Origin of the sequence: Paenibacillus vietnamensis, assembly GCF_020169515.1 — a bacterium.
Classification (GTDB): domain Bacteria; phylum Bacillota; class Bacilli; order Paenibacillales; family Paenibacillaceae; genus Pristimantibacillus; species Pristimantibacillus vietnamensis.
This window is the reverse complement of sequence record NZ_JAHMHW010000004.1, coordinates 114,798-172,468: the sequence shown is the minus strand read 5'-3', so window position 1 is coordinate 172,468 and position 57,671 is coordinate 114,798. Positions and strand designations below refer to the sequence as shown.

Sequence of the window (57,671 nt, the reverse complement as noted above, 5' to 3'; positions counted from 1 at the left end):
CCGGCATCGAGATTCGCGGCATTGCGGGAGAAACGTACGAAGTGGCTTGCGCTCAGGAAACGGACGCATCGCAAATTCGAATAACTCCGGAAGAAGCTCGGGGCAGCAATGACGATTAACATCGGCCGCTTGCTGACGGAATATACGGATGCTCCGCTCGGGCTTGATACACGCCGTCCCCGGCTAAGCTGGATGCTTGAATCGGAGGAGCGCGGACAGCTTCAAACCTCATACAGGGTCCTTGTTTCTGCAAGCCCGCACGTGCTGGAACAGGATGAAGGAGACATGTGGGACAGCGGGCGTATCGAGTCGGGCCAATCCGTGCATGTTCATTATGCCGGAAAACCGCTCGAATCCGGCAAGCACTATTATTGGAAGGTGCGCGTATGGGATAAGCGGGATGCTCCCTCCGAATGGAGTCGGATGTCCTCATGGTCCATGGGCCCGCTGCAACAGGACGATTGGCAGGCAAAATGGATCGGGATGGAGGTGCCTCATTCCGATGAATACCGTCCTGTCGTCTATTTGCGTAAAGAGATCAAGATAAGAAAGCCCGTCAAGCAAGCCGTCGTTCATGCAACGGCCCTTGGCTTATACCGGCTGTTTATTGGCGGCCGCAGGGTAAGCGATCACGAATTTGCTCCGGGCTGGACCGATTATAAGAAGCGGATTCAGTATCAAACCTATGATGTCACAAGCCGCTTCGGCTCAGCCGGGCAATCGGTTATAGGCGCGCTCCTCGGAACGGGCTGGTATTGCGGCAAGCTGGCGATGGTCGGCAAGCGGGTATACGGGTATTGCCCTTATTTGCTCGTGCAGCTGCGGCTCGAATACGAGGACGGGTCCACAGAAACGATTGTGACGGACGAAACATGGAGGACGTCGGAAGGAGCGTACGGCTACTCGGAAATTTATCGGGGCGAAGCCTATGACTCCCGCAAAGAACCGGAAGGCTGGCTTGAGCCGGGCTGCGACGATTCAAGCTGGAAGAGGCCGATCGAGCTGCCTTACCGGGGAGACCGCTATGGAGGAAAGCTGGTTGCACAGGCCGATCCGCCGGTAAGGGCGGTCTCCGAAATTCGGCCGGCAGCCGTAAGCAGGACCGATGCCGGGTCCTATCTGTTCGATTTTGGCCAAAACATGGCAGGACGAGTCAGGCTAAAGGTGAACGCCAAGAGCGGTATGCGGATTTCGCTGGATCATGCGGAGATGCTGAACGATGACGGAAAGCTCTATAAAACGAATCTCCGGACAGCGGTGCCTACCGACTACTTCATCGCAAAAGGCGAAGGTACGGAAATTTACGAGCCGTGCTTCACCTTTCACGGCTTCCGGTATGTCGAGGTGTCCGGATTGCCCGGCGAGCCGGACCAAGATACATTGACCGGCATCGTCATCCATACGGATTGCCCGGCCACCGGCAAGCTGGAAACGTCCCATCCTCTCCTCAATCGGCTGCAGAGCAACATTATCTGGGGGCAGCGCGGCAATTTTTTGAGCGTGCCTATAGATTGTCCGCAGCGGGACGAGAGGCTGGGATGGACCGGCGATGCACAGGTATTTTGCCGCACGTCGACCTTTAACATGGAGACGGCCCGTTTCTTCGCCAAATATGCGGCCGATATGAACGCCGCTCAGCTGGACAGCGGGTCGTTTCCGGACGTGGCGCCAGGCTGCGGGTATCATGAGCGGAAGGTGAACAAGCGGAAAGGTGAAGAATGGACGCGCCCTTACAGCGCGGGCTGGGCCGATGCCGGCGTCATCATCCCATGGACGATCTATACGGTTTATGGGGATAAGGATATTTTGGAGCAAAGCTACGATTCCATGGTGACTTATATGGGTTATCTGGAGGGCATCAGCGAGCGGCATCTCATTCCTGGAGCCCGGACCGGCAATTACGGCGACTGGCTTTCGATCCATGCCGATACGTCGAAGGAGCTGATCTCGAACGCCTTCTTTGCCTACAGCACCGGTCTGATGGCCCGGATTGCCGATGTGCTCGGACGGGAGGAGGATGCGCGAAAATACAGGGAACGGGCACAAAATATTAAAGATGCCTTCGCCGCCAAGTTTATAGACTCGGACGGAAGGCTGACGGGCGGAACACAAACGGCCTATGCCTTGCCGCTGTCAATGGGACTGTTACCGGAGCCTGCAGCCAGGCTGGCGGCCGGCCATCTTGCCCAAGAAGTGAAGGCTGCGGACAACCATGTGACGGCAGGCTTTATCGGCATTCCGCATTTGCTGCCTGCCTTATCCGATTTCGGTTATACCGATACGGCTTACGAATTGCTCATGCAGGAATCGTTTCCGTCCTGGTTTCATCAGATCAAGAATGGGGCGACCACCATGTGGGAGCGCTGGGACGGCTGGTCGAAGGAACATGGCTTTCATAAGGCGGAACGGATGAATTCGTTTAATCATTTTGCGTTCGGCGCAGTCGGTGAATGGCTGTACCGCTATATGGCCGGCATTGATGCCGATCCGCTGCAGCCCGGCTTCAAGCATATCCGGATTGCCCCGAGGCCCGGAGGCGGCTTGACCCGCGTGTATGCCGAATACAATTCCATGTACGGAACGATTGTATCCGCATGGGAAATTCATGAGGGAAGCTTCCGGCTGCAGGTCCGTATTCCTGTCAATACGACAGCTGCCGTTCAGCTCCCGGGGGCTGAGAGCCCGCTTGAAATCGGCTCCGGGGCTTATGATTTTGAGGTCCGATTGTGAATGGAATATTTCGAAATATAAGAATTTATAAGCTTGAGCTCATAAATGACTTCTATTTCATCGCGAAACGAGCTTTTACCGCCAGAGGACGGCACAGCCGTTTACGCTTGCCGAATTCGGTGTGCACATAAAGGAGAGTGGGATTTAATGGAACGATTTAATGGGAAAATAGCCGTATCGGAAAATGATTCGGAGGTATTGGAAGGATATATCCCGATTAAATATGAGCAGGACAGCCATTCGGCGAATTTGCTTGCACTGGACAACGGAGATTTATTATGCGTTTGGTTTTCCGGAAGCGGCGAAGGAAATCCGGATACGAATATTTTGATGTCGAGGCTGCCGGCGGGATCGGACCGATGGTCCGAGCCGGTTCAGCTTGCCGAAGACCCGGAGCGTTCCGAGCAAAACCCCGTTCTGTTTCAGGAGCCCGGCAGCGCGAGAGTATGGCTGCTTCATACGTCCAATGAGCCGCATGATCAAAAAACGTCCAGGATCGTCCGCCGCATTTCGGAGGATCGGGGACAAACCTGGGGGACTCCGGAAATTTTGTTTGACGGTCCGGGCATTTTTCTTCGCCATCCGATCGTCGTTGCGCAAAACGGGGATTGGGTGCTCCCGGTTTATTACTGCAAGTCGGGCGGACATTACAGCGTCGTTCAGATCAGCACGGACAGCGGGCGCACATGGGTAGAGCATGAAGTGCCGGAAAGCCTGCACCGCGTTCAAATGAATATCGTCAAGCGGGCCGACGGCACGCTGCTGGCATTGTACCGCAGCCGCCAAGCGGACCGGATCTATGCGAGCGTATCTGCGGATAACGGAAGAAGCTGGACCGTTCCGGAGAAAACCTCGCTGCCGAACAACAATTCCTCCATGCAGGTGACGGAGCTCGGGAACGGCCGATTGGCGCTTGTGTTCAATAATGCTTCGATCGAAAGGGACCAGTTCCGCTGGGTGAAGAAAGGGGACGGCTTCCGCCGCAAAACGCTCCGGACGCCGCTTACGCTGGCTATTTCGGAGGATGACGGAAAGACGTGGCCGATCATACGCAACGTGCAAACGGCTGATTTGGAGTATAAGGAACGTGAGGTCGGTTACTCCTATCCTTCGATTATTGCAACCGGCGACGGAAAGATCCATATCGCGTTCTCCTATTTGCGCAAGGCAATCAAATACGTCACCGTTGATGCGGAGTGGGCGGAAAAACATAGCTTTGCCGGACTGTAATCCGCATTATTAATTCTTATATTTGAACAAAAGGTGCCGGACCTGCAGGTCCGGCAGCCTTTGTCTCTGCATTCACACCGGATACGCCGCAGAATCCGCCGTTTGATGCTGTTTTCGGTATTGCTGCGGGGTCATGCCGGTTTTTTTTAGAAACAGCGTATAGAAAAACTTCATGTCCTTGTAGCCGATCCGGTTGGCGATGAAATTGACGCATTGGTCGGATGTTTTGAGCAGGGTGCAGCATTGTTCAATTCTTGTTTGCTGCAGGTATTTAGTAAAGGTCATGCCGGTCATCCTTTTGAAGGAGCGCTGAAAATGGCTTTCACTCATAAACGCATGGGCTGCAAGCTGCTTCACCGTAATGTTTTCCGCGTAATGCTGCTTAATATAACACATGGCGTCGTCGAGCATTTCAGATTGCTTGCTGCCGCCGCCGTTCGCGTCGGACGATTCCTCCTCATACCCGAGACGGTTAATCATCATAAGCAGCTGGATGAGGATCGCCGACAGAATGGTTAAGTACCCTTCATCCTTTGACCGGAATTCTTTATGCATCGTCGTGATCAAGGGCAGCAGACGGTCATTCCTGTCGAAGACGTGGAGGAAGGGAATGCCCGGGCTCAATTGGTTGTGCAGCACGCGATCAATGTTGGAACCGCCGGAGAACAGAAGCTTCCATTTCTCGTACGTTGCGTACGGGAACAGACAGTTGTAAACGATGAGCTTGGCGCTCTGGTTCGGTGACGACGGCCTGAACACATGCGAGGTTCCGGCCGGAATAATAAACAGATCGCCGCTTTTAACCGGGATGATCTGATCCGCAATATAATGGTAGCCGCTTCCTTGCGCTACATAGCTCACTTCGATAAAATCATGCGAATGCTCGCAAATTGTAAACGCTTCCGTACAGCGGTTTACATAAATATCTTCTTTTCCTTTGAAAAACCGTTCCCCTTTGTAAAGACGGGTTCGCGCTATCATATTCCTCACCCTCTTCCAATCAATAGCCAAGTGTTGCAAGCGTTTTCTTACATTTTAGGACGCATACATAGGGAATTCAAGTCCTGAAATTGGTAATTTCAACCGAATCCGGCTTTTTGAGGCGCATTTCCCCTATAGATTCAATCCAGAACCCCTATAGAATGCCATTTTCCGCAACGTATAATGGTTGTAATTTATCGAATAAATAGTTGGAAGGAGCTGAAGCAATTGAAGGCCGCATCGGTAAAACCGGTATATGAGATACCATGGACACTTGAAACGAAGTACTGTCATGACGGCATGCCGCTGTCGAACGGGGTGTTCGGCGCTCTGGTCTGGTTTCAGGCGCAAACCGTGATGCTCACGATCAATCGGGCGGATTACTGGGATCACCGGGGAGGAACGCAGTGGCGTGACGATTGTACCTTCGATCATCTGAAGTCGCTGCTGCAAAGCGGAGATTTCGAAGGCGCCCGCAGTCTTTATCCGACGATGATGATGAACGGAAAAGAAAAGAGGCCGACCCGTCTTGCGATGGGCCGCTGCGATGTGTTGCTGAAGCCGGGCGTTACGATCGAAGCCGCTTCGCTCCGCCTCGACGAAGGGGAAGCCGTCATAAGCTGCCGAATGGATGGGGAAGAACGTCTGATCCGCGTCAGCATAGCGATGGAGAGCCCGGTGCTGCTGCTTTCCGCGGACAAGGAGATGATTGAAGGCATCGAGATGAAGCCTGCTTACTCCTTCGAGAAGGTGAAGACCTACTTTGACGATTTCGGCATTTCGGCTCCCAAAGCGGTTCAGCTGCCGGACGGGGAGGGCTGGGTTCAGGAGCTTCCCGAGGATCCGGCGTGCGCTGTGATGTATGCGCAGCCGGAGAGCGGAATTGCCATCGCGGCGGAATACGGCGAAACGGCGGAGCAGGCGGTGCAGGCGGCGCTTGAACGGCTGCATGACGCCAAGCCGCTCGGATACGATGGGGCGCTGCAGGAAACGAGGAAGCGCTGGCGCGCCTTATGGGAGCAGGCGGCGGACATTTCGCTTCCCGACCGTGAGATCGAGAAGATGTACTATTTGGGAATCTACCGGATGCTGGGCAGCTCGATGCCGGGGAAAATCGCTCCAACGCTCCAAGGGCCATGGGCCGAAGAATACCGCAATCCTCCCTGGAGCTGCGATTACCATTTTAACATTAATGTCCAGGAATGCCTGTGGCCCGCATACGGCGCCAATTTGCTGGACAGCCTGCAGCCGCTCTTTACGATGATCGACAGCTGGAAGCCGACGCTTGCAAGCAATGCGAAACGGTTCGTCGGAATCGACGACGGCTATATGCTCGGGCATTCCGTCGATGAACGGGGACGCCCTGTCGGGGGCATGTGGACGGGAACGATCGACCAGGCGAACACTTCATGGGTCTCTCAGATGATGTGGCAGTACGCCCGCTACGCCGGTGATACGGATTACCTTGTGACCGAAGTTTACCCGTTTATGAGGAAAGCGCTTAATGTCTTTTATGCGATGATGGACAAGGAAGGGAACGAATACTCGCTTCCGGTGTCGGTTTCTCCGGAATACGGAGGCTCGTCTCCGGACGGGCTCGGCCGCAATTCAACTTTTTTCCTCGTTAACGTTCATTTTCTGTGCGAGAAGCTGCTTGAGCTTGAAGAGAAATACCGTCTGGATGCGGACTACGCGCAGTTTGTCGCCGATGTTAGGACAAAGCTGCCTGCCTATACGGCCGGACCGCGGCAGTATCAGGAGTTCGGCACGAAGCCGGGCCTCGAGCTGTATTTGTGGGAAGGCCAGCCGCTGTCGGAATCCCACCGCCACCATTCGCATCTGGCCGGCATTTACCCGTTCGATACGATGGATCTGTCGGATCCCGAGCAGCACGAAATCGTATCCAATTCGTACAAGTCCTGGGTTGACAAAGGGATGGGCCGCTGGGCCGGCTGGTCGATGCCTTGGGCTTCCATCCTGCATAACCGGCTGGGCCGGGCGGATATGGCGCTGCTGTCGCTTTACCTGCTGAAGGATGTATATATGATGCCGAGCTATGCGACGCGGCATAATGCGAACTACAGCGGTTTTTGCCAATTTACCGGCGGCGACACGATGCAGATGGAGGCTTCGATCGCCGCTGCCGCAGCCGTTCTGGAAATGTACGTGCAGTGTGTCCGGGGTTCGATTCGTGTATTCACGGGACTTGCGTCACGCTTTAAGGACGCTTCGTTCTCGGGCATCCGCGCGGAAGGCGCGTTCCTCCTGTCTGGAGTAAAGCGCGACGGCAAAGTGAGCACAGTCACGGTATTCAGTGAACGTGACGAGACGCTTCGCATGAACAATCCGTTCGGAGGGAAGGCGTTCATCCGCCGGGGCGGCACGCTGATTGAAACTTCGGAGCGGCTGATCACGCTAGAGCTTCACGCCGGCGAAACGGTCAGCTTCGAGAATGCCGGCGAATATAAAGGAGGATGACGAATATGCTGCGAGCAGCTGCATGCAAAACGGAATACGCCGTCAACCCGGTCGGCATCGATTCGATGCGCCCCCGCTTGTTCTGGAAGCTCGAGTCGGATGAGCGGGACGTACGGCAAACGGCCTACCAAATTATCGTCGCTTCATCCCGCGAGAAGCTGGAGCAGGGCGATGCGGATATGTGGGACAGCGGTAAAACGGCTTCCGGCGAATCGATTCAAATCGTTTACGCGGGGCGGGAGCTTCGATCGGAAGGCGAATATTTCTGGAAGGTTCGCGTCTGGGATAACCGGAATCAAGCTTCGCCGTGGAGTGAGACCGCTTATTGGACGATGGGGATTTTAACGCGCGACGAGTGGAAGGCGAAATGGATCGGCAGAAAGCCTATTCCGGGAGACGCTATGCAGCCATCTCCTTATATGCGCAAATCGTTTGCCGCGGGCAAGAAGGTTCGCCGCGCAGTCGTTTACGCCACCGCCCTTGGGTTGTTCAAGCTGAGTGTGAACGGGGAAGCGGTCGGCCATCTGTTTGCTCCGGGCTGGACGGATTATGACAAGCGGGTCCAAGTGCACGCTTACGATATTACCGGCAAGATGAAGCAGGGCGAGAACGTATTCGGCGTTATTCTCGGTGACGGCTGGTATGCGGGGACGGTCGGATTTCTCGGCAAGCGCGTTTACGGAGAACGTCCGTTTTTCCTCCTGCAGGCAAGCATTGAATACGAGGACGGCAGCAAGGAGCTCGTTGTTACGGACGGATCGTGGACGATAGCCGAAGGGCCGATCCGTTACTCCGACATGATCAAGGGCGAAACATATGATGCGCGTCTGGAGCTGACAGGCTGGGACCAGCCGGGCTACGACGCTTCCGGCTGGGAGCCGCCGGACGTAAGACCCGGCTATAACGGTTTGCTCGTTGCAGCGGAGGAGCCGCCAATCCGCATTACCGAAACGGTTAGTCCGGTTAGCGTCAGAAAAACCGAAGCCGGGACATACATCTACGATATGGGACAAAACATGGTCGGCTGGACCGAAGTAACCGTCAAAGGCGAGCCTGGAACGAAGATTACGCTTAGCCATGCCGAGATGCTGAATCCGGACGGCACGCTGTATCTGGACAATTTGCGGGTGGCGGTGCAGCAGGATCATTACGTGCTTAAGGGCGGCGGCGAGGAACGGTACGAGCCTCATTTTACGTTCCACGGCTTTCGTTACGTCGAGCTGATCGGTTTCCCGGGGGAGCCGGAGCTGACGACGATTAGCGGAAAGGTGATCCATTCCGATACGCCTGCAGCGGGAAGTCTGGAAACGTCCGATCCGATGGTCAACAAGCTGTATTCCAATATCGTATGGGGTCAGCGCGGCAATTTTCTGTCCGTCCCGACGGACTGCCCGCAGCGCGACGAGCGGCTGGGCTGGACGGGAGACGCGCAAATTTTCGCCCGGACGGCTTCCTACAACATGGATGTATCGAGATTTTTCACCAAATATATGAGGGATATCGTTGATGCGCAGCAGCCGTCAGGAGCCTTCACGGACGTTGCGCCCGACGCCGGATGGATCCGCCATAAAATGTGGAATACGCGGCTGAACTGGTTCGCGCCGGATAACGCGGGCTGGGGAGACGCCGGGGTCATTATTCCGTGGACACTTTATTTGATGTACGGCGACACGCGCATTCTCGAGGAAAATTACGAGGCCATGGCGCGCTGGGTGAACTACTTGAAGGCGAACACCAGCAATCTGATCCGGCCCGATTATGCCAACTACGGCGATTGGCTGTCGATCGGCGCCGATACGCCGAACGAAGTGCTGGCGACCGCATATTTTGCCTACAGCACGAAGCTGATGGCGGCTATTGCCGGCGTATTAGGCAGGACAGAAGACCACAGCCGCTATGAACGGTTATTCGGGCAGATCGCGGAGGCATTCCGTTCCAAATTCGTCTCGGCTGACGGGTTCATCCGCGGCGATACGCAGACGGTGTACGTGCTGGCGCTGCAGTTCGGCCTGCTGACGGAGGGATTAAAGCCCAAGGCGACGCGCCGCCTGGCGGAAAATATCCGGGAGCGCGGCAATCGCCTGTCGACCGGCTTTCTTGGCGTAGGTTATCTTCTTCCGGCTTTGACGGACAGCGGCGAGCTGGACACCGCTTATGAGCTGCTTACGCAGGAAGCTTTCCCGTCCTGGATGTATTCGATCAAGCACGGCGCTACGACAATTTGGGAAAGATGGGACGGTTGGACGGAGGAGAAGGGGTTCCAGACGCCTTCTATGAACTCTTTTAACCATTATTCGCTAGGTTCGGTAGGAGAATGGATGTTCCGCTATATGGCAGGCATCGAGGCCGATCCGTCGGAGCCCGGCTTCCGCCATTCGATCATCCGGCCAAGACCCGGAGGGCGTCTTAAGCATGTGAAGGCCGGATACGAATCGCTTTACGGGACGATCTCAGTTGAATGGAAGCTGAAAGAAGACAATCGTCTGGAGCTTGAAGTCGAGGTGCCCGCAAACGCAAGCGCGACGGTGCACGTGCCGGGAGCGGATGTAACGTTGGATGGAGAGGAACTGGGGAGCTCCGTTTATCGGATCGGTTCGGGTACATACCGGTTTACAAGCACATTCGAAGCCTTTGGAGACTCGCTGGCAGACAGGAAGAAGGAAGCGGAGGTACAACCATGAAAAAAATATGTTTAGGTATTCAGGAAAACGCATCGCCCCGGATACTCCACGGACTGAAGCTTCTTACGGAAGCTTTGGAGGCATGCGGTTGCGTGACGGAGCTGTCGGAGGGGTCGTGGAGCTCCCTGACTTACCGGGGACGGTCTGAGCTGAAAATTTACATCGGCAACCGGGAGGAGTCGGAGTTTATCCGGTCGCTGGAGCATCAAGAGGTACTCATCTATCATTCGCAGCAGCCGGGCAAGGAAGGGTTCTATATCGCTTCGCTGCCGGGCAACCTGATCGTCGTTTCAGGCGGAAACGATAGCGGCGCCTTGTACGGAGCCCAGGAGCTGGCGGGTCGCGTTCGCCGCGAAGGGCGGGTGCCGGATTTGCTTGCGCATGGCGAAACGCCGGAATTCGTGCTTCGCGGTCCGGTGCTCGGCCTGCAAAAGACGGAAATCGAGCCGCCGCGCCGCACGTACGAGTACCCGATTACGCCGGACCGCTTCCCTTGGTTTTACGACAAGGCGATGTGGCTGCAGTATCTGGATATGCTTTGCGAGCAGCGAAGCAATGTCGTGTACATTTGGTCGGGGCATCCGTTCTCCTCTTTGGTGAAGCTGCCGGATTACCCGGAAGCGCTGGAAGTTACGGAAGAAGAATACCGGCTTAACGTGGAGACGTTCGGCTGGCTGACGGAGGAAGCGGACAAACGGGGCATCTGGGTCGTTCTGAATTTTTACAATATTCATATCCCGCTGCCGTTCGCGGAAAAGCACGGCCTTGAGCTGCATCAGCCGAAGCCGCTTCCGATCACCGCCGATTACACGCGCAAGGCGGTCGCGGAATTCGTAAGGTCCTACCCGAGCGTCGGACTTATGATGTGCCTCGGCGAGGCGCTGCAGGGCAGCATTTACGGCGCGGAGTGGTTTACGGATACGATTTTGGCGGGCGTGAACGAAGGCCTCCGGGATTTGAACGTGAAGGAACAGCCGCCGATCATCCTCCGCGCTCACGCGGTTAAGGCCGAACCGATTATCGAGAAGTCGGTCCCGCTTTATCCGAACTTGTTTACCGAAGCCAAATACAACGGAGAGTCGCTTACGACCTGGACGCCGAGAGGCGGTTGGAAGCAAACCCATAACAATTTGAGCGGGATGCAGTCGGTTCATATCGTCAACGTTCACGTGCTTGCGAATCTGGAGCCTTTCCGCTACGGCTCGCCCGCCTTCATTCAGAAGAGCATGCAGGCGGCGAAGCACCGGCAAAAGGCGAACGGTCTGCACCTTTACCCGCTGTTTTTCTGGGATTGGCCTTACAGCGGGGACAAGACGAAGCCAAGGCTGAAGCAGGCGGAGCGGGATTGGCTCTGGTATGCCGCATGGGCGCGTTATGCCTGGAATCCCGACCGCGACCCGGAGACGGAACGCCACTATTGGATCGGGGAGCTGGCCGAGCGTTTCGGCACGAAGGAAGCCGGCGCCGCTTTGCTTGATGCGTACGACGCTTTCGGCGAATGCGCGCCGCGGCTGCTGCGCCGCTTCGGCATTACGGAGGGCAACCGGCAGACGCTCTCGCTCGGCATGAAGATGAGCCAGTTGACCAATCCGGACCGCTATTCTCCTTACAGAGCGCTGTGGGAGGATCATGCTCCGCAGGGCGAGCGGCTGGAGCTGTACGTTCAGAGAGAGCTGGCGGGCGAGCCCCATATCGGGGAAACGCCGATCGACGTCGTCGAATCGGCCGAGCTGTTCGCGGAGCGGGCATGGACGGCCATCCGGAGCGCAAGCCCGCATGTGACCTGCAACCGGGAAGAGTTCGACCGGATAACTAGCGATGTGGAAGCCATTCTGTACATGGTGCGCTTCTACGGCGCCAAGGTAAGAGCCGCCATCCAGGTGCTCACCTACAAACATACGGTGAACGGCAGCTACCTGGAACATACGGATCTATTGGAGGAAGCTGCGACTTATCTGCAGGTAAGCGTGGAATGGTACTCGAAGCTGACGGAGCTGACAGAACAAACCTATCTGTACGCGAACAGCATGCTGACGCCGCATCGTAAAATTCCGGTGCCGGACGGCCGGAAATTCAAGCATTGGACGGACTGCCTCCCGGTATACGAAGAGGAGCTCGCAAGCTTTAGGGCCAGAGTAAGCGACCTGTCGGCCGGAAAGCTGCCTGCGCAGGTTAGCGGGGAAGAGAAGATCGAGCCTTACCGTGAAGCCGGCTTCCGGCTGACGTCCCCTGGTATGGAGACGTATAAGGTATCGAAGGACAGCTTGCTGTTCAGTGACGGCGAAGTATACGTGCAAAGCTGTGCGGAGGAGCTCGAGGGCCTGACCGGCATCCGGTTCAGCCGCGAGGAAGCGGCGAAAAACGGAGTGATCGTCGAGTTCGAGGCGGATACGCCGGTCCGTCTGCTGGTCGGCTACTTCAATTCCTCCGACGGGCAGTGGCTTCAGGTGCCGACCTTGGACGAGAATACGCATGCGGATGAACGGGGCGGTTTGTCTCCTGTTTTGCGAAAAGGGATCAAGACTTCCTTTTACCCGAGCGTTAACGTTCACGCGTTTCTGTACGAGGCGGGAAGTCACTTGCTGAACCTGGGCAAAGGAGCCTTTGCGGTGCTTGGCGTCATCGGAGCCGATCAGGAGCTGAAGGAGCGGGACGTATCGCCGTTCAGCGAAAGCTCCCGCTCGCTCGATTGGTTATATGAAGGCGAGAACAAGAAAGGGGCGTTGTCGCACTGATGGAAGCGGCTCGGGAACAAGCGGTACGGCCGATGGCGAGAAAGATCGTCTGTCTTCACAAGCTGTCGGACGACAGTATCCGGCGGATCCGCGAGGCCGCTCCGGAATGGGAGCTCGTCTGCAACGCCGACAAGGAGACGTTGAAAGCGCAGCTGCCTTATGCCGAGATTATTGCGGGCTGGAATGAGCAGGCCCTCGAGCTGGTTACAAGGGAGGAAACTCCGCTCCGCTGGGTGCAGTGCTGGGGAGCCGGCGTCGATCAAATGCCGCTGGAGACGTTCGCTCGCAAAGAAATTTTATTAACCAATGCAAGCGGCGTCCATGCGTTTCCAGTTTCGGAATCGGTGCTTGCGATGATGCTGGCTTTTGCCCGGAGATTGCATGTCACGTTGCGAAATCAAGCGAACGGCAAATGGAAAAGCCCCGGCTCGCTTCGGGAAATTCACGGCAAAACGGCAGCCGTTATCGGCCTTGGCGCGATTGGAGAGGAGACGGCCAGACTCGCCAAAGCGTTCGGCATGAACGTGCTGGGCGTCAGAAGATCGGGAGGGGAGTCTCCTTATGTGGACCGCATGTACGATATCGGCCGTCTCATGGAGGTGCTCGGGCAAAGCGATTATGTGATCGTAACGCTTCCGCTGACGAATGAGACCCGGCACCTGTTCGGACAGGCGCAGTTTCGCGCGATGAAGCCTTCGGCTTATTTCATTAATATCGGCCGGGGCGGAACGACGGACACCGACGCGCTGGCAGACGCCCTGCGGAATGGGGACATTGCCGGCGCGGGCCTCGATGTGTTCGAGCAGGAGCCGCTGCCGGCTGCAAGTCCGCTGTGGGAGATGGAGAATGTGATCGTCACTCCGCACATTTCCGGCCTGACGATTAATTACGAGGAACGCGTGATGGACATTTTTATGAGCAATTTGCAGGATTATCTCGTAGGAAAGACAGCGTCCGTTAACGTTGTCGATTTCAGAAAGCAATATTGAAAAAAACACAGCAGCCCGTCCTTCATCGGCGGGCTGCTGTGTTTTTTTGAAAATCCGTGCTTGACTCAGTAGGGCTGCTGGATCAGCGCCGCGGCGCCGATCAGGCCCGCATCCTGCTGCAGCCGGGCGGGAACGATGGCGGTCTCCCGGCCCGAAGGGTTCAGCGCATGCTTGGATACATATTGCTGTACGGCGGTAAACAGCGGCTCGCCTACCTGGGAGACGCCTCCGCCGATCACGATCTTGGTCGGGTCGAGCAAATTGATGAGCGATACGCAGCCCATGCCGATGCAGCGGAATACCTGCCCGATCAGCTCGGACATTTGCGGGTCGCCCTGTGCGGCCAGCTCGAACGCTTCCTTCGAGGACACCTCGCGGCCGAGCAGCTCCGTTGCTTGGCGCGTGATGGCGGTGCCCGAAGCGACAAGCTCCCATGGCGTGCCTTCCTTATCGACGATCATAAAGCCCGCATCGCCGGCATTTCCCGTCGAGCCGGTAATCAGCTTGCCGTGCAAATAGATGCCGGCGCCTATTCCGGTGCTGATCGTAATAAAGATGAAGTGATCGGTATCCTGCGCCGCACCGAGCCATTTCTCCGCAAGTGCAGCGGCCGTCGCGTCGTTTTCCATTTTGACCGGCAGCTCAAGATGCGATTTTAACGCCTCCACGACCGGGAAACCCCACCAGCTCCGCAGATTGGGAGGGCAGGTGAGCTTGCCGCCCCGCGTATCAAGCGGACCGGGCGCTCCTACGCCGACTCCTTTCATGCTTTCAACCGCAAGCCCGTGCTGCCCGGCAAGCTCCTTCACAGCATCCGCAATCCTGGCCGTCATCTCGGACGGCGATACCGACAAATCCGTTTTCAGGGAGCCTTTGGCGAGCACGGTTCCCTGTTCGTCCACGAATCCGTACGCGACCTTTGTTCCTCCAATGTCAATTCCAATTGCAATACTCACGCAGCAACCTCCATTTAACTGAAAAAAATGTTTCTCTATCTGTCCGACAAAAAGTCTATCATACTCGCGCTGTATTAGAAAGAAGGGGGGAAAGAAGCCTATCTTTTGAAATATAAGAAAGTACAAATTTCACTTTGTACTAGACTTATATTTCAGCGCGAAACGAGCTTTTGCCGCCAAAGGGCGGCGTCAGCCGTTTACGCTTGTCCATAAGTTCTTCTGTACAAATAACCGGGGTTATAGTAATATCCAATCGAAAGAGACGCTAGACGAAGAGGATCCCTTGCGCCGCGAGGGATCCTCTCCCTGTTTTCCTATCTATTTAAAAGAAGAAGGTATCGATCCAAATGGAGCCAAATGACCAACAGAGCACGAGAATCGTCAAGCTCGGCATGCCGATGACCGCAAACGTGTGGAGGAACGTCCAAATCGACCTGGGAGCATCCTGTTTGTTCAGCCTGTTTAATGTCGTGATCAACCAGTTTTACATGGCCTTTGCGATCCAGCAGGGCGCAAGCAATTTGCAGGTAGGGCTTTTATCCGCCGCGCCCGCGATCGGATTAATCTTATCTCCTGTCTGGGCTTCGTGGATCGAGAAGGCGGACAACCCCCGTCCTTTTATGATCATTCCGAACGCGATCGGACGGCTGCTGCTTCTATTTCCGGCATTTTTTCCCTATCCGTCCGTATATGTGGCTGCGGTGGTCCTTTTCCAGCTGTTAATGGGCATTCAAGCTCCCGCGTACGCAGCGCTGGTGTCGCGAATTTATCCGTCCGACCTGCGGGGGCGGCTGATGGGTTATGTAAGGGTCGCCATGGGAATTCTGATGATTCCGCTCGCATATATCGTCGGCAGTTGGTCGGATGCGTTCGGCCCGTCCGGACCGCTGATTGCCGCATCGATTGCCGGCTTTCTGTCCATCGCCCTGTTCAACACGCTCAAGATTCCGGCACAGGCGGAGAAGGCGAAGATGATATCGGCCAAAAAAATATCAGGTTTCCCGCTCCAGGAGCAGTGGAAGCTGATTAAAGAAAATCGGACGCTGGCCGTTTTTTTGGCGGCGACCACTTTTTCGGGCTTTGGCAACATGCTGGCTAATCCGCTGTACCAAATCATTCAGGTCGACGTGCTGGAGCTGTCGAATGTGCAAATCGGGTATGCGCGCGTCGCTTATTTTACGGCGCTGCTGCTGACATTCCTGATCGCGGGCTGGATGATCGACCGCTTCAATATCAAATACACGCTGTTGTTCGGCATAGCCGCATACGCTATCGTGCCGATGCTGTACGGCGTTTGGGGCAGCTATGCCGCCGTCGTGACGGGCAATGCGGTCCAGGGCATCGGCGAGGCGATATGGGATATCGGCATTCTTGCCTTCGTATTCCGGCTGGCGCCGGGACGCGAGGCGATGGTGTTCGGGCTGCATCTGATGCTGTTCGGCTTCCGCGGATCGCTCGGTCCGATTCTCAGCTCCTCGCTCTCGGACAGCGTGTCCTTGTCGACGCTGCTTATTCTGGCATCGGTATGCGGCTGGATCGGCACGCTTCTGTTCGCTTCAGGCAATTGGAAGCGCAGGCCTTTGGGATAGGGCCGCGGGCAGCGAAGTCTAACGAAGAAACGGGCAAATGGTCGAAAAGGAATTGACGCTTTCCGACTTAGAAGCGGACGACATCGTATCCGTTATGCTGAAGGATGATACTAGGAGGCCGAAAGCATCACCGTCCGGACGGGCGGCTTCGGCGGGGGAGGAGAAAGACCGCCCGGGCAGCAGCAGGCTCCGCAGGAAGCTTAGCCGGATTCAGGAGCTTCATAGTGTTAATCGGCCCCGGGCTAATGCCTGGGGCCGTTTCGTTTTGTAATTCAATCAATGAGCAGTCCAGGGGAATTATCCCCCCGTTTAGGCGCTTCGGCATATTAGTATCCCGATGGAGTATGAATTGAATAGCTGTATTTACTGTATTTAATTCGTACGAATTCCCTCATATGTCGAAAATAACTGTATTTGACGATTATAAATTCAGTAAAATTGGCGAAATGAGCTGTTTTCCCAAAATTAACTGCAATCAATCCATTTATCTCAAAAAATCAGGCTACATATAAAAATAAGGGCAAGAAATCCATTTATTCATGAGCCAATGGCCGTTGAACGTGAAGGGTGACGTTTATTAATAAGCAATACTTACTTGAATATCCTGATCGTAGTTGCCGAACTGCCTGCCGAACAGGCTGAGCCCGCCGCTGTTTTCCGCCGATTCGGGAGCGCTTATGCGGAAGCGGATATCCTCGCCGTAGCGGAACGCGAGCTCCTTTACCGTTTTGTCCGACATGCGGATGCCGTCGATGAATGAGCCTTCCGAGTCGACCGTGATTTGTTTAAGCAGGCCGTGCTGGGTGCCCAGATCCCACCAATCGGGCGTATAGACGCCTCTCGCGGCACCGAAGTCGCCGGGACAGGTCCACATGCCGAGACAGACGTCATTCAAGTAAAAATAAAGATCGGACGGCCAGTTTTCATTATAATGGGGAGCTTCCGAGCACATTTCCAGTGAAAGGGAGATGCTGCTTACCGTCTGCTTCCCGACGAGATAATTTGGAATCCTGTATTCGATGTAGCCGCTGCCGAACCACAAATGTTTTGCCTTGACATGCTCCGGATCGGAAAAATAACGGGGATCGTCAACGATTCCGATAATTTTCGAATCCGAGCAAAGACCGCAGGTCGGCTTTACTTCATAGGCCGAATATTGGCCGATCGGAATCGAGACATTATAGCCGTTATGGTCTGCTTTTCGTTTGGCCCGGAACTGGAGTGATGCCGTTTCCAGCGTCAAATAGCAGAGCTTTTGCCGTCCTCTCGTGCTTGGCACGCTTTCCGTCGTAATGATGGAGACTTCCTCCAGCTTTTGGATATGCTTGGTCACAATGGCCGACGAAATGCCCAGCGCTTCAGCAAGATCTTTTATGTTCATCGGACGCTCATTCAGCAGTTCAATGATATGGATGCGGGTTTCCGAGGCAAAACATTCCAGAAACTTCAGGTTTTGCCGATTAACCTCTATGTTCATGCAATAAGCGCCTCTTCCTGTTCTTTTGCTATATTATATAATCCGGAAGTTAATTTCACAATTTGGAAGTTCAGAAATGGTCCGCTTTCGGAGCATAAAAAAAGCCTGCCCGTGTCAATGGAATGACAGCGGGCAGGCTTTACGATTAATAAATGGAAATCGTCAGCGTGTCGCGTTCGAAGAATGAATGCAGCGTTGCTTCGCTTCCGATAATTTCGACGCTGATTAACGATTTGATACATGTTTTTAGCGCGTTTTTGCCGGTCGTCAGCTTGCGGTTGAGCACCGCGGAAAGCTTCTCGATCGCTTGCTTATTCGTATCGGTTAAGTATACAGGTATCGTTTTATTTTGGAAGTTCATTAATGTTTTCATGGCAAAGTCCTCCATCCCGTTATGGAATTTTTATCAGTGTAACCGACAAATATTAAATGATTCTTAAAAAATCATGAGATTTTAGTTACAAAATTGTAACCTTTGTCAAGCTATGTGCGGTGCTCGGCAGTTTCCGTCTGTTTTTTTCGGAATTGCGAAGGTGTACATTTCATCATTTTGCGAAATACTTTAACGAAGTAGCTGATGTGATCGAAGCCGACATCCAGCGCCACGGCCGATATTTTGCGGTCGGGCTGGAGCAGGAGCTCGGCGGCTTGCCTGATCCGGTAAGCGTTCAAATACTCGATCGGCGTTTGTCTTGTCATTGTCTTGAAAAAGCGGCAAAATTGGCCCTCGCTCATCGGGATCTGGTCGGCGATTTCCGAAATGCGGATCGGTCGGTGATAGTGCTGCTGCATGTACAAAATGGCCGTTTTCAAACGGTCAATCTTCGTCGTATCCGCGGAATTCGTCTCGCTCCGGTTGCAGAAGCATCCTTCCTCGGACAATTCGTGCAGCATAAAGTAAAAATGTCCTTTAACAGCGGCTTCGAAGCCCGGCTTCTGCTTCTCGCATGAGTCCATGATGCCCCGGATATGCTCCAGCAGTTTGCGCTCCCACTGTGTTTCCGGCTTGATGTGCCTCGGAAAGGTCCGCTTCTTGTCCTGCAGCGGAGCAACGTAGCGCTCCTGAACGGCGTCGTAGCTGGCGCTGGCCAGCAGATGCGTGTCGAACACGATCGCGCAATAGGTGCATGTGGAGCGGCCGATGGCATGTCCCGCATGAATATCTCCGCCGTCGATAAAAACGGCTTCGCCTGCGCGTACGGGAAAGTAGTCCGTATCGATCTGGAAAAGCGCCTCGCCTTCAAGCACGATAAAAAATTCGGCTTCCGCATGCCAGTGGCAGTCCAGCACCGGCTCGCCGGGCGCTCCCGGCTCCATCCAATACGCGGCGAGAGGAAACATGTTGTCGCCGTGAAGGCGGTCTTCTTTTAAGGCGTGGCGGGTTGTCTGATCCATGCTGCGTGCGCCTCCCTGTAAAGCATTCGTAAGATCGGGTCGTTTTGTGTCGTGTTTTATCAAAATAGTGCTATAGATGAGCATGATTTTGTTAGAATAGGATGCTTCAATATCAGTATAATGCAATTATAACGCAATGCAAACAAAATCAATCAGAAAGTTGGTTCAATCTATGAAATTTACAGATGGCAACTGGCTCATTCGAGAAGAATACACCGTTCTGGGAGCGGTACAAGCCCACGATTTTGAAGAAAGGGACGGCAGGCTTACGGCCTACGCGGCTCCGCGCCCGATACTGACCCGTTCGAATATGCTGGATACGATGCTTCTTACGGTCCATTTCCATTCCCCGCTTCCGGGCATTATCGGCGTTAAGCTCGTTCACCACGCGGGCGTAGTCGATCGCGGACCGGCTTTCGAGCTGTCCTCGCAGACGGGCGATCACGTCGTAATCGAAGAGAATGAGAATGAAGCGGTGCTGACCAGCGGCTCCTTGAGCGTGCGCATCCGCAAAGGTCCGGAGTGGGCGGTCGATTTCTACCGCGGCGACGAACGGATTACCGGCAGCACGCAAAAATCGATGGCTTACATTAAAGAGAACAACGGAAACACGTTTATGCGCGAGGAATTGGACGTTGGCGTTGGCGAGTGGGTTTACGGCCTCGGCGAGCGTTTTACTCCGTTTGTAAGAAACGGGCAGGTCGTTGATTTGTGGAACAAGGACGGCGGCACCAGCTCCGAGCAGGCGTACAAAAACATTCCGTTCTATATCACTAACAAAGGTTATGGCGTATTTGTAAATCATCCGGAGCTTGTCTCGTTCGAAATCGCTTCGGAGAAGGTGAAGAAGGTTCAATTCAGCGTTGCAGGCGAATCTTTGGAGTATTTCGTTATCGACGGGCCGGCTATGAAGGACGTGCTTGGCAAATACACCAGCCTGACCGGCAAGCCGGCGCTTCCTCCGGCATGGACGTTCGGCCTGTGGCTGACAACTTCTTTCACGACGAATTACGACGAAGCGACGGTTAATTCCTTTGTTGACGGCATGGCGGAGCGTAATTTGCCGCTGCATGTATTCCATTTCGACTGCTTCTGGATGCGCGAATTCCATTGGACCGACTTCAAATGGGACGAGCGCGTGTTCCCGGATCCGGTTGGCATGCTTACTCGGCTGAAGGAAAAAGGGCTTAAAATTTGCGTGTGGATTAACCCTTATATCGCACAGCGCTCCCGTTTGTTCGAGGAAGGCAAGCAAAACGGCTATCTCGTTAAAAAGCCGAACGGCGACGTATGGCAGTGGGATTTGTGGCAGCCGGGCATGGCGCTCGTCGATTTCACGAATCCGGCCGCATGCGAATGGTTTGCCGGCTACCTGCGCGACCTCGTGGACATGGGCGTCGACAGCTTCAAAACCGATTTCGGCGAGCGGATTCCGACGGACGTCGCTTATTTTGACGGCTCCGATCCGATGAAAATGCACAATTATTATACTCAGCTTTACAATAAAGTTGTATTTGAGGTGCTCGAAGAGAAGCTGGGCAAAAACGAAGCGGCGTTGTTCGCGCGCTCCGCGACGGCAGGCGGCCAGAAGTTCCCGGTTCACTGGGGCGGAGACTGCTATGCGGATTACGAGTCGATGGCGGAAAGTCTGCGCGGCGGCCTGTCGCTCGGCATCTCGGGCTTCGGCTTCTGGAGCCACGATATCGGCGGCTTCGAGAATACCGCTCCCGTTCACGTCTTTAAACGCTGGCTGGCATTCGGCCTGCTCTCCAGCCACAGCCGTCTCCACGGCAGCAAATCGTACCGGGTGCCTTGGGCATACGATACGGAGGCAGTTGACGTTACGCGCTTCTTCACGAAGCTGAAATGCCGCATTATGCCGTACCTGTTCAACACAGCCGTACAAGCGACGGAGCTTGGTCTGCCGTCCATGCGCGCCATGGTGCTCGAATTTCCGGAGGATCCGACCTGCGAGCTGCTGGACCGCCAATATATGCTGGGGGACTCGCTCCTGGTCGCTCCGATCTTCAACGAGCACGGCAAAGTAACCTATTATTTGCCTGCCGGCAAATGGACTCATCTGCTGACCGGCGAGGTTGTCGAGGGCGGAGCATGGCGCAAGGAGCAGTACGACTTCTTCAGTCTGCCGCTGTTCGTTCGTCCGAATTCGATTATTGCTCTTGGAGCAAACGATGTTCGTCCGGATTACGATTATGCGGACGGCGTTGCGCTGGAGCTGCATAACCTGGAGGATGGACGCACGGCTCAGACACAGGTTCGCGACGTAAAAGGCGCGCTGGAAATGACCGTTTCCGCTACCCGCAGCGGCAGCGCGATCAGCGTTAAGGTTGACGGAAGCGGCAAGCCGTTTACGTTTGCGGTCAAAGGCTTGGGCGAAATTGCATCCGCCGAGGGCGGCGTCGAAGTTACGAACGGCATCGTGCGTGCGGGCACGGGCGAGAAGCAAGTGGAGTTTACGCTCCGATTGGCATAATTTCACCTTTCAAAACAAGCAGTCCTGTCTAAGCCGGTTATCCGGCTGCGGCAGGGCTGCTTGCTGCTTTCCATTTACAAATTAAAAACGGATACACCAAAATAGCATAAGAAAAGGCTAATAAGACACCTATTTTTCATTTATAACTGCCGATATAATGAGAGTCGGAAAGCAAAATCAAATACACAATCAGAACATATATAAGGGAGTGCGACGTACATGACAAAAATGGCGGTTGGCTTGCAGCTGTATACTCTGCGCGACGCTTTGGCGGCGGATTTCGAAGGCACGCTCCGCAAGGTTGCGGCAATGGGCTACGAAGGCGTAGAATTTGCAGGCTACGGAGGTATGAAAGCGGAACAATTGCGCGACCTGCTGCAAGAGCTTAACCTTAAGGCAATCGGCAGCCACATCGGTCTTCAGCTCCTCGAGGAACGTCTGGACGAAGAAATCGCATACTTGCAAACGATTGGCGCGAAATATGCCATTTGCCCTTGGCTGCCGGCCGATGCCCGCGATGCGGAAGCCTGGAAAAGCCATCTGGTAAAATTCGAGGAATACGGGAAGCGTTTCCGAGAAGCCGGCATTACCTTCGCCTACCATAATCACGACTTCGAATTCGAAGTGGAAATCGACGGTCAAATCGTATTTGAAGCGATGTACGAACGCATCGATCCGCAATTCCTGCAGGTGGAGATGGATATCGGCTGGGTTCAATATTCGGGCAAAGACCCGGTTGCTTATATTGCGAAATATGCCGGCCGCTTACCGCTGCTTCATCTGAAGGATTTCCGCGCGGGCGAGAAGGGCCAGCAAATCGATACGGTCGAGCTCGGCCGCGGCGACCTGCCGCTTCTTCCGATTATCGAGGCCGCTTCGAAGGCGTCCGTCGAATGGCTGATCGTCGAGCAGGACGTTTGCGCGAATCCGCCGCTTGAAGCCGTTGCCGAAAGCATGCAATGGATGAAAAACAACTATTTAAAATAGTAAATTGGAGATTTCACAGCCAGTCATTTAACTTTAAAAAAAGGCAGGGAACAAATATGTCCAAAATTCGTGTAGCAGTCGTAGGTTGCGGTTCCATCTCGAAACATCGCCATATTCCTGAATATGCAGGCAATAAAAACGTCGAGCTTGTTGCATTCGTAGATCCGGTGATCGAACGCGCGGAGCTCTACGCCGAGAAGCACGGCGGCAAAGCGTACGCCGATTTCGAGGAGATGCTGGCGGAAGTAAAGCCTGACGCGGTCAGCATTTGTACACCTAACGCCCTGCACGCTTCGATGTCGATCGCGGCGGCCAACGCAGGCGCACACGTGCTCGTTGAGAAGCCGATGGCGGTGACGGACGAGGAAGCGGAAGCGATGATCGAGGCCGCAAAGAAAAATAACGTTCATCTGATGGTTGGACACAACCAGCGCTTCATGCCTCCGCACGTAAAAGCGAAACAAGTATTGAAATCCGGAGTGCTAGGCAAAGTGCTGACGTTCCGCACTTCCTTCGGTCATCCGGGCCCGGACGGCTGGAGCGTTGACGGCGCTGAAAGCTGGTTCTTCCGCAAGAAGGAAGCCATTATGGGCGCAATGGGCGACCTTGGCGTTCACAAATCGGACTTGATCCGCTGGATGCTGGACGATGAAGTGTCCGAGGTGGCAGGCTTTGTCGGGACGCTTGATAAGGAAACCGATGTGGACGATAACGCGTCCTGCCTGCTTCGCATGAAGAGCGGCGCGATCGGCACTCTCGTTGCAAGCTGGACCTATTACAAAGGCGAAGACAACAGCACGATTCTTTGGTGTGAAAACGGCGTTATGAAGATCGGTACGCATCCGGACGATCAAGTTATCGTCGAGCTGCGTAACGGCACGATTGAGAAACATAAGGTCGGTGCGATTTCCACCAACGAAAAGCAAGAAACAAGCGGCGTTATCGATTCGTTCATTAAGAGCATCGTGACAAACACGACTCCTGAAGTTACGGGTGAAGAAGGCCGCGCATCGCTCAAAGTCATTCTTTGCGCTTTCGAATCGCAAGAAACAGGCAAGTTCGTCAGCGTGAACTAATAAAAAGGGCAATACCTCCGACCGAAGGCTGAGCGCCGATCGGGCGGAGGTATTCTTTTTTGAACACTATCTTGTAATGAAGAATAGCGTGTGATAAATTATACGCACAATAGATCGAACGCGGCTGGCTATTCATTATTGCTTAATAGCTGGCAATGAAGGATATGCAGCGTTACGGGAGATGAAGCAACATTTCGATTACGGAGGCTGCAGATGAACATTCAATTCAAAAAGGGCGTGCTTGAAATTTGCGTTCTCGTTCTCGCTACAAGAGGAGACCGATACGGGTACGAGCTGGCGGTGAAAATTTCGGAGAAGTTCGAGGTGGCGGTAGGCAGCGTCTATCCATTGCTCAACAGGCTGACGCAGGACGGGTATTTTTCCACTTATTTGAAAGAATCGACCGAAGGGCCTCCGCGCAAGTATTACCGGTTAACGCCGGAGGGCTGGCGGCATATGCGGATTCTGATCGCGGAATGGCAGGATTTCACTCAGGCGGTTAACGAGATTATTGAGGAAGGACTAAGACCATGAGAACAAGAGACAGCTATATGATGGAGCTTGAACGGCTGCTTGGAACCATCCCCGAGCATAAGCGGAAGGAGTGGCTGTACGATTATTACTTGCATTTTGAGCAAGCGGCTTTAAACGGCCAAACCGAGGAGGAGGCTGCAAACGAGCTGGGCGACCCCCGAATGATCGCAAGCGAGCTGATGCTGAGCTACCGTGTGAACCAGGCGGAGGCGAACCGGAATTTCGGAGGTCTGAAGCTCGGTCAAAAATAAGAACTCAAAAATAAGAATAAGGAGAAAAGAAGGCTATTTCCGGCGCAAAATCGGCTGATTTGCGGGAAAAGCCTTCTTTTTTTCGTGAAAATCGGATTGAAACGTCGATGAGCATATTCTCATAAAGCAGTAGCCGCGCAGATTTGAGGACGATTTTCGGGAGATTGCCAGTTTTTGTGTCATGAAACGCCAAAAATCACGTGATAAGATAAGTGGCGTCGGGAAGATGACACACAAACAAAACGGCAGCGACGAACGAACAAGCTATCGTCCCTAAGTCGTTTTGAATACAACTATAATCCAGGAGGATGATTTCATTGAAGATGCAACCCATTCGTGTAGGTGTCGCCAGCTTAATCGCAGCAACGGTAATCGGCGCAGGGGTAACGGCTCCAACTGTTGGCGCAGCACCGGCTGTGAATACAAACTCTACGGTGCAAACTTATTTCCTTAACCAAGATTCCATTAAAGATATTGCAAATAAATTTGGCATCGATCTTGGCAACATCAACTTTGGCGGCGGCAGCTTTAACTGCCCGTTTCTTCCGGGCAACGGCACAGTAACTCAGCCGGTTCAACCAACTCTGCCGACTCAACCGGCAGCTCCTAGCACAGGTACCGGCACAGTAACAAAGCCGACAACGCCAAGCACGGATACAGGCACAGTAACAAAGCCGACAACGCCAAGCACAGGCACAGGCTCGACAACAAAACCGACAGCTCCTAGCACAGGTACAGGCAACACTGACAGCGGAACGGCCAACATGAGCTCTTTCCAATCCCAAGTCGTTGATCTTGTTAACCAAGAGCGTGCAAAAGCCGGTTTGTCAGCGCTTACGGTCGATACGCTTCTGACGAAGGTAGCTACTGAAAAAGCAAAAGACATGGATGTTAACAACTACTTCAGCCACACTTCGCCGACTTACGGTTCGCCATTCGATATGATGCGCTCCTTCGGCGTAAGTTATTCTTATGCCGGCGAGAACATCGCATCCGGTCAAAGAACACCGCAAGAGGTTATGAACGCTTGGATGAACAGCCCGGGACACCGCGCTAACATCCTGAACGGCAACTTTAAGGAAATCGGCGTCGGATACGTAAACGGTGAATGGGTACAAATGTTTATCGGCTAATGGCTTCTTTCAATTGGACAAGGCTTCAAACGTTAAGGGCGCCTGGCGCCCTTAACGTGTTTTAAAATATAAGATCGTATAAATGGATTGTATTCAAATTATGATTTGTAATTAGCGCATTCGCAGTTGGGAAATTGCGGAAGCGACCAGGAGGCTACTTACTAATGCTTAAAAAACGTACGTTCGCAGCAGCCTTAATCGGCATATCCATGATGATGGCAGCCGGGACAGCCGCTGAGGCAGCTTCAAAAACACATACAACGAATGACAATGATACATTCTGGAAGCTTTCCAGGCAGTATAACGTTCCTTTGGACAAGCTGCTTGAGGCGAATCCGGCCATCGATCCGCTTAATGTCTACGCGGGCTTGAAAATGACGATTCCTGCCGCAGCGGCAGCATCGAACAATGCCGCCGCTGCTAAGACATCCGCTCAGCAGACAGCCAAAACGGTAACCGCTTTTAACGGTAAACAGTATGCCTACTCAAAAGCTCTTCTCGTAAAGGCTACGGCTTATACGGGAGCCGCTTCGGAAAACGGCGGATGGGCAGGTCTCGACTACTTCGGCAACAAGCTGCAGGTCGGTACGGTAGCCGTCGATCCGAAGATGATACCGCTCGGAACGAAGCTGTATGTTGAAGGCTACGATTATAACGGCTTGCCGAAGGGCGGCATGGTCGCCACCGCAACGGATATCGGAGGTTCGATCAAAGGGAACCGCATCGATATTTTCGTACCGGACTCGAAGCGGCAAGCACTCAAATTCGGCATTCAGGACGTGAAGGTTTACGTGTTGAAATAAGCCGGACGCATAAACAAACAAAGAAAAGGCATTTCTCCCTAACGCGGACGGAATGCCTTTTTTCCGCTTTATTGCCTTCGGGACGCAGGCTGGCCGAGAAGCTCCGGCAGGGTGACCAGCTCGTACCCTTGGACGCGCAGAAGCTCGATGAGCGGCGGCAGCGCATCGATCGTTCCGCTAAGATCCTGCCCGATGCCGCCGCCTGCATGCTGAAGCACGATCGATCCCGGTTGCAGCGTTTCCCGGATATGGTTCAGCACGATCCGGCTGCTCGGATTATTCCTCCAATCGTTCGAATCGACATCCCAATTGACAATTGTATACCCGGCAGCTCCGCTCCATTTTACCTGCTGGGGCAGCACTTCCCCGTATGGAGGGCGTACATAATGAGGCGAATAGCCGACGATCCCTTTCAATATGCCGTCCGTGCGCAGGATTTGGTTACGGTATTGCGCTAGCGTAAGCTTGGACATGACGGCATGGTTGTAGGAATGATTTCCGATAATGTGGCCTTCCCGGTGTATTCTCCGAACAAGGTCGGGATTATCCTCGGCGCGGACGCCAACGACGAAAAAAGTCGCGCACACGCCGTACTGTGCCAGGATGTCAAGAATGGCAGGCGTAAATCTGGCATCGGGCGCATCGTCGAACGTAAGAGCAATCCGTTTCGCCTTCCGCGGACCGTGCAACAGGAAAGCGTCGGGAAACCGGTTGTGAAGATTGACCCATGACATGTCCGAAGCTTTTGCTTTTGGCAATTTGCGCTTCGTCTTATGCTCCTTTGGAACGGAATAACCTTCCGCGTATACCGCGGGGAGGGGCTGATGTATGAGAAGGCCGGCTATGCAGGCCGCTATTGCTGTAAGCTTGAGGAGTTTGCGAGACGTTCCGATCATTGCCGATCCTTCCTTGTAAGGTAAAATAAATGCGATGTGCCGCTAGTTTAACCGAAGCCGTTTTTTTTATTCGCAGCCCCTTTCTCATTGATAATCATTTTCGATAGAGGTATAATAAATGATGACGGATAGGAAATTATGGGACGGATGAGAGGATCGGGACCGAATATGAGCTCTACTGGAACTATATTGGATGTAATTGCAGAAAGGTTTGATCTTACGACCATAAAGCGGGAGCAAGCTGTATTCAGCTGCCCTGCCGCGGATTTGCTCGATGCCGAAAAGATGAAGCGGCTGCTGGAGCTGTATACGCCGATGGTGAAGGGGAAGGATCAGTCGGTCGGCGAGGTATATATGACCGGATGGTTCAGAGGTCCGATGCTTGCCTTGATCTATATGCTGTCGGTTGGCAAGCAGGCCGTAAATTTATCCCTGGACAACTTGACCATCCAGCTCTTTAAAGCCAGCTACAACAATAAGGAATACTACCGCTGCGAATTTCTGATCCGCCACTCGGAGCTGGAGGACGGGCCGGAGGATCAGCGGCACTATGAACAATGGGCGCAGGAAAAGATGGGCGGCTTTTATGAATATACGGTCCGGCCCGTGCTGGAGTCGATAGCAGCAGTCGGTACGCTGAAAGCGGGAATGCTGTGGAGCCAGCTGCCTACCTCTCTCGAATACGGGCATGAGCTCCTCATGAAATCGGATGCGAGCATTGTCGCGAAGCAAAGAGCCGAGCGGATTTACGGCTTGATCAAGTCACTGGACGGAGAGCGGTTCGGCAGAACGAAAAACCCGCTTGATGTCAAATTTCGGATGACGGAATCGATGGACGACCCAAATAAGCAGGTCCGTATGAAATACGCCTGCTGCTTGTACTATTTGGTCGAGGACGGCTATTACTGCTTTACCTGTCCGAGGATCAAGGAAAGCGAGCGGGAAGATAGGCGCGCCGAATGCCGAGCGGCGAAACAGGGATAACGCGAAAATGGTGTAACAAAAAAACCTGAAGGACTCCGTAATCGGCGATGTCTTCAGGTTTTTTGCTATTGTTAATGCTTCTGCATTTCTTAGCTATTTCATTTTGAAAACGTTAATCGTTCGAAGCAGCTGGGCTGCCATATTGCGCATCCGTTCCGTTTCCTCCACGACGGCCTGCACCGAGGCAATTTGCTCGTTCATCGAGGCGGAAACCTGCTCTGTGCCTGCGGCGGACTGCTGCGTAATTGCGGATATGTTCTGAATCGCTCCGGAAATTTTGCGGGCGCTTTCCAGCATCGCATCGCTTTCCTGCGAGAAAACGAATATTTTATCGGTAATAAACTGAACGCTTTGCACGATCTCATTAAAGACGATCTCGGATTCCTTGATATGCTCGGTCTGCAGCTTCACGACTTCTTCGTTTATTTTCATATTGTTAATCGTATGTTTGATGCCTTCGTCGATGCTCTTCACCAAATTAAACACCTGCTTTGTGGAAGCCGTCGATTCCTCGGCCAGCTTCCGAACCTCTTGAGCGACGACCGCGAAGCCCCGTCCGTGCTCTCCGGCGCGTGCGGCTTCGATGGAAGCATTCAGCGACAAGAGGTTTGTCTGCTCGGCGATATCGGAAATCGTCGTCGTAATGGCGCTGATGCCCTGCGCCTTGCGCGCAAGATCCTCGATGGTGGCCGATACTTTTGCCGTTGCCTCAACGTTGCGCCGCATCCCGTCGGCCTGTACGTCAAGCGCCTTCATTCCTTTGTCTACAAGCTGGATCGTTTGCTCCGAGCGCACGTTCATTTCTTTCGTAGAATTCGCGTAATCGGACACCTTTTCTTCGATTTCGGTGATCGATTCGCTCATCTCGGCGACATCCTCCGAAATTTCGTTTGCGCCCGTTGCGAGCTCGTTAGCGGAGGCGGCAACCTGCTCCATTGCGATTTGAATATTGTGATTTTTGTCAAAAATGCTGTGGCTTGTATCGGATACGTGGCGGATGATATTCGTCGTTTCCGTTAAAATTTCACGCAGCTTATCGATCATGCTGTTAAAGGAATGGCCAAGCTCGCCAAGCGCAGAAGAGGAGCCCGTATCGATTCTTTGCGTGAAATCCCCTTTTGCAATGCGGAGGGCGGTTCCCTTGATTTCATCGAATGAACTGTTAATCGATTTCTCAATAAAGGATACGAGCGGGAGCGTCACGATCGCTAACACGATGGCTGCAACGATGCCTGCAAGCACCGAGCCGCCCGATACGGCCAGGATGAGCAGCATAATGAGAGAAAGCACCAATAAATTCAAGTAAAAAGTGATCATTAGCTTATTGCGCACGGATAGCGAATAGTACCATTGGATCATTATGTAAGCGCTCCTTTTAATAGAATATCCATATTATAGCACCGGGTGCGAAATTGGTCTATAATTGTCGATTCATTAAAATGGATCAATTGGACCGCATGCGGAGTTTCGGAAAATACTAAAATGCTTTTCGGTGAAACAATAACTAGAAAATGATACCATTATCAGTAATCTGAATACATTAATAATTTTATTTATTTCATAAAAATTTCGTTAAAGTTCTGTCGTGAACGAAGATGACAGTTCTATTTTTTATGAAATTACATGTATTTGCTTTTTCTTTTTGTCGAATAAGATTGAAAAATGTAAAAAAATATAAAAAATATGTTGTAAATGAGCGTAAAGAACTATATAATATGCGTTGAGACCTAATAGGAATTATAACCAATAGAGCTTTGAAGGAGGATATTCTGTATGGAAATGGATTCTGTATCACTCGCACGTCAGGTTGATTTTGTATTTCGCCAGCTCGAAGGAGAGCTGACCAATGCAACTGCCGGTACCGTATTGATTCATGTCCGCAATAATGCGGTAGGAAAGTTCGGCATGAGGCATCATCCGATCGAAAGCCGGAACGGCAAATTCGAGCAGGGGGGACAAGGCTTAACGTCCTCTCAGGTACAGGCATTCCGCCAAATGGCAATCGACGCGCTGAAATACAGAAGAGATTGGACGCATGGCGAGATTATGTACGATTTCTCCGTACGTTCAAGCGCCAATTCCTGGTCTGCCAGCATCCTGTACGAATCGAATTACAATATGGCGAGCTGGAATACCCGTTATTATCCGAAGCATCAAAGCAAAAGGGAGCTGCCCTGAGAGGAAAGAGAGGTCCGGCGAAGTGCCGGACCTCTCTTTCCTCTTACAGCCCGAAATCAAGATCAGGATACACATAAGGCGATGCAGGCGCCTCGATCCGCTCAAGCTTCTCAGCCTTCAGAACGATTATTTCGTTCTCCATGTAGGATGTTGTCGTCAATTTGCCTTTTACCGATACCCATTCGTCCTGTGCGTAATCCGTCGCCCTCGGCCACTCGATCATCAGCCCGTATGGAAGAGCGTCTGCCGAGCAGCAGTTCATGGCAAACCGGCTGACCGCAAACCGGTTATCGCCCATTTCTTCTTCGCGGTATACGAATCCCGAAATTTCAACCTCTTTGCCGGCAAACGCCTCGCGGTACAGATCCAGAGTCGTCAGCGTCTCGATGTACTGCTTCTCCGGAACGGTAATTAACGATTGTTTATACAGCACCTTGCCGTATGCCGCATGCGCTTCGGTATATTCATCGTATGGGAAAAGGGGGTCGGCGCTTTTTCCTTCTCCGTTCTCCGGCCCGCCGTCCGGCGTGACCCGCTCCAGCGCCTCGATACCGGACAAGCTCACGCCTTTCTTGGCCGCCAGCTCGCTGCCCAGCGTTCCTGTCGGAACCAGGAAGCCCAGCATCAGCGGAAAAAGGAATAAGCCGTATATGAGAGAATTTTTGAACACGGAAGGGGAAGGCTCATGTTCGCAGCCGCATGCCGGCTCGTTGCTTCCCAATCGCTTTTGCAGAGCAGCATAAATTTGGTAGATGGCTGCCGCGTACAAACCGAGCGCAGACAGCTTGACGTAAAGCTCCATGCGGGGAGCGATATAAAGCGACATTTCGCCCGTCCGGTCCACATATACGATATACATGGCGAATCCGGTAAGAATGGCGGCTCGTATTAAATGGTGGATCATAGCAATACCTCCGTCAACCATGCTCCGGCAAAGGTAAGCACCGCCGTCAAGGCGATAACCGCCAGCACGATTTTAGCCCGGAAGGTGCTGAGGAGCATCAATGTATTTTTTAAATCAATCATCGGGCCGAACACAAGAAAGGCGAGCAGCGGCCCGTAATCGAACATTCCGCTGAAAGAGGACGCAATAAAGGCATCCGAGGTGGAGCATATGGATAAGAGGAAAGCGAACGCCATCATGAACAAATAGGCGAATATTGGCTGGCCGGCATATGCTTCCAAAGTACTGCGTTCGACCGCGGTTTGAATAAGGGCTGTCAGAAGGGCGCCAAAGATAAAATATTTGCCCATTTCGAAAAATTCATCGGACGAGTGGGACAGCACCGAAGCGAACCGGCTGCGGATCCCTTTGCCGCGGAGGCTGTGATCATGTTCGCGGCCGTTATGATGGTGGTGGTGATTGTGATGGTGGTCATGATGGTGATGGCTGTCAGCGCCGCCGCGCGATGGCGAAGCTTTTAACGGGTTGCCGCGCATGAACCGGTACAAAAGGAAACCGACAACGACAGAGACGGCGAAGGCCAGTCCCATCCGCGAGTAAGCCATCTCGGGGGTTGTGCGGAAAGCCATAAATGTCGAGGTATAAACAACCGGATTGACGATCGGTCCGGCCAGCAAATAGACGATTCCGATATAGGCGGGCATCCCTTTACGGATTAAGCGGCGGACGACAGGAATCATGCCGCATTCGCAGAGCGGGAACAAAATGCCGAGCAGGGCGCCGAACAGCACGCCGGCCACAGGATGCTTGGGCGTAAATTTCCGGATCAGCTCGTCGGTTACGAATACCTGCAGCAGCGCGGAGAACAAGACGCCGAGCAGGATAAACGGGAAAGCTTCCAGCAGGATGCTGATGAACAATATTTTAAAGGACTGCAGATTCGCTTCGTTAAAGACGTGAAGGGGCAAATCGCGGTTCGCGATAATCAAATAAATCATAATAAGGCAGCCGGCCGCAAGCGACGGCGTTCCGTAACGGAACACGAATCTGAGCATGACGGAAATCCCTTCTTCCACAATTAAATGTAATGATTACGAATAACTATGTTTATCAGTATATCTTATGCTCGTCCCGCCGACAATAGGACACTTTATCACAGCCTGCTTGACAATACGGCGAACATAGGTATAATCGGTTTAAATGCGATGACGGGAATAAGTAAGCTCGAATGGATTGCGGACAGAGAGCCGGTGGTTGCTGTGAACCGGTGCAAGCTTCGAGGCTGAATGGGACCCTGAGCGGATAAACGGAAACCGGCGGCGCCGCTGCCGAAGATGTTTGTACGGATGCTCACCGTTACGGGGCATGAAGGCCCTGCGGACTGAAGAGTCCCTGCGGCGAATTAGGGTGGCACCACGGTCCCTCGTCCCTTGCGGCGGGGGCTTTTTTGCGTTTATCGAGCTATACAATCGAAAATGAAGGAGTCGTGTTACGATGAAAAAGGTTCTTTCCGGCATTCAGCCGAGCGGCCAGCTTACGCTGGGCAATTATATCGGAGCGATGCAAAATTTCGTGAAGCTTCAGCATACCGAGGAATGTTTCTTTATGGTTGTCGATCTGCACGCCATTACCGTCCCTCAGGAGCCTGCAGCGCTGAGAGAGCAGACGGAGGCGGTTGCGGCCTTATTCATAGCGGCGGGCATCGATCCTGCCAAAGCAAGCGTATTCGTTCAATCCCATGTTCGCGCCCACGCCGAGCTGGGCTGGTTGTTTACGACGCTGGCCAATATGGGCGAGCTGGAAAGAATGACGCAATTTAAGGATAAATCGGCAGGCAAAGAATCGGTCGGAGCGGGACTATTCGTCTACCCTACATTAATGGCTGCGGACATATTGGTTTATAACGCGGATCTGGTGCCGGTCGGAGACGACCAGAAGCAGCATCTGGAGCTTACCCGTGATCTGGCGCACCGGTTTAATACGCGGTTCGGCGATTACTTTACGATACCGGAGCCATATATTCCGAAGGTCGGCGCCCGGGTCATGTCGCTGGACGATGCAAGCAAGAAGATGAGCAAGAGCAATCCGAATGCGGGCAGCTATATCGCCCTGCTGGACGCCCCTGACGTCATCCGGAAAAAAATTAGCCGCGCGACTACCGATTCCGGCCGTGAAGTCAAATTTGATCCGGCCAATAAACCGGAAATCAGCAACCTGATCAGCATTTACTCGCATTGCGCCAATATATCGGTCGCTGAAGTTGAGGCTCGTTACGAGGGGCAGGGTTACGGGCCGTTCAAGAAGGATCTGGCGGAGCATGTCGTTGCTGTCATCGAGCCGCTTCAGGCAAAGTACAACGAGATCAGAAGCTCGGGCGAAATCCATCAGATCTTAAAGCGGGGCGCGGAGCGCGCTTCTGAAATTGCAGACCGCACTTTGGCCGATGTGAAGGAAAAAATGGGCTTTCTTCCGCCGCTCGTATGACCAATGCAAAAAGAAATCAAGGCCGACAACCGTCAGCCTTGATTTCTTCTGCGGAGCCGGGCGCGTACGATAAAGCCTGCCCCGATTGTGAACAGAGACAGCAGGCCGAACAGCAGGACGAACCAGCCGCTGTGGCTGATGGAGACGGCCATGGCGCTCATAAAGGCGATTGCCAAGGTTGAGAAGAACAAAGAAAGCGGTTTGGACATAGGATTTCTCTCCTTAATAAATAATCAATATATTTTTTAGAATGCGGAATACTTTCTCCCCTCGTGCACATAATAAGCTTGCAAGCTTGCAGCACACATCAAAGTGAAGAGGACGAAAGGAGAAATACCAATGGCATCAAGCAGAAGTAATCAACTCGTCGTTCCACAAGCAACAGCGGCTCTTCAACAAATGAAGCTTGAAGCGGCTCAAGAGCTGGGCGTGCAAATTCCGCAAGACGGCTACTATGGTAATGTTTCGACTCGTGATGCAGGCTCCCTTGGAGGCTATATTACGAAAAAGCTTGTTCAAATTGCCGAGCAACAGCTTTCTGGCGGCAGCCGTTAATCGCTTCTTATACACAATTGAAATGGAGCCCAAGGCGATGCCTTGGGTTTCTTTTATAGCATAATCGAAAATCGGACGAAACGAAAGAAAGTCCCTTCCGGCTTCGGAAGAGACTTATTGGAAATACGCTTAATACGTATCCATGCGCAGCCGTTTCATTAACCGGTCGTCGCTTAGCCAGCCCACATACGAACCGACCGTTTCATAATGTTTGTTCATAAGCAGCACTCCCACGAACGGGTATTGCTTGCGGTGACGGTACCTCACATCCGACCATCTGACCTCGTAGCCCCATTGATGCTCGCGGACATCGGCGCATGCGAAGCTGGTAAAATACAAGAAGGAACGGATGGCCGGGTCGTTTTTCGATTTTTCTACAGCAGGGTGGTCGGAGCATTTGACCCTGTCCAGCCAGCTTAAGCTGCTGCCGTTCAAGCTGCCGATAACGAAGCTGCCGTCTTTCACTTGTTTAACGACGTTCCATTTCGTAAGCGAAATCGTCGGAATGGCTACGTAGGTGTCGCCCTTGTTATGCTCTTCGTCTATAGCCTCCAGCCTGGCAACCGTCGACCTGGCGGCGAATGTTCGCCAAACGTAGTAGACGGCCAGGAACAGATACATAAGCGGAAACATAATGGCAGGATTTACGAAACCGGCCGCCCAAAGTAAAATGGCAATAACATGAACGGTGAAAATGACCGGATCAAAAATATGAATAATATTCCATGAGATCCATTTCTCCGAAAAGGGCCTCATCGCTTGCGTCCCGTAGGCGTTGAACAAATCGGTGAAAACATGGACGCAGACGGCAAGCAGCACCCACCCGCCAAGATGAAGCCATGGAATCGTGCCCTGAAAAAAAAGCTGGATGATGGCTGTAATCAGTATCGTCCAAATGGCGATGGCCGGCAGCGAATGGGAAATGCCGCGGTGGTTTTTAATATAGACGGCATTGCCTTTCAAGCGCAGCAGGCTGTCCAGATCGGGAGCCTGCGAGCCGGCGACCGTGCCGAGCAAAACGGCGGTCTGTACTGCAGGATTGGCTGCTACGACAGGGTCGATCGTGGCGAGCCCCGCTAATCCGATGCCCATGACAAGATGTGTGCCTGTATCCATGATCAGTCCTCCATATCGATTCGATTGATTAGGTGTAGTATCGGCTCTGCGGGGGAACTTTATCAAGGTAATCAAAAGGAGATCGAAGGGAAATGTACATTTGTTTCGCGGAATACCGGATCGCACCCGAAAGCCGGGAGGCATTTTTAGCTTTTGCTAAAGCGCATTTGAAGGGCAGGAATGACGTGTATTTATATGAAGGAACAGATCAGTACAATTTGTTCGTCGAGGTGTGGCAGGCCGGATCGGAGGAGGAGGCCGAGCGCATAAAAAAAGAACGCTGCGATGAGCGTTCTCTTTGGGCTCGCATCAGCGAGTGGATTGCCGGCGGGTCCGCCAAGCTGCATGTGTGGACCTTTAAGCCGACGTTTACACCTGAAGGAGAGGAGCGTTAACGTCCGTTTGTTCCTACCGTGCCGAGCGTTGCCGTACCCATCGGAGTGGCGGAAGTGACAGTGCCGCCGTTAAACGGATACTCGTATTCGATTTCCTCGTCAAAAGTGACATAATCCAGGTTAAGGGTGAGCAATAAGTAGCGCATGCCGGTTGTCGGGTCGCTAATAATAATATGGTCGCGTCCCGCGGCTTCGATAATGCCTTTGAATATTTTAGCGTTCCACTCGCGGTTGTTTTCGTATGTCATATAGAACGTGGCCAATTTGCCGCGGTTTAAGCGCAAAATGTTCTCTACGTAAGATTCCTCGGCGACCGGTACGGTAACGATGTTGCCTCCCGATGGGGTAATGAAGGAACCGCTAGGTATGGTTGGCGGCGTCGGTGACGCTTGCGCCTGCATGGCGCCCGGATACGCCATTGGCTGCATCATCGGCTGCTGCATCGGCATCATTTGCTGCTGGCCTCCTGCCGGATATGGATATCCGCCTCCGCCGAAGGGTGCGTTGCCGAAGGGTGCGTTGCCGAAGCTTGGATATGCTCCTGTTTGAGCCGGACTCACTTGCGTTTTGTAGCCGTAACCTTTGGACATGTTGTTGCTCCTCGCTTTCGCTTTTAAACGTGTGGTGAAAAAGTCCGAAGCCTGCGCCGTTCGTTTGATCGCGAGGCGCCGGCCGCTTGCTGTTCACCACACCATTTTAAAATCTAAAATTAATACGGAAGGACAGTCTTCACTTGTCGGTGTGAAGAAGCAGTGCTTCTTGAAACGGCCGCTGTTCCTTTGGTCGTACCAGGTATTAGGGCAATTGCCTGCCGAACATCAGATGCCCACCTCGCCCTCGCCCTCCGCTTCCGCTCGCATGAGGCGGGCAAGCAGCTTCGTTTGTTCGGAATTCGTTTTGATAACTGCCATATGCTTATGCGTTCACTTCCCTTCGGATCAGAATGGAACGAATGATTCGCGAATGGTCATAGGCGATAAACTACATAGTTATTGTATTGAGCGCCCACGAAAATGGTTCCTAAACGAATTGTCACAATTTGCGTGGCAAAATGATGAACAAACGGCGCGAACGTTGTCACGGCTTGCATTTTTCGGTATGATTAGTAACGATTCATCAATGAAAGATAGACGTCCTTGGCGTCTCGTCGCATAACTCGGGAGGCTCGCTTCGTGCTGAAAGACTTGATTGCATTGACCAAACCGCGGCTGCTTCGGCTTAACGTGTTCGCAGCGCTTGGTGGTTTTTTAGTAGCTTCCAAATGGGATATTAATGTCATCATGCTTATTTGGACGCTGATCGGTTCTACGTTAACGATCGCTTCGGCAACCGTTATTAACAACTACTGGGACCGGGAATTGGACCAGAAGATGGAGCGGACGAAGGATCGCGCCCTGCCGACCGGCAGAATGCAGCCTGGAACGGTTTTGATTTACGGCATTATATTGGGAATTGCGGGGATGGGCGTGCTGTTCGGTCTCGTAGGTACGCTGGCCGGCTGGCTCGGTCTGCTGGGCTGGTTCGTATATATTGTGATTTATACGATCTGGCTGAAGAGAACGTCAACCTGGAGCACGTCGGTAGGCGGCATTTCGGGAGCGATGCCTCCGGTCATCGGCTATTGCGCCGTTACGAACGAGGTGGACGCCGGGGCCTGGATTTTGTTCGCGATTTTGTTCCTTTGGCAGCCGGCGCATTTCTGGTCGCTTGCCATCCGCAGGGTCGAAGAGTACCGCGCGGCGGGCTTTCCGCTTTTGCCTGTCGTTAAGGGGATTAAGCGCACGAAGCTGCAAATGATTCCTTACGTGCTGCTGCTAATTCCGACCGGCATTTTGTTCTATACGTATGGCTACGTCGGCGTTTATTTCCTGATCATCTCGGTTGTCGGCGGGGTCGTTTGGCTTATTCATACGCTGCGGGGCACCGGAGCTAAGGACACCGAAAAATGGGCCAAGACGAATTTTTTGATTTCGGTCAATTACTTAATGGTTATTTTTATCGTCATGATTCTGAATACGACGGGATCATAACACAGGCATCATAGGGAGTGGATCAAGTGGCTTTTTTGAAGAAACATAGCTTTAAGCTTGCTGTGCTTGCACTTTGCGCGGCAATGGGCATTTATTTGTTTATGACTTACGTAGCCAAGCCGAACGAGCCGCTCGAGGTGCTGCAGGCCGCTCCTGCTTTTCAGATGAAGGATATCGACGGCAACAGCGTGTCGCTCGAATCGACGAACGGCAAAGCCAGAATCGTTTATTTCTATTTTGCCAATTGCCCGGACGTATGCCCTCCGACGACCTTCCTGCTCTCCGAGGTGCAGGACAAGCTGAGGGAGCAGAATAAGCTGGGCAGCAAGGCCGAGCTGATCTCGATCACCTTCGATCCGGAGCGGGATACGCCGGAAGCGATCCGCGATTTCGCTCAGCGGCTGGACGCCGAATTCGACGGCTGGCATTTCCTGCGCGGCGACAATTGGGAAAGCACGCTTCAACTGGCAAAAGACTTCGGAGTTGCGGTCGTCAAGGAAAAGGACGGAAGCTTCACACATATGAATGTCATTACGCTGGTCGATCAGGAAGGCCAAATCCGCAAATGGATTAACGGCAGCCAGGAGGATCTGACCGCCGACCAGATTGTGACCGAGCTGAATAAGCTGCTGTAAAACGGAACAAACCGCCGGGAGCGATGCTCATGGCGGTTTGTATTTGTGCAGGGGTTAAAAATCTTCCTTCAGCCATTCCGTCGTCTGCTGTCCCGGATAGGCAATATGCTCCTCGAGCCCGGCCTTCTCCAGCTGTTCGATGAGATACTCCTCCGGCGTGTGCTCGACGCCCGAGTAGCCTCTGCGCGTATAAAGATGCTCGGCGTCGGGAAACTGCTCACGCAGCAGGAACCTGATTTTTTTGCCGGAGGAGTCATTGTCCGTGAATATGTATACCTGGCTGTCGCCGACCTGCCTGCGGAGCTTGTCGAGCTGCTCGGCGCCCGGGGTGCCGAATGTGCAATAAATGGGCACGCGGGCTGCGAGTACGCGCTTTAACCGGGCTTTGTCGTTTTTGCCTTCCACAATGATTGCGATATCCACTGCCCTCACCTCGGTTTGCAGGAGTGTGTTAAGAAGCTGCCTGCTCTTAGTTTACCACCGATTGCGCATTATACGAATAGCCCAAAAAACGGCCTGCCGGTGCAGGCCGTTTTCTGTTCTAGTACCACATGCAAGTGCACGCTATTATAACGAGCAGGATGAACAGCACCAGGATTATGCCGATATTATTCGTCCAGCCGTTATACCCGTACCCTTGGTTCGCAGACTCAACTTTAGACATCTATGGAGTCACCCCTCTTTCTTCTCGTTACAGCGCCGATAACGTTCCGCCTAAGCAATTACTCGCCCGAGCAGGTCATCTGCCACACTGTATCATATGTCCGGGGATGCCATTAGCCCTGTGCGTATACCCATACTCAGGAAAAATGGGTGCGGGAGGAAAGAGAGCGCGAGATGTGCATCGGGAGCAGCGTCACCGCGATCATCAGCGCGATAAAGGCGATATAGTATGGCGAAATATGATCGCGGACATGGCCGGCAGCCAGCGGACCGATGAAGGCTCCGACGGAGAAAGCGATCGACAGCACCGAGAAAGTGCGGCCGTAGCGGGCTCCTCCGCTAAGCTCGATCAGCAGGGTGGAGAGGGCCGGCAGGATAACGCCCTTGGACATGCCGACGAACAGCAGCATGACCATAAGCGGCACGGGAATTTCGGAGGCGATCAGAAAATAGACGATGGCTAGAAAAAGCGAGCCCCATAACGTCCTCTGGAAGGAGGATACCCGGTTCAAAAAGAGCATGCTCAGCGTGACGAGCGCCCCGATGCTGACGACGGAGAACAGCAGGCCTGTCGTCATCATCGCCTCCTGCGTCTTGGCAAGCAGCGGCAGCTCGAAGGACAGGATGCCCTGGGCGCAGCTGAGCGCAACCGGCAGCGCATAGACGAGCCAAGGAATCGGCGGGGCCGGCTCCAGAGGCAGCTTGGCCTTTTCCTGGACAGGAGAAGCTGCATTTGGCTTCTCTTGGTCATTTTTTGCGGCGGCCTGTACGTCCTTAATGAAAAAAACGGCGCATACGGCCGTTACGATGAGCACCCAGCCAAGCACGGTAAACGCCGTCGTAAAGCCGATTTTGGCGACCAGATAAGCTCCTGCGGCAGGCGATACGACGGATGCGAGCGTATGAATGAGCCCGTTGCCCGCCATAAGCTTGCCCTGCTCCGTCCGGTCGCTCGTCATTTTGGCCAGCAGGGAGAGACAGGCGGGAGAGAGAAAGGCGAGCACGAAACCGCTGATCGACCGCAGCACCAGCAGCTGCCACGGGTCGGTCACGCGCGATTGGAACAGAAGCACCACGCCGGCCGCCATCAGGCTGAATACGATGAACAGCCGGCTGCCGTAACGGTCGACGCCGAAGCCGGCTATGAGGTTGCCGGGCAGGTGGGTAATCGAATACATGCCCATCATCAGTCCTATAAAGGACGGCGCTGCACCTATCGAGATCGCAAACGGGGTTAAAATCGGGTATTGGGCATGCAGGTCAAAAAAGGCGACGAACAAAAACAAATAAAGCCAAATCGCGGTTTTCAGGGGCCGCACCTCCTTGCCAAATATATCCTCTTATATACTTGTACGTTTTGGCAGGACAAGATATGTCTGGCCGGCGCAAACGTCCGGCAGACGCACGCGAATAGAAAGGACGCGTTTACGCCCTATTCCGGGTAGGGTATAATGTTTTGTAATAGGCTTTTGTACGAGGTATAATGGAGGGGATCAAGCTTGGACTTTTTAGATTTTTCTACTTATGATCTGGATACCTGGACCGCCTTTTTCAAAGAGCATTGGCTGGTGCTGGTCGTTGCTCTCATCGTGCTGTTTCTCATCGTCAGGATCGTGAAAACCGTTATCAAATGGGCGATCGTCGCGGCTATCGTACTTGGCCTGGTCGTGTACAGCGGCTACAGCATGGACGACCTGAAGGAAATCGGCTCCAAGGTAGCGGACACGGTCAGGCAGGAAGCCGTGAACGCGATGGTGGGAGAAGCGAAGGAGGCTGATTTCGTGAACAATGAAGACGGCACTTTTACTGTAAAAACTAAAAACATAGAGCTCACCGGCGAACCGGGCGCAAACGAAGTTTCGGTTTCCTTCCGGGGGGCGCCGCTTGGCAAGTGGGAGCTGGACAGCACGATACAAGCCCTGATTGACCAAGCGAAGCAGAACGGGTAAACGCGTATGGACAACTGGATTGAATTATTCCGGAAGCCCGAGCCTATTGCGTTAATCGTCGCGTTTCTGCTGCTAGGCTCGCTTGTGCAAGGAATGATGAGAGGCGCATCGGGGTCTGCGAGGCGCCTTTTCTTTTTTGTATGGGAAGCCGTCGCCGTCGTCGTATGCCTCGTGCTGGCCGGCCAAGCGGCCAAGGCATTGTCGCCGGTTGTCTCGGACTGGCTTAGAAGCCGCGTGGCTGTGCCGATGCGCGAGCTAAACGCCGCGGAGCAGGCCTGGTATACGTTTCTGACCAGCATGCGCGATTTCGCGCTGCTCCGTTACGGCGTGCTGTTTCTGCTCGGCTATTTGCTGCTGCGTTCCCTGGCTGCGATGGCGGAGCCGCTGCTTGCGAGGCTGCTCGAAGTGCTGCTGCGCTCCGGAAAACCGGAGCCCGTGCAAGGGCTGCCGGGCAGGAGAAGCGCAAGCCGCGCCGTCGGCGCGCTGATCGGCGCGGCGCACGGGGCGGGACGCGCACTCGTGTTCGTTGCGCTGCTGTTCGTATACGTATCGCTTGTGCCTTCGGGCTGGTACACGGACAAAATAACCGACTCGCCGCTCTACGCGGAAGCGGCCGATTGGCTGGAGCCCGTTGCCGGCGGCGTGCTGGAGGGGCAGGGACCGGTGCTGGCGGAGGCGGTCCAGTCGCAGTTCCAGCAGATTTTGCAGCGGAAGTACGAGATGATCGATTACAACATTCCCGCGGAAATCGAGCAGGCCGCCCTCTATGTCACGAAGGATGCTTCCACCAAGGAGGAGAAAGCGCGCCGGCTATACGACTGGCTAGGAACGAGGATCGCATACGACTGGGACAAAGCTAACAATTACGTGCAAAACGGCGTGTGGAAGGAACAGACTCCGCCGGAGACATTCGATACGCGCAAGGGCGTATGTATAGATATAGCCCGGCTGTACGCCGTAATGGCAAGAGCCGCCGGGCTGGAGGTCAAGGTGGTGACCGGCATGGGAGCCGACGGGCGCGGCGGGTACGGCCCGCACGCCTGGAACGAAGTGCAGATAGGGAATGGTGACGGGGGCTGGATCCCGCTCGATGCGACCTGGGCATCCTCGGGCGACTGGTTTAACCCGCCGCGATTCGAGGAAACGCATATTCGCGAGGCTTGACGGTGCCGCGTTAAGCCGGCGTGCAGATTTAAATTCATGGGGTGATTTTTCATGCAGGACGATCCGCAGAAGCGGGAGATGATAAACCGGCGCCATTTTTCATTCCGGTTAAATTTGTTTTTTTTCGTAACGTTCGCTTTGTTCAGCATCCTGATCGTCAGGCTTGCCATTTTGCAGTTTGTGGAGGGGCCTACGTTAAGCGCGGAGGGGATCGGCAAAAGCACGAGAAGCGTCAAGCTGCCGCCGATCCGGGGCAATATTTACGATTCCGAGGGCTATCCGATCGCATATTCTACGTCCACGCAGTCTCTCTATTACAGCATCCAGCCCGAGCTGAAGCTCGCGGACGCCAAGGAAAACGCGAGGCAGATGGCGGTGAAGCTGGAGAAAATTTTCTCCGAGAAGGGCGATGAAGATCCTGAAAAGGCGATGACCGTGGACGATATCATCCGCCAAATGGATTTGGATTTCCGCAGAAACAACATTTCGACGCCGCGCCGCATCAAGTCCGGTCTGACGAAAGCGGAGATCGCCTATTTCATGGAGAACCGGTCCGACTTCAAGGGCGTCGACATTATGGAGGAGAGCGTCCGCAACTACGATAAGGATTCGATCGCTGTGCAGCTGGTCGGCTATTTGAAAAAATACAAGGGCGTTCGCGAGGATGTCGATTTCTATAAGGAAAAAACCGAAGAAACCGATCCGCAGCTGCAATATCTGGAGGAGGAGGACGTCGGGCTCGACGGGCTGGAGCGGATGTACCAGGACGTGCTCCGCGGCAAAAACGGCTTGAAGACGTATCCGGTCAACAATGCGGAGCGGATTATCGGCCCGATGCAAATTACGAATCCGGAGAAGGGCGCAGACCTTTACCTTACAATCAACAAGAACGTGCAGCTTAAGACTGAAACGGCAATTATGGATCATTTGAAAAAGATTACTACTTCCACGAACCGTTACGAGCGGGCCGAATATGCGAAAACCGGCTTCGCGGTTGCGATGGAGGTCGATACGGGCAAGGTTGTCGCCATGGCCAGCATGCCGGATTACGATCCGAACATCTGGGCGGGCGGAAGGATCAGCCCGGAGGATTATGAGAACTTCCAGAACGTACTGGCCAACGGGACGATCAGCACCGTATACGGCAAATACGAAACCGCCGACGAGCGGAGCAAGCATCCTTCCTCCATCGTGCCTCCCGGCTCGACGATGAAGCCGTTGTCGGTACTGATCGGCTTGAACGAGGGCCTGTTTTCGACGTCTACGATCTATCGGGATACGGGCGTGTTCTCCTTCGGTAAAAAAGGCTACGAGCGCTATATCCGCAACTCGCAAAACCACGTATACGGCAGCCTTGACGGCGCCGGCGCCATCCGCGATTCATCTAACCCCTTCATGGCGGCGATGATCGGGAACGCGCTGTATATGCGCGGCAGTGTCAACGGCAAGAGCAGCGTCGAAATATGGGACGATTACATGAAGCAGTTCGGCCTCGGCGTGCTGACGGAAAGCGGCCTGCCGGGAGAATCGAAGGGCGTCATCGAGTACTTCAGCGAGGCCGAGCGCGGAAGCGCCCAGTCCGCCTTAATATTCGCCTCCTTCGGCCAGCAGGGCCGTTATACGACGCTTCAGCTGGCTCAATACGCGGCGATGCTGGCCAATCGCGGCACGCGGCTCAAGCCGCAGTTCGTGAACGAAATCAAGGATTCCGACGGCAACCTGATCCAGGGCTTTAAGCCGGAGGTATTGAATACCGTCGATATTCCCGACGCCTATTGGGAGGAAATCGAGACCGGCATGTCCCAGGTTAAATCGGAAGGCTTCGAGGACTTCGCATACAGCTACCGCCGGAAGACAGGTACATCCGAGCAGGACGTTGCGGCGCGGCGCGCCGAGAACGCGGTGTTTATCGCCTATGCTCCTGCAGAGAATCCGAAGCTTGCCGTAGCGGTCGTCGTGCCGGACGGCGGCTTCGGCGGCTACGGCGCATCGCCGATCGCGCGTAAAATTTTTGACGCATACGATGAAGAAATCGGATTGACCGGCGTACCGAAGAAGAAAACGGTGGAAACGGCTTCGGACGCCGGAAGCACGCAAGAGGGAACCGGAGCGGCTGACGCCGCTGCCGGAGAGGAATAATTATCGGTCATCATACGAAGCGGTGAAGCAGGAAATTTGCTTCGCCGCTTTTTTATGCCGTTTAAGCTTGGGAACGGCGGTTTGCAGGGGAGCGGGAGCCCAATTAAAAATAAATGTTGCACTAGAGAAACATTTTTGTGTATTATTAAAAAAAAGGCACAAAGCAAAATAATGTTCGCGCGGCAAAATAAGATTCATACAGGCAAACGAGCGAGCATATAACAAAATAATCAACTGCGGGAGGTAACATCATGCGTAAGACAAGGAAAACGAATTCGGCGCTGCGCCGGTTCATTATGGCGATCGTATTTTTGACGGTCACGGTAATCGCAGCGACGGGCTGCGGGCAGACGGGCGGAAGCGGAGACGGAGGCAAGCTGAAGGTTACTACGACGACGGGCATGATTGCCGACGTCGCAAAGGAAATCGGCGGCGAGCACGTAGAGGTTACAGGATTGATGGGTGCTGGAATTGACCCCCATCTTTATAAAGCGTCGCAGGGTGACGTGAAGCTGCTGGACGAAGCGGACCTCATTTTTTATAACGGTCTTCATCTGGAAGGAAAAATGGGCGAGATGTTCGAGGCCCTTGAGAAGCGGAAGCCGACGGTTGCCGTATCGTCTTACTTGAAGGAAGAGCAGCTGCATGCCAATCCGGCTGCAGGGGCGGGTATGCACGATCCGCATATCTGGTTCAATGTGAAGCTGTGGATTTCGGCGGCGGAGGTCATCAGGGATACGCTGGCGGAGAAGGATGCCGCGAATGCGGACGATTACAAGGCGCGTGCAGCGGCTTACATCAAGAAGCTTGAGGAGCTGGACACTTACGCCAAGGAGCAGATCGCCCTTATTCCCGAAGACAGGCGGATCCTCGTTACTGCGCATGACGCCTTCGGTTATTTCGGCGAAGCGTACGGGTTAAAGGTCACGGGTCTGCAGGGAATGAATACGATGTCGGAATACGGCTCCAAGGATGTCAGCAAGCTTCGCGATTATTTGGTTCAAAATAAAATTAAAGCGGTATTTATAGAATCCAGCGTTCCGAAAAAATCGATCGAATCCGTCATCGAAGGAGCTGGTAAGCTGGGCCACGAGGTGACGATCGGAGGCGAGTTGTTCTCCGACGCGATGGGCAATCCGGGAACGGAAGAGGGAACTTATATCGGTATGGTACGGCACAACGTGGATACGATTGTGGCAGCCTTGAAATAACAGCATTGAAAGCGGGTGAAGGGTATGAAGCTTAATTCATCGGTTGCGGACACCGTCAGGATGGCGGCGCCGCCGTTGTCCGTTAAAGGACTTAGCGTGGCTTATCAGAAGAAGCCGGTGCTTAGAAACGTGTCTTTCAATGTAACGGAAGGGGAGCTGATCGGCGTTATCGGCCCGAACGGAGCCGGCAAATCGACGCTGATGAAGGCTGCGCTCGGCCTTATCCCGAGCATTGCGGGAGAGGTGCTTGTCTACGGAAAGCCTTATAAGCAGCAGCGCAAGCTTATCGGCTACGTTCCGCAGCGGGAATCGGTCGATTGGGATTTTCCGACGAATGCGCTGGATGTCGTGCTGATGGGCAGGTACGGCCACCTCGGCTGGTTCCGCCGTCCGGGCGCGAAGGAGAAGGCGTTGGCGATGGAATGCCTCGCCAAAGTCGGAATGGCCGATTTTGCTGGACGGCAGATCAGCCAGCTGTCCGGCGGCCAGCAGCAGCGGGTATTTCTTGCCCGCGCGCTGGCGCAGGACGCAAAGCTTTATTTCATGGATGAGCCGTTCGCCGGCGTCGATGCGGCGACGGAGAAAGCGATTATCACACTTCTTCAGGAGCTGAAGAAGCAGGGCAAAACCGTCATCGTCGTCCATCATGATCTGGCTACGGTGCAGGATTACTTTGATTCGGTTCTTCTCCTCAACGTAGAGCTGCAGGCTTACGGCCCGACGGCGGAGACGTTCACCCAGGAGCGGCTGCAGCAGACGTACGGCGGCAGGCTGGCGTTTCTCGACCGCAGCCATCAGCCGTCTTCTCCAGCCGGTAAGGAGGGATAAGCCGTGAATGACATTTGGTCGATGCTGTCCGATCCGAATATGCAGTGGATTTTTCTCGGATGCACGCTGCTTGGACTTAGCAGCGGCATTATCGGTTGTTTCTCTTATTTGAGGAAGCAAAGCCTGATGGGCGACACGCTTGCCCATGCGGCGCTTCCCGGCATCTGTATCGCATTTATGCTGACGGGCGTCAAGTCGATCGGTCTGTTTCTAATCGGCGCCGGCGCCGCAGGCCTGCTCGCCACGTTCGGGATCGGTTATATAACCCGTCATACGAAGCTTAAGCAGGATGCGGCGATGGGGATCGTCCTGTCCGGCTTTTTCGGACTCGGTATTGTCCTGTTGACGTTGATCCAGCATGGAGATTACGGGAATCAGGCCGGTCTCGACAAGTTTTTGTTCGGGCAGGCCGCATCGATGATCGCCTCGGACGTGGTAACGATGTCCATCGTCTGCGGGCTGTTAATCACCGTATGCACCCTGTTATTCAAGCAATTCAAGCTGATATCGTTCGATGCCGGCTTTGCGCGCGGCATCGGCTACCCCGTTGCTTTACTGGAGCAGCTGCTTATGCTGCTGGTCGTTGTGGCCGTTGTGGCGGGCATTCAGGCGGTCGGCGTCGTCCTCGTCGCTGCGCTGCTGATTACGCCGGCGGTCTCGGCGAGATACTGGACGGACAGACTTGGTTTGATGGTCGTGATCTCCGGCGTATTCGGAGCGTTAAGCGGTGCCGTCGGCACCCTGATGAGCGCATCGGTTTCCAATCTGCCGACAGGACCCGTGACGGTTCTGGCGGCAACATTGCTGTTCGGTGTGTCCGTGCTGTTCGGTCCGACGCGCGGATTAATCGCCAAACGGTTGTTGAGAAAACAGGTTAAGAAGAGCTTTACCCGGGAGAACGAACAGCTTGCCAAGAGCGGCGCCAATAACGGCGTGAAGAAGGAGGCGGCGTTATGAGCGAATTTTGGATATTGCTGACCGGCTCGCTCGTAGCGGGCTGCTGCGGCATTCTTGGCGTCTTCCTGGTTCTGCGCAAGATGGCGATGATCGGCGATGCGATCAGCCATTCGGTTATGCCGGGCATCGTAATCGCCTTTTTGCTCAGCGGATCCAGGGACTCCCTGCTGATGATGCTCGCCGCCCTTGCTTTCGGCTTGCTCACCACGTTTCTCATACAAATGTTCCAGCAGAGCGGCATTCAATCCGATGCTTCAATCGGCGTTGTGTTCACGGCCTTGTTCGCGATCGGCGTCGTGCTTGTCAGCTTATTCGCGAGACAGGTCCATCTGGACCAGGACGCCATTTTGTACGGCGAGATCGCTTATGTGCACTGGAATCTGTGGGAGCTCGGCGGCATCAGCATGGGGCCGAAGGCCGTATGGCTGCTGGGCTTTACGCTGATCGTCATCTCGGCCGTAATCGGCTTGTTCTACAAGCAGTTCAAGCTGTGTGCCTTTGATCCCGCCTTGGCAGCCGCGATCGGCATTCCGGTTGCCTTGTTCCATTATTTGCTGATGGGGCTCGTATCGATGGCTACCGTCAGCTCCTTCGAGAGCGTCGGGGCGATTCTCGTTGTCGGCATGCTGATCATTCCGGCCTCTACGGCGTATTTGCTGACCGAACGGCTGGGCGTCATGATCGGATTAAGCGTTGCGGCGGGCGTTGCGAGCACGTTTATCGGTTACGGAGCGGCTGTCTTACTTGACGCTTCCATCGCCGGCTGCATGGTATGCGCATCCGCCCTCCTGTTCGTTGCGGCGTTTCTGTTCTCGCCGACACAGGGCATTGTGGCGAAGAAGCTGAGGATGCGGCGGCTGGCATCATAGAACGGGACGACATTCTAAACTTCATACGCATGAACAATCGCCGGGAGGCTGCTCTCCGGCGTTTTTTTTCGGTTCGAATGCCTCCAGGGGCCGATCCGGGGGAGGGCACCTCTATCTTGCGTTTAGAATCCCGGCTAAATGTGCTAAAATAGATGATTAGTGAACGGAATCGTGTGAGGAGGCAGCAAGAAGTGGGTAATTATAAATTGATCGCACTGGATATGGATGGGACCTTGCTTAACGAGCGGACGGAAATCAGCGCGGAAAACGCAGAATGGATTCAAAAGGCGCTGGACGCTGGCATCACCGTCAGCTTTTCCACCGGCCGCGGCTTTCGCAGCGCTCTGCCCTTTGCCGAGCAGCTGAAACTGGAGACGCCAATGATTACGGTGAACGGAGGGGAAATTTGGCAAAGGCCGCATGTGCTGCACAAACGGACGCTGCTCAGTCCCGCTTACGTTCAAAGGCTGCATGAGCTTGCTCTAGTACATAGCGAAGTTTGGTTCTGGGCTTATACGACGGACGATATTTACAACAAAGAAAAATGGATCGATCCGGCCGGGGACTATGAAGGGCATCACTGGTTAAAATTCGGTTATTACACCGAGGACGACCGCGCAAGGGAAGCGATTCTGGCCGAGGTGAAAAGCTGGGAAGCGCTGGAGATTACGAATTCTTCCCCGTGGAATTTGGAACTGAACCCTTTCGGCGTATCGAAAGCGAGCGCCCTTCGGGAGCTTTGCGGAGTGCTTGGGATCGAGATGTCGCAGGTCGTCGCGGTCGGTGACAGTTTGAACGACATAGCGGCCATCCGCGAAGCGGGCCTCGGAGTAGCGATGGGGAATGCCCAGGAAGCGGTGAAAGAAGCGGCGGATTTCATCACGCTGACCAATGATGAGCACGGGGTGGCGGAGGTCATTAAACGGCATGTATTGAAAGGGTGAGATGTAAATGGACATTTTGGGCTGGATTATCATTGTGCTGCTGTTTGCGGTGGGCATGGCCGGAGCCGTCTATCCGATATTGCCCGGCGCGCTGGCGATTTACGCAGCCTTTTTCGTTTACGGCTTTTTCTTTACTTTCAGCGAGTTCGGCGTCATTTTCTGGATTTTACAGACGCTGATCGTGATCGTCCTGTTTGTGGCTGATTACGCGGTCAGCGCATGGGGAGTCAAGCGGTTCGGGGGCTCAAAGGCTTCGATTATCGGCAGCACGATCGGACTCATCATCGGGCCGTTCGTCATCCCGGGATTCGGCCTTATTATCGGACCGTTCGCCGGAGCGGTGATCGGGGAAATGATCGCGGGCTCGAACCTCGAGAAATCGATGAAGGTCGGCATCGGCTCCGTTGTCGGATTATTCACGAGCGTCGTAGTGAAAGTGATTCTTCAGCTGCTGATGATCGTGCTGTTTGTTCTATGGCTTGTTTTTTGACACGGGAACTGAATTATAGAATAGGAGACTTCTACGATACGCCATGCTAAAAAAAGACTCATTAATCAAAGGCACGCTCATTTTGGCTGCCGCCGCCCTTACAGCCCGGTTTCTCGGGCTGTTTCAGCGAATTCCGCTTGACTACATGCTCGGGCCCGACGGCCAGGCCGCATTTAACGCGGCCAATCAATTGTATTTGCTGCTGCTTACCGTCGCCACTGGCGGCATCCCGGTTACGATCAGCAAAATGATTTCACAGCGCTATGCGCTCGGCAGGCCGGATGAGGCGAAGCGGATTTATAAGGCGGCTCTGCTGTTCGGTGCGGTTACCGGCGTTATTTTGGCCACGGCCATGTTCGTGACGGCGCCTGCATATGCGAAAATTTCAAAAGTGCCTTACGCGGCCCTGTCACTGCAGGCCATCGCTCCCGCTCTGCTGCTGTTCCCCGTTATTGCGATGACGCGGGGTTATTTTCAAGGCAGACAGATTATGTCGGCGGGCGGCATTTCCCAAATCGTCGAACAAATATTGCGGATTATCGGCGGCATCGGATTGGCGCTCATCATACTCGGTCTCGGCTACGGCGACGATTGGGGCGCTGCGGCGATCGCCTTCGGCAGCGTGTTCGGCAGCTTGGGCGCGTTTGGGGTCATGCTCTGGTTCGCAAGAAAGCTGAAGAAGCAGGATGCCTCAGAGCAGCCGAAAGCAGAGGTTCGGAATAGCGGAAGCGCGGCCGCTGCGAAGCTGCCTTTCCGCACGATTTACCGTGAAATATTCACCATGTCCATTCCTGCCGTCGTGACGGCTATGACGGTGCAGTTTGTGTATTTCTTCGACTTGTCTTTATTTATGCGTCTTACTGCGTCCCTGTACACCGAGGAATCGGCCGCCGTCATCCTGGCCAACTACTCGACGAAAGCGATGGCATTGGCCGGCATCCCGCCGATATTGGCCATTGCGCTCGGCGCCTCGATCATCCCGGTCATTTCGTCGGCTTATTCGCTGAACAATATGGACGAGGTACAGCGGCAATCGTCGCTCGTCATGCGGATCGTCTGCTTTACGGGCGTGCCCGTGGCGCTGCTGCTGACAGTCGCAGCCCACTCGGTTACCGGCCTGCTCTTCAGCAGCCCTAGCGGCAGCGGAGCGGTCGCTCTTCTTACCGCGGGGACGATTTTTCAGATTACGATGATGACGACGAACTCTGTGCTTTACGGTCTTGATAAGCCGCGCCTGCCGATGATGCACACCTTTGCAGGCTTCGCTATGAAGGTTGTTCTCAGCCTTGCACTGGCGCCTTGGATAGGCGTTTACGGCCTGATTCTCAGCTCCTCGGTCTGCTTCATCGCCATAACCCTGCTGAACATGAGAACGATCAACAAAGAAGTGAAGCTGAACGTGCTCGGCCGCCGATGGGTTCCGTATATGCTTGCGATTGCGATTCCGGCCGCTGCCGGCTGGGTGACGGAAACCGCCGTGCTCGCGTTGACGGAAGGCTGGCAGGCCAAGCTGTCGTACCTTGCCGCAGGGGGAGCGGCAGCCGTCGTCGTGGGAGGGCTGTACCTGGTGCTGCTCGCGGCGCTGCGGGTCGTGACGCCGGAGGATATCCGGTCATTCCCGGGTCCGGTGCGCAAGCTGCTTATGCTGATCTTAAAGCCATTTTTCAAAAAATCGGTCTAAAAACAAAGGCGCCCTTCCGGTTGAAGGGCGCCTTATTCGACAAAAGAAGTGCTTTCCATACATTTACAATTGATAGAGTCTCTTGTACAATTTAATAGAGTTTGAGAGGCTGTTGACTTATAGATAATGAATGTGGGGAGAGGTCGGATTTAATGGGGAAATTGGGGAAACGCAGCAGGCTGCTGGCGCTGCTGCTGGCATTAGCGCTGGTGTTCGTTGCCGGCTGCCAGGCGGTAGCGGGCGTGGATTTTAATGCGGTGCTTAAAAAGGCGCTGAAGGTAACGTCAAGCGAAGGGAATCAGACGCTGGAGCTGAAGCTGCTGCTGGACGAAGAAGCGCTTGCGGAAATGCCGGAGGAGGATCAGGAGCTTATTAAGCTGTTTACCAGCATAAAGCTGAAGCTTGATCAAGTGAAGCTGCAGGACGAGGAGCATATGTCCATGAACGGCAGCCTGCAGCTCGGTGACGAGATCGGCATCGGCTTCTCCTTACAAATGTCGGATACGCTTGCCGTGCTGGAGCTTGAAGGGGCGAAGCAGCCGTTCGTGCTGGATCTGACAAGCGAAAGCCTGCTTGGCGCGGCGGCCGGCATAAATACGGAAGAAGCGGACGGGCTTGACGACGAGTCTTTGACTGCGCTCGGCCACGAAGCGCTCGACACGATCGGCGCGTACGTCATCGACAATTTGCCGAATCCGGAACGGATTCAGGTGAAGCCGGCGGTCGAACCGGTCAACGGCTCCGCGACATCGCTTATGCATGTCCATGCCTATTTGAACGGGCCGGAAATTTGGGCGCTGGTGAAAAAGTATGTGGACGCGCTTGTTGCGGACCGTGAGGGCTTCGAGAGCATGATCGAAGGGGTCTTCGACATCCTGCAGCGCAATCCGGATGTGTGGGAGGCGATTGGCTCCGTGAATCCGTTCGAGGAAGGCGGCCTGGACGCACCTACACCGGAGGAGCTGAAGGAGCAGGCGGCGGAAGAGCTGTTCGTCATGCTTGAGGACTTGCAGGCGGAGCTGGCCCGCATGGACGATGAAGATCAAGAAGTGATCGAGGAGATGTTCAGCAAGGATCTTGTTATCAAAGCGGATATGTACGTGGACAGCAAGCTGGATATCCGCAAGCAGCTGTATGAGCTGACTTATGTGCCGAGTGAAGAGGAGACGGATCAGGCAGCTGAAGAGAATGTTGGCAATGAAGCGGATCCTGATGTTGAATATTTCGATGAACAGTTTGGATACGGTTTTGCATATGGAATAGGAGCGATGCCATTCAAAGGCATAACGATCAAGCTGGAGAGCGAAGCCTGGAACGTGAACGGTGCCGTAGTTGCAGACGCACCTGCAGAAACCGACGATGCGTTTAGCGCCGAAGCGCTGTTCGAGATGCAGGGGTACCAGTTCCTGAAGCATTTCGACGAAAGCTCCGACATCTACGATCTGCTGAAAAACAAGTTCCATATCGCTAATCAGACCGTCACCTGGTATCCGTATGATGAATATAATCCGGCCATTTTGACAGCGGCGGGCATTACGATTATACCGCTGCGCGATACGGCGGACAGCCTGGGAGCATCGATCGAATACAACGCCAAATCGAAAGGCATCAAGCTGTACGACGAAGCGACGGATACGACCGTTTCCGTTAAGATCGGCAGCGACAAAGCGGTCGTGAACGGAAAGACGGAAACGTGGTCCTTCCCGGTTACACTGGTCGACGGCGTCTCCTATGTGCCGGCGCGCGATTTGGCCCGTGTATTGAGGGCAAAGATTAGCTGGAGCGAATTTTACGACGATGAGAAAATATTTACGCTTGAAAGGGAATTATAAGCTAAGAATTTCTGCAGGCTTGGCTGCTATCATGTAATTAGTAGAGGTGCGTAATGAATAAACTAACAACAGAAGCCGAATTTCGCGGAGCGGTTGCCCGTGATGAGCTGACAATTGCGGTGTTTAAAACAACGTGGTGCAAGGATTGCCATTTTATCGATCCGTTTATGCCTGATTTGGAAAGGTCTTATGAAGGGCGGGCCTCATTCGTGGAGCTTGACCGCGACGATTTGCCGGATCTGTGCTCCGAGCTGAACATACTCGGAATTCCGAGCTTTATCGCCTTTCGGAACGGCCGGGAGCTCGTCCGCTTCGTAAGCAAGCTCCGCAAGACGCGCGAGGAGATTGAGCAATTTACCGATCGTGCGATTCAGGTAAGCGACGCATTAAGCCATAAGTAATGGATAGTCCGCGTTTGGGGGCAAGCCTTCCCAAGCGCGGGCTTTCGTTTTGTAACGGAACAGGCAGGGAAGTGTCACATTTTCAACATGGCTTTTGCCTTTTTTTATGGCTATAATTGTACTGTCGCTAGGCGAAAGGTACTACACAATCTCTTTTGGAACTGGGTGATTTCATGAAGGTAACCGGGCGTTTTCGCATGCTGGCAATCGCTGCGTGCATCGGAATGCTTCTCGTACTGCTCGGCGGGGCGCTGGTCACGAATACGGGCTCCGGCCGCGGCTGCGGCGATGATTGGCCGTTATGCCACGGTAAATTTATTCCTGCGTATACGATTGAATCGATGATTGAATATTCGCACCGTCTGGTCAGCGGGGTCGTAGGTATACTCGTCTTGGCCGCTTTTATCGGGATGCTGCTGAAATATAGAAAAGACAGCACAGCCTTTAAAGAACCTCTATTTTATGCGGGAGGGGCTTTATCGTTTACAATCATACAAGCGCTTATGGGCGCAGCTGCGGTGAAGTGGCCTCAATCGCCGGCCGTCATGGCCATTCATTTCGGCATTTCGTTAATCGCGTTCGCATCGACCTTGCTTCTTGTGATCTGGACCTTCCGCGCGAAGCGGGGCACCCCAGCCTCGTTTACGGTGCCAAGCTCGATCTTTCCCCGGGTGCTTGCGGTATCGATTTATACTTACGTCGTCGTTTATTTAGGCGCCTTTATCCGGCATACCGAGTCCGGTGGAGGCTGTCTCGGATGGCCTTTGTGCAACGGAGAAATCGTGCCGGAAATCAGCGGAGCTACCGGAGCTGTGTTCGTACACAGGGTTGCCGCTTTCATCTTGGCGCTCAGCATTGCGGGATTATACGTTCATATCCGCAAAACAAGCCATGGCGACGCCGGATTGGCGAAGCCGGCTGCGTGGGTTCTCGGTCTTGTCGTAACTCAAATTTTCAGCGGAGCTCTGCTCACTTTTACGATTACGAATTCGGATTTGTTTTTATTTACGAATTTATTGCATAATCTAATCGTTACCGGTTTATTCGGACTATTAATGGACATTTTAATTCGCTCATGGCGGTTTAGGGAAGGGCGTGGCAGGTAGTGGGCTTTACTAATTTACGGGACTTTTTGGACGTTCTGAAGCGCGAAAACGATCTTGCGATCATCGATACGCAGGTGGATCCGAATTTGGAGGTCGCGGAAATCCACCGGCGCGTCATCGATGCGGGAGGTCCGGCTTTGCTGTTCACGAACGTGCTTGGCAGCCCGTTCCCGATTGTTACGAACCTGTTCGGCACGAGCCGCAGGGTTGATCTCGCCTTCGGTCCCCGGCCGGAAGCGTTAATGAAGCAAATTGTCGGCGCGATGGACCGTGTGCTCCCTCCGACACCGAAAGCGATATGGGGCGAGAAAAATTTGATTTGGGACATGCTGAAGGTTGGCCTGAAGGAAGTAACCGCCGGCAATGCTCCGATTCTGCAGGCCTGCAAACGGGAAAATCCGCTTGCGGGTTTGCCTGCGATTACGAGCTGGCAGGAGGACGGCGGCCCGTTTATTACGCTCCCGCTGGTGTATACGGAGCATCCGGAGCACCGCAAGCAGCATAATCTCGGGATGTATAGAATGCAGATTTTCGACGACTCGACGACAGGCATGCACTGGCAAATACATAAGGGCGGCGGCTTTCACTACCATGAAGCAGAGAAGCTGAACCAAGCGCTGCCGGTATCCGTCTTTCTGGGCGGACCTCCGGCTCTGATCGCTTCCGCGATTGCGCCTGTGCCGGAGCATTTGCCGGAGCTGCTGCTCGCATCGCTCATTATCGGCGGCAAGCTGCCGGTCGTTAAAGACCCGAACGGCACGCACCGCATTCCATCCGAAGCCGAATTCGTCATCAGCGGGCTTGTGCCGCCGCATATCAGGCGGCCGGAGGGGCCTTTCGGGGACCATTACGGCTATTATTCCTTAACGCACGATTTCCCGGTGTTCAACGTGAGCCACATGTGGCACCGAAAAGATGCGATTTATCCGGCGACCGTAGTCGGCAAGCCGCGCCAAGAGGATTATTACTTGGGTGAATTTTTGCAGAAGCTTCTTTCGCCGGCGTTTCCGATGGCGATGCCCGGCGTCAAGGATTTGTGGACTTACGCGGAGACCGGCTTCCATGCGCTTGCCGCAGCGGTTGTTAGGGAAAGCTATTCAAGGGAAGCGCTGACATCCGCTTTCCGCATTCTAGGAGAAGGACAGCTTACGCTGACCAAGTTTCTGATCGTTACGAATCAAGCGGTTCGGCTGGACAACTTCTCCAGCCTGCTCGAGACGGTGCTGGAGCGCTTTAAGCCTGAATCCGACCTGTTTGTCTTTGATCAGACCTCACACGATACGCTCGATTACACGGGCGGCAAGCTGAATCACGGCAGCAAGGCGATTATGCTCGGCGTAGGAGACCCTGTGCGTGAGCTTCCCGGTACTTACAATGAAGGCCCGATCGATGAAATTACGGATGCAAGGCCGTACTGCCGCGGCTGCCTAGTCGTCTCCGGCGCCTCTTATGAGGCGGAGCCCAAGCTTGCCGAGCGGCTTCTGGACCGGCTTGCGGACAAAGGCACCGACTGGCCGCTTGTCATTTTGGCGGACGACGCGGCTGTCGCGGACGCGCAAACGCCATTTTTATGGACGGTTTTCACCCGCTTTAACCCGGCGGACGATATATATGCCAAATCGGACGTTCGCCGCCACCATTTCGGCTACAAGCTGCCGATTGTCATCGACGCGCGCATGAAGCCGGGTTATCCGGACGAGCTGTTCCCGCGCGAGGACATTGTTGAACTTGTGGATCGCAGGTGGACGGAGTACAAGCTATAGAAGCGAGAAGCGGAGCGGGCCATTTGAATCTGGAAAAGCGAAGCGGTCGCTTTTGAAGCCCCATTCTTCACCTATTAAGGTCCAAGAAAATCAGAAGAATGGGGTTTCAAGGCGATTGGAAGATCAAATGGCACGCGCAGCGGACTATCGCTATGATGTCAACTTACATGAAGGGACTGGCCGGTTATGCTGCGTTTTCTGTTTGACGAACCTAAGAGAGCAGCAGAAGGAACACTCGCAGAAACGTTTCGTGTAATGGAGCAGTTCGTATCCATCGTCTCGAAGCAAATTAAAGCGGGAGCAGACAGCGACCATCAGCTGCGCAAATTCGAAATATGGACATTAGGGCTGCAGGCTGCGCTGGACGAGCTTGAGCAGAGCCACTATGCAGCACTCCAATTTCAACAAAAAATAAAGTCTACATCCATCAAACAAATGACAGCGGAAGAAAGAATCCATTATAATCGGTATATCTATTTCGATAAAAACGGCTTCATCCGCGTATTTTCCTTGATGGACAAGCTGGGCACGCTGCTCAACGAGCTGCTCGATATGCGGACCGAAAGGATCAAGCCGCATTTTTCCTATTTTACCGTCCTGCGAAACATGCGGGAGAAAAAAGCCCATCCGGAGCTGACATGGAAGCTGAACGACGTTAAAGAGAAGTACAAGGAAGCGACAAACAGGCTGCGAAAGCGGCGAAACACCGAAATTCACTACATGAACTCCGAAATGCAGGACGATTTGATCCAAAGCCACCGCATGTATGGAGCGGAAATTCAGCTGGAGAACATTGCGGAGCAATCTGCCGATCTGACCCAAGGCCTGTATCTGGCCATGGAATCGCTCCTGCTGACCTTTCAATATGCGTGCGGTCTGGTACGAAAGAGAAAGCCATAAGCACGGGAAGGAGATTGACTCGTGGAGCTCAAGGGGAAAACGGCATTAGTAACGGGAAGCGCCAAAGGTCTCGGTAAA

Annotated in this window: 54 protein-coding genes and 1 other annotated feature (2 of these 55 cut by a window edge); of the genes, 39 read left to right on the top strand and 15 right to left on the bottom strand. The window is 53.9% G+C overall.

Features of this window, described 5'->3' with window-relative positions:
* The 3 genes from KP806_RS11170 to KP806_RS11160 all read left to right on the top strand — a co-directional run.
* A protein-coding gene (locus KP806_RS11170) for a glycoside hydrolase family 28 protein (protein ID WP_224723679.1) crosses the window boundary here: on the top strand, positions 1-112 show its end. Its footprint begins 671 nt before the window's first position; 112 of the gene's 783 nt are visible here — the last part of the coding sequence; its start codon lies beyond the left edge, outside the window; the stop codon is at positions 110-112.
* Positions 109-2,730, top strand: a complete 2,622-nt coding sequence (locus KP806_RS11165; protein ID WP_224723678.1) for a glycoside hydrolase family 78 protein — start codon at positions 109-111, stop codon at positions 2,728-2,730. The genes KP806_RS11170 and KP806_RS11165 overlap by 4 nt, the downstream gene beginning before the upstream one ends.
* Positions 2,731-2,877: 147 nt before the next feature.
* Positions 2,878-3,960: a sialidase family protein gene (locus KP806_RS11160; RefSeq protein WP_224723677.1), complete on the top strand. Its 1,083-nt coding sequence runs from the start codon at positions 2,878-2,880 to the stop codon at positions 3,958-3,960.
* 72 nt (positions 3,961-4,032) lie between these two features.
* Here KP806_RS11160 and KP806_RS11155 read toward each other — a convergent pair whose 3' ends face one another.
* Positions 4,033-4,941, bottom strand: a complete 909-nt coding sequence (locus tag KP806_RS11155; protein ID WP_224723676.1) for an AraC family transcriptional regulator — start codon at positions 4,939-4,941, stop codon at positions 4,033-4,035.
* A gap of 228 nt (positions 4,942-5,169) precedes the next feature.
* Between KP806_RS11155 and KP806_RS11150 the strand changes: the two genes are divergently transcribed.
* The 4 genes from KP806_RS11150 to KP806_RS11135 are packed head-to-tail and all read left to right on the top strand — an operon-like array spanning position 5,170 to position 13,824.
* Positions 5,170-7,419, top strand: coding sequence for a glycosyl hydrolase family 95 catalytic domain-containing protein (locus KP806_RS11150; protein WP_224723675.1), 2,250 nt, complete (start codon positions 5,170-5,172; stop codon positions 7,417-7,419).
* 5 nt (positions 7,420-7,424) lie between these two features.
* Positions 7,425-10,100, top strand: coding sequence for a glycoside hydrolase family 78 protein (locus KP806_RS11145; RefSeq protein WP_224723674.1), 2,676 nt, complete (start codon positions 7,425-7,427; stop codon positions 10,098-10,100).
* Positions 10,097-12,835, top strand: a complete 2,739-nt coding sequence (locus tag KP806_RS11140; RefSeq protein WP_224723673.1) for a beta-N-acetylhexosaminidase family protein — start codon at positions 10,097-10,099, stop codon at positions 12,833-12,835. Before KP806_RS11145 ends, KP806_RS11140 begins: the two co-directional genes overlap by 4 nt.
* Entirely contained in the window at positions 12,835-13,824 is a 990-nt protein-coding gene (locus KP806_RS11135; RefSeq protein ID WP_224723672.1) for a D-2-hydroxyacid dehydrogenase, read from the top strand. The genes KP806_RS11140 and KP806_RS11135 overlap by 1 nt, the downstream gene beginning before the upstream one ends.
* 65 nt (positions 13,825-13,889) lie before the next feature.
* Here KP806_RS11135 and KP806_RS11130 read toward each other — a convergent pair whose 3' ends face one another.
* Positions 13,890-14,780 carry an ROK family protein gene (locus KP806_RS11130; RefSeq protein ID WP_224723671.1) on the bottom strand — a complete coding sequence of 297 codons (891 nt, stop codon included), beginning with the start codon at positions 14,778-14,780 and terminating at the stop codon, positions 13,890-13,892.
* 347 nt (positions 14,781-15,127) lie between these two features.
* Here KP806_RS11130 and KP806_RS11125 point away from each other — a divergent pair, with 347 nt between their 5' ends.
* Entirely contained in the window at positions 15,128-16,369 is a 1,242-nt protein-coding gene (locus tag KP806_RS11125) for an MFS transporter (protein ID WP_224723670.1), read from the top strand.
* Positions 16,370-16,406: 37 nt separating this feature from the next.
* The gene (locus KP806_RS11120; protein ID WP_224723669.1) at positions 16,407-16,640 is read left to right on the top strand and encodes a hypothetical protein; all 234 of its coding nucleotides are present in this window, start codon (positions 16,407-16,409) and stop codon (positions 16,638-16,640) included.
* 306 nt (positions 16,641-16,946) lie between these two features.
* Here the strand turns inward: KP806_RS11120 and KP806_RS11115 are convergent, their stop codons facing one another.
* The 3 genes from KP806_RS11115 to KP806_RS11105 all read right to left on the bottom strand — a co-directional run bounded on the left by KP806_RS11115 (position 16,947) and on the right by KP806_RS11105 (position 19,241).
* Positions 16,947-17,846, bottom strand: coding sequence for an ArsR/SmtB family transcription factor (locus tag KP806_RS11115; RefSeq protein ID WP_224723668.1), 900 nt, complete (start codon positions 17,844-17,846; stop codon positions 16,947-16,949).
* A gap of 145 nt (positions 17,847-17,991) precedes the next feature.
* The gene (locus KP806_RS11110; RefSeq protein WP_224723667.1) at positions 17,992-18,219 is read right to left on the bottom strand and encodes a 3-dehydroquinate dehydratase; all 228 of its coding nucleotides are present in this window, start codon (positions 18,217-18,219) and stop codon (positions 17,992-17,994) included.
* Positions 18,220-18,329: 110 nt separating this feature from the next.
* Complete coding sequence (locus KP806_RS11105) at positions 18,330-19,241, bottom strand: AraC family transcriptional regulator (RefSeq protein ID WP_224723666.1); 912 nt, start codon at positions 19,239-19,241, stop codon at positions 18,330-18,332.
* A 172-nt stretch (positions 19,242-19,413) separates the two neighbouring features.
* On the opposite strand from KP806_RS11105, the gene yicI reads away from it, so the two are divergent.
* The 7 genes from yicI (at position 19,414) to KP806_RS11070 (ending at position 26,519) form a co-directional block, all read left to right on the top strand.
* On the top strand, positions 19,414-21,735 hold the full coding sequence (gene yicI / locus KP806_RS11100; protein WP_224723665.1) for an alpha-xylosidase: 2,322 nt from the start codon (positions 19,414-19,416) through the stop codon (positions 21,733-21,735).
* Positions 21,736-21,954: 219 nt separating this feature from the next.
* Positions 21,955-22,722 (top strand): sugar phosphate isomerase/epimerase family protein, encoded by a 768-nt coding sequence (locus KP806_RS11095; RefSeq protein WP_224723664.1) that lies wholly within the window; start codon positions 21,955-21,957, stop codon positions 22,720-22,722.
* 56 nt (positions 22,723-22,778) lie between these two features.
* Positions 22,779-23,798: a Gfo/Idh/MocA family protein gene (locus KP806_RS11090; protein ID WP_224723662.1), complete on the top strand. Its 1,020-nt coding sequence runs from the start codon at positions 22,779-22,781 to the stop codon at positions 23,796-23,798.
* A 213-nt stretch (positions 23,799-24,011) separates the two neighbouring features.
* Positions 24,012-24,332: a PadR family transcriptional regulator gene (locus KP806_RS11085; RefSeq protein ID WP_224723661.1), complete on the top strand. Its 321-nt coding sequence runs from the start codon at positions 24,012-24,014 to the stop codon at positions 24,330-24,332.
* The gene (locus KP806_RS11080; protein WP_224723660.1) at positions 24,329-24,583 is read left to right on the top strand and encodes a DUF1700 domain-containing protein; all 255 of its coding nucleotides are present in this window, start codon (positions 24,329-24,331) and stop codon (positions 24,581-24,583) included. Before KP806_RS11085 ends, KP806_RS11080 begins: the two co-directional genes overlap by 4 nt.
* 323 nt (positions 24,584-24,906) lie before the next feature.
* On the top strand, positions 24,907-25,716 hold the full coding sequence (locus KP806_RS11075; RefSeq protein WP_397376389.1) for a CAP domain-containing protein: 810 nt from the start codon (positions 24,907-24,909) through the stop codon (positions 25,714-25,716).
* A gap of 164 nt (positions 25,717-25,880) precedes the next feature.
* Positions 25,881-26,519, top strand: coding sequence for a 3D domain-containing protein (locus KP806_RS11070; RefSeq protein ID WP_224723658.1), 639 nt, complete (start codon positions 25,881-25,883; stop codon positions 26,517-26,519).
* A gap of 68 nt (positions 26,520-26,587) precedes the next feature.
* Here KP806_RS11070 and KP806_RS11065 read toward each other — a convergent pair whose 3' ends face one another.
* Positions 26,588-27,415 (bottom strand): polysaccharide deacetylase family protein, encoded by an 828-nt coding sequence (locus KP806_RS11065; RefSeq protein ID WP_224723657.1) that lies wholly within the window; start codon positions 27,413-27,415, stop codon positions 26,588-26,590.
* 168 nt (positions 27,416-27,583) lie between these two features.
* Here KP806_RS11065 and KP806_RS11060 point away from each other — a divergent pair, with 168 nt between their 5' ends.
* The gene (locus KP806_RS11060) at positions 27,584-28,399 is read left to right on the top strand and encodes a hypothetical protein (RefSeq protein WP_224723656.1); all 816 of its coding nucleotides are present in this window, start codon (positions 27,584-27,586) and stop codon (positions 28,397-28,399) included.
* A gap of 93 nt (positions 28,400-28,492) precedes the next feature.
* Here the strand turns inward: KP806_RS11060 and KP806_RS11055 are convergent, their stop codons facing one another.
* Positions 28,493-29,758 carry a methyl-accepting chemotaxis protein gene (locus tag KP806_RS11055; RefSeq protein ID WP_224723655.1) on the bottom strand — a complete coding sequence of 422 codons (1,266 nt, stop codon included), beginning with the start codon at positions 29,756-29,758 and terminating at the stop codon, positions 28,493-28,495.
* Between the two features lie 414 nt (positions 29,759-30,172).
* Between KP806_RS11055 and KP806_RS11050 the strand changes: the two genes are divergently transcribed.
* Positions 30,173-30,577, top strand: coding sequence for an O-methyltransferase (locus KP806_RS11050; RefSeq protein ID WP_224723654.1), 405 nt, complete (start codon positions 30,173-30,175; stop codon positions 30,575-30,577).
* Positions 30,578-30,620: 43 nt separating this feature from the next.
* Here KP806_RS11050 and KP806_RS11045 read toward each other — a convergent pair whose 3' ends face one another.
* Complete coding sequence (locus tag KP806_RS11045) at positions 30,621-31,481, bottom strand: TIGR03943 family putative permease subunit (protein ID WP_224723653.1); 861 nt, start codon at positions 31,479-31,481, stop codon at positions 30,621-30,623.
* On the bottom strand, positions 31,478-32,536 hold the full coding sequence (locus KP806_RS11040; RefSeq protein ID WP_224723652.1) for a permease: 1,059 nt from the start codon (positions 32,534-32,536) through the stop codon (positions 31,478-31,480). The genes KP806_RS11045 and KP806_RS11040 overlap by 4 nt, the downstream gene beginning before the upstream one ends.
* 141 nt (positions 32,537-32,677) lie before the next feature.
* Positions 32,678-32,915: a binding site (T-box leader), on the top strand.
* Between the two features lie 60 nt (positions 32,916-32,975).
* On the opposite strand from KP806_RS11040, the gene trpS reads away from it, so the two are divergent.
* Entirely contained in the window at positions 32,976-33,965 is a 990-nt protein-coding gene (gene trpS, locus KP806_RS11035) for a tryptophan--tRNA ligase (protein ID WP_224723650.1), read from the top strand.
* Between the two features lie 32 nt (positions 33,966-33,997).
* On the opposite strand, the gene KP806_RS11030 is transcribed toward trpS, so the two are convergent.
* Positions 33,998-34,174, bottom strand: coding sequence for a hypothetical protein (locus KP806_RS11030; protein ID WP_224723649.1), 177 nt, complete (start codon positions 34,172-34,174; stop codon positions 33,998-34,000).
* A 130-nt stretch (positions 34,175-34,304) separates the two neighbouring features.
* Here KP806_RS11030 and KP806_RS11025 point away from each other — a divergent pair, with 130 nt between their 5' ends.
* The gene (locus KP806_RS11025; protein ID WP_224723648.1) at positions 34,305-34,520 is read left to right on the top strand and encodes an alpha/beta-type small acid-soluble spore protein; all 216 of its coding nucleotides are present in this window, start codon (positions 34,305-34,307) and stop codon (positions 34,518-34,520) included.
* Positions 34,521-34,649: 129 nt separating this feature from the next.
* Here the strand turns inward: KP806_RS11025 and KP806_RS11020 are convergent, their stop codons facing one another.
* Complete coding sequence (locus KP806_RS11020) at positions 34,650-35,636, bottom strand: metal-dependent hydrolase (RefSeq protein WP_224723647.1); 987 nt, start codon at positions 35,634-35,636, stop codon at positions 34,650-34,652.
* 92 nt (positions 35,637-35,728) lie between these two features.
* On the opposite strand from KP806_RS11020, the gene KP806_RS11015 reads away from it, so the two are divergent.
* Positions 35,729-36,031: a hypothetical protein gene (locus KP806_RS11015; protein WP_224723646.1), complete on the top strand. Its 303-nt coding sequence runs from the start codon at positions 35,729-35,731 to the stop codon at positions 36,029-36,031.
* Here the strand turns inward: KP806_RS11015 and gerQ are convergent.
* Positions 36,028-36,621, bottom strand: coding sequence for a spore coat protein GerQ (gene gerQ / locus KP806_RS11010; protein ID WP_224723645.1), 594 nt, complete (start codon positions 36,619-36,621; stop codon positions 36,028-36,030). The genes KP806_RS11015 and gerQ overlap by 4 nt on opposite strands.
* A 561-nt stretch (positions 36,622-37,182) precedes the next feature.
* On the opposite strand from gerQ, the gene cyoE reads away from it, so the two are divergent.
* Complete coding sequence (cyoE, locus tag KP806_RS11000) at positions 37,183-38,061, top strand: heme o synthase (RefSeq protein WP_224724020.1); 879 nt, start codon at positions 37,183-37,185, stop codon at positions 38,059-38,061.
* 26 nt (positions 38,062-38,087) lie between these two features.
* Positions 38,088-38,696 (top strand): SCO family protein, encoded by a 609-nt coding sequence (locus tag KP806_RS10995; RefSeq protein ID WP_224723644.1) that lies wholly within the window; start codon positions 38,088-38,090, stop codon positions 38,694-38,696.
* 54 nt (positions 38,697-38,750) lie between these two features.
* Here KP806_RS10995 and KP806_RS10990 read toward each other — a convergent pair whose 3' ends face one another.
* From KP806_RS10990 to KP806_RS10980, 3 genes are all read right to left on the bottom strand, one after another.
* Positions 38,751-39,119: a toprim domain-containing protein gene (locus tag KP806_RS10990; protein ID WP_224723643.1), complete on the bottom strand. Its 369-nt coding sequence runs from the start codon at positions 39,117-39,119 to the stop codon at positions 38,751-38,753.
* Positions 39,120-39,237: 118 nt separating this feature from the next.
* On the bottom strand, positions 39,238-39,360 hold the full coding sequence (locus KP806_RS10985; RefSeq protein ID WP_224723642.1) for a YjcZ family sporulation protein: 123 nt from the start codon (positions 39,358-39,360) through the stop codon (positions 39,238-39,240).
* A gap of 136 nt (positions 39,361-39,496) precedes the next feature.
* Entirely contained in the window at positions 39,497-40,669 is a 1,173-nt protein-coding gene (locus KP806_RS10980; protein WP_224724019.1) for an MFS transporter, read from the bottom strand.
* Between the two features lie 189 nt (positions 40,670-40,858).
* Here KP806_RS10980 and KP806_RS10975 point away from each other — a divergent pair, with 189 nt between their 5' ends.
* From KP806_RS10975 to KP806_RS10900, 16 genes are all read left to right on the top strand, one after another.
* A complete protein-coding gene (locus tag KP806_RS10975; protein ID WP_224723641.1) occupies positions 40,859-41,308 on the top strand; it encodes a hypothetical protein in 450 nt (149 codons plus the stop codon).
* Between the two features lie 6 nt (positions 41,309-41,314).
* A complete protein-coding gene (locus tag KP806_RS10970) occupies positions 41,315-42,472 on the top strand; it encodes a transglutaminase domain-containing protein (protein ID WP_224723640.1) in 1,158 nt (385 codons plus the stop codon).
* A 51-nt stretch (positions 42,473-42,523) separates the two neighbouring features.
* Entirely contained in the window at positions 42,524-44,611 is a 2,088-nt protein-coding gene (locus KP806_RS10965) for a peptidoglycan D,D-transpeptidase FtsI family protein (RefSeq protein WP_224723639.1), read from the top strand.
* Between the two features lie 251 nt (positions 44,612-44,862).
* Positions 44,863-45,822 (top strand): metal ABC transporter solute-binding protein, Zn/Mn family, encoded by a 960-nt coding sequence (locus KP806_RS10960; RefSeq protein ID WP_224723638.1) that lies wholly within the window; start codon positions 44,863-44,865, stop codon positions 45,820-45,822.
* Positions 45,823-45,882: 60 nt separating this feature from the next.
* The gene (locus KP806_RS10955) at positions 45,883-46,650 is read left to right on the top strand and encodes a metal ABC transporter ATP-binding protein (RefSeq protein WP_224724018.1); all 768 of its coding nucleotides are present in this window, start codon (positions 45,883-45,885) and stop codon (positions 46,648-46,650) included.
* A gap of 21 nt (positions 46,651-46,671) precedes the next feature.
* On the top strand, positions 46,672-47,607 hold the full coding sequence (locus KP806_RS10950; RefSeq protein WP_224724017.1) for a metal ABC transporter permease: 936 nt from the start codon (positions 46,672-46,674) through the stop codon (positions 47,605-47,607).
* Positions 47,604-48,476 carry a metal ABC transporter permease gene (locus KP806_RS10945; RefSeq protein WP_224723637.1) on the top strand — a complete coding sequence of 291 codons (873 nt, stop codon included), beginning with the start codon at positions 47,604-47,606 and terminating at the stop codon, positions 48,474-48,476. Before KP806_RS10950 ends, KP806_RS10945 begins: the two co-directional genes overlap by 4 nt.
* A gap of 191 nt (positions 48,477-48,667) precedes the next feature.
* Positions 48,668-49,420 carry a Cof-type HAD-IIB family hydrolase gene (locus KP806_RS10940; RefSeq protein ID WP_224723636.1) on the top strand — a complete coding sequence of 251 codons (753 nt, stop codon included), beginning with the start codon at positions 48,668-48,670 and terminating at the stop codon, positions 49,418-49,420.
* Between the two features lie 7 nt (positions 49,421-49,427).
* Positions 49,428-49,910, top strand: coding sequence for a DUF456 domain-containing protein (locus KP806_RS10935; protein ID WP_224723635.1), 483 nt, complete (start codon positions 49,428-49,430; stop codon positions 49,908-49,910).
* A 43-nt stretch (positions 49,911-49,953) separates the two neighbouring features.
* Positions 49,954-51,591: a putative polysaccharide biosynthesis protein gene (locus tag KP806_RS10930; RefSeq protein ID WP_224723634.1), complete on the top strand. Its 1,638-nt coding sequence runs from the start codon at positions 49,954-49,956 to the stop codon at positions 51,589-51,591.
* Between the two features lie 152 nt (positions 51,592-51,743).
* Entirely contained in the window at positions 51,744-53,423 is a 1,680-nt protein-coding gene (locus tag KP806_RS10925; RefSeq protein WP_224723633.1) for a copper amine oxidase N-terminal domain-containing protein, read from the top strand.
* A 53-nt stretch (positions 53,424-53,476) separates the two neighbouring features.
* On the top strand, positions 53,477-53,824 hold the full coding sequence (locus tag KP806_RS10920) for a thioredoxin family protein (protein WP_224723632.1): 348 nt from the start codon (positions 53,477-53,479) through the stop codon (positions 53,822-53,824).
* A gap of 197 nt (positions 53,825-54,021) precedes the next feature.
* Positions 54,022-54,930 (top strand): COX15/CtaA family protein, encoded by a 909-nt coding sequence (locus tag KP806_RS10915; RefSeq protein WP_224723631.1) that lies wholly within the window; start codon positions 54,022-54,024, stop codon positions 54,928-54,930.
* A complete protein-coding gene (locus KP806_RS10910) occupies positions 54,930-56,693 on the top strand; it encodes a UbiD family decarboxylase (RefSeq protein WP_224723630.1) in 1,764 nt (587 codons plus the stop codon). Before KP806_RS10915 ends, KP806_RS10910 begins: the two co-directional genes overlap by 1 nt.
* A gap of 186 nt (positions 56,694-56,879) precedes the next feature.
* Positions 56,880-57,593 carry a Cthe_2314 family HEPN domain-containing protein gene (locus KP806_RS10905; RefSeq protein ID WP_224723629.1) on the top strand — a complete coding sequence of 238 codons (714 nt, stop codon included), beginning with the start codon at positions 56,880-56,882 and terminating at the stop codon, positions 57,591-57,593.
* Positions 57,594-57,614: 21 nt separating this feature from the next.
* Positions 57,615-57,671: the 5' portion of an SDR family oxidoreductase gene (locus KP806_RS10900; RefSeq protein WP_224723628.1), read on the top strand. The gene runs 726 nt beyond the window's last position; 57 of the gene's 783 nt are visible here — the first part of the coding sequence; its start codon is at positions 57,615-57,617; the stop codon falls past the right edge of the window.

Coding starts and splice junctions, on each gene's coding strand:
- KP806_RS11165 (WP_224723678.1), top strand. CDS start 109: ATGACGATTAACATCGGCCGCTTGCTGACGGAATATACGGATGCTCCG.
- KP806_RS11160 (WP_224723677.1), top strand. CDS start 2,878: ATGGAACGATTTAATGGGAAAATAGCCGTATCGGAAAATGATTCGGAG.
- KP806_RS11155 (WP_224723676.1), bottom strand. CDS start 4,941: ATGATAGCGCGAACCCGTCTTTACAAAGGGGAACGGTTTTTCAAAGGA.
- KP806_RS11145 (WP_224723674.1), top strand. CDS start 7,425: ATGCTGCGAGCAGCTGCATGCAAAACGGAATACGCCGTCAACCCGGTC.
- KP806_RS11140 (WP_224723673.1), top strand. CDS start 10,097: ATGAAAAAAATATGTTTAGGTATTCAGGAAAACGCATCGCCCCGGATA.
- KP806_RS11135 (WP_224723672.1), top strand. CDS start 12,835: ATGGAAGCGGCTCGGGAACAAGCGGTACGGCCGATGGCGAGAAAGATC.
- KP806_RS11125 (WP_224723670.1), top strand. CDS start 15,128: ATGGAGCCAAATGACCAACAGAGCACGAGAATCGTCAAGCTCGGCATG.
- KP806_RS11120 (WP_224723669.1), top strand. CDS start 16,407: ATGGTCGAAAAGGAATTGACGCTTTCCGACTTAGAAGCGGACGACATC.
- KP806_RS11115 (WP_224723668.1), bottom strand. CDS start 17,846: ATGAACATAGAGGTTAATCGGCAAAACCTGAAGTTTCTGGAATGTTTT.
- KP806_RS11110 (WP_224723667.1), bottom strand. CDS start 18,219: ATGAAAACATTAATGAACTTCCAAAATAAAACGATACCTGTATACTTA.
- KP806_RS11105 (WP_224723666.1), bottom strand. CDS start 19,241: ATGGATCAGACAACCCGCCACGCCTTAAAAGAAGACCGCCTTCACGGC.
- yicI (WP_224723665.1), top strand. CDS start 19,414: ATGAAATTTACAGATGGCAACTGGCTCATTCGAGAAGAATACACCGTT.
- KP806_RS11095 (WP_224723664.1), top strand. CDS start 21,955: ATGACAAAAATGGCGGTTGGCTTGCAGCTGTATACTCTGCGCGACGCT.
- KP806_RS11090 (WP_224723662.1), top strand. CDS start 22,779: ATGTCCAAAATTCGTGTAGCAGTCGTAGGTTGCGGTTCCATCTCGAAA.
- KP806_RS11085 (WP_224723661.1), top strand. CDS start 24,012: ATGAACATTCAATTCAAAAAGGGCGTGCTTGAAATTTGCGTTCTCGTT.
- KP806_RS11080 (WP_224723660.1), top strand. CDS start 24,329: ATGAGAACAAGAGACAGCTATATGATGGAGCTTGAACGGCTGCTTGGA.
- KP806_RS11075 (WP_397376389.1), top strand. CDS start 24,907: ATGCAACCCATTCGTGTAGGTGTCGCCAGCTTAATCGCAGCAACGGTA.
- KP806_RS11070 (WP_224723658.1), top strand. CDS start 25,881: ATGCTTAAAAAACGTACGTTCGCAGCAGCCTTAATCGGCATATCCATG.
- KP806_RS11065 (WP_224723657.1), bottom strand. CDS start 27,415: ATGATCGGAACGTCTCGCAAACTCCTCAAGCTTACAGCAATAGCGGCC.
- KP806_RS11060 (WP_224723656.1), top strand. CDS start 27,584: ATGAGCTCTACTGGAACTATATTGGATGTAATTGCAGAAAGGTTTGAT.
- KP806_RS11055 (WP_224723655.1), bottom strand. CDS start 29,758: ATGATCCAATGGTACTATTCGCTATCCGTGCGCAATAAGCTAATGATC.
- KP806_RS11050 (WP_224723654.1), top strand. CDS start 30,173: ATGGAAATGGATTCTGTATCACTCGCACGTCAGGTTGATTTTGTATTT.
- KP806_RS11045 (WP_224723653.1), bottom strand. CDS start 31,481: ATGATCCACCATTTAATACGAGCCGCCATTCTTACCGGATTCGCCATG.
- KP806_RS11040 (WP_224723652.1), bottom strand. CDS start 32,536: ATGCTCAGATTCGTGTTCCGTTACGGAACGCCGTCGCTTGCGGCCGGC.
- trpS (WP_224723650.1), top strand. CDS start 32,976: ATGAAAAAGGTTCTTTCCGGCATTCAGCCGAGCGGCCAGCTTACGCTG.
- KP806_RS11030 (WP_224723649.1), bottom strand. CDS start 34,174: ATGTCCAAACCGCTTTCTTTGTTCTTCTCAACCTTGGCAATCGCCTTT.
- KP806_RS11025 (WP_224723648.1), top strand. CDS start 34,305: ATGGCATCAAGCAGAAGTAATCAACTCGTCGTTCCACAAGCAACAGCG.
- KP806_RS11020 (WP_224723647.1), bottom strand. CDS start 35,636: ATGGATACAGGCACACATCTTGTCATGGGCATCGGATTAGCGGGGCTC.
- KP806_RS11015 (WP_224723646.1), top strand. CDS start 35,729: ATGTACATTTGTTTCGCGGAATACCGGATCGCACCCGAAAGCCGGGAG.
- gerQ (WP_224723645.1), bottom strand. CDS start 36,621: ATGTCCAAAGGTTACGGCTACAAAACGCAAGTGAGTCCGGCTCAAACA.
- KP806_RS10985 (WP_224723642.1), bottom strand. CDS start 39,360: ATGTCTAAAGTTGAGTCTGCGAACCAAGGGTACGGGTATAACGGCTGG.
- KP806_RS10970 (WP_224723640.1), top strand. CDS start 41,315: ATGGACAACTGGATTGAATTATTCCGGAAGCCCGAGCCTATTGCGTTA.
- KP806_RS10965 (WP_224723639.1), top strand. CDS start 42,524: ATGCAGGACGATCCGCAGAAGCGGGAGATGATAAACCGGCGCCATTTT.
- KP806_RS10960 (WP_224723638.1), top strand. CDS start 44,863: ATGCGTAAGACAAGGAAAACGAATTCGGCGCTGCGCCGGTTCATTATG.
- KP806_RS10955 (WP_224724018.1), top strand. CDS start 45,883: ATGGCGGCGCCGCCGTTGTCCGTTAAAGGACTTAGCGTGGCTTATCAG.
- KP806_RS10950 (WP_224724017.1), top strand. CDS start 46,672: ATGCTGTCCGATCCGAATATGCAGTGGATTTTTCTCGGATGCACGCTG.
- KP806_RS10945 (WP_224723637.1), top strand. CDS start 47,604: ATGAGCGAATTTTGGATATTGCTGACCGGCTCGCTCGTAGCGGGCTGC.
- KP806_RS10935 (WP_224723635.1), top strand. CDS start 49,428: ATGGACATTTTGGGCTGGATTATCATTGTGCTGCTGTTTGCGGTGGGC.
- KP806_RS10930 (WP_224723634.1), top strand. CDS start 49,954: ATGCTAAAAAAAGACTCATTAATCAAAGGCACGCTCATTTTGGCTGCC.
- KP806_RS10925 (WP_224723633.1), top strand. CDS start 51,744: ATGGGGAAATTGGGGAAACGCAGCAGGCTGCTGGCGCTGCTGCTGGCA.
- KP806_RS10920 (WP_224723632.1), top strand. CDS start 53,477: ATGAATAAACTAACAACAGAAGCCGAATTTCGCGGAGCGGTTGCCCGT.
- KP806_RS10915 (WP_224723631.1), top strand. CDS start 54,022: ATGCTGGCAATCGCTGCGTGCATCGGAATGCTTCTCGTACTGCTCGGC.
- KP806_RS10905 (WP_224723629.1), top strand. CDS start 56,880: ATGCTGCGTTTTCTGTTTGACGAACCTAAGAGAGCAGCAGAAGGAACA.